We start from the raw sequence: 56673 nt of genomic DNA, 5'->3' as shown, positions 1-56673 counted from the left end.
AATCAGTCCCTCTGTTGCAGCCGTAGGGAATCACGGCAAAAACCCAAAAGCCAGAGGGCTTTTTCAGCAGCCTGCTAAAGCCATTTCATCGTCAGATAGAAACATGTCTGATGGCTCTAGTCCACTGTGAAGACGCCGTCCCATGCCCGCTCCAGCGTCTCGAGCGACGCCACCTTCGAGATTCCATTGAATTCGCAATAGGACCCGATGAAATCCAGAAGGTACTTCGGATGGTAGCAGGACCCGGGTGATTCGGCACCGTATTTGCGGTCGTAGAACTGCTCCAGGTCGCCGGCGATGAATTCCACCGACACGCCCCGCGCATAGGCCGCGAAGATCTGCATGTATTCGGCCCGCGACGGATTGCTGACGAAGATCTTGTATTTCAGCCGCCGAAGCCCGGCCTCGTCGGACAGGTCTTTCGGCGCGATGTTGGTGGAGAAGACGACGAGCTCGTCGAAGGGGACCTTGAACTTCTTGCCGGTGTGCAGCGTCAGAAAGTCGTATCCGCGCTCGAGCGGCACGATCCAGCGGTTGATGAGCGCCTGCGGCAGCACCTGCTGCCGCCCGAAATCGTCGATGATGAAGACGCCGCCGGAGGCCTTGAGATGCAGCGGCGCCTCATAAACGCTCGAGCCGTCGGTGAAGGCGAGATCGAGGAGGTCGAGCGTCAGTTCGCCGCCGGTCTTGATGACCGGCCGCAGGCACTCGACCCAGCGCTGGTCGGATTTCGGATAGGGAGTCGCCGCAGCCGGCTGGTGGACGGCTTCGTCATAGAAGCTGATGACATAGCCGCCCACCTCGACGGCATAGGGCACCCAGATCGTCTGTTGAAAGAGCCGCGACGTCCGCTCGGCGATGCTGGTCTTGCCGTTGCCGGGCGGTCCGTAGAGCAGGATCGACTGCCCCGAATTCATCGCGGGCCCGAGCTTCTCGACCAATGACGGCGCCAGCACGAGCCCCTTCAGGCTCTCGATCAGCCGGTCATGGGTCACCCGCTCGTGATGGATGGACTGCTGCCCGAGCTGACGGCAGAAGGCCTCCAGCGAGACGGGCGCCGGACCGACATAGGACGACTGACGGACGGCGGCATGCGCGTATTCGCGGCCTTTCGTCGACAGCGCGTAGCGGATGTCCGACCGGACATCGTCTCCGGCAAGCCCGCGCGCCTCGAGATAGGCGAGCTTCACCATTTCCTTGATCAGGAGATTGATCACCGATTTCGGCAGCTTCATCCGCTCCGCCAGATGCGATGGCGTCACCGTGTCCTGCTCGGTCGCGCATTTTGCCGCCAGCCGCAGGAGGAACGACAGCTCCAGTCCCGTCTCCTCGACGCTCATCGGCGCCAGCGGCATCCGCGCGTCGAGCGCCGGGGCGAAATCTTCACGAACAGGATCGAGCGAATGCATGGCGGACCTCGCTGGCGTTAGAGCATTTTGCAGCGGATAGAGCGGTGGCGCGAACGCATGGGAGCGCATTCCGCTCTAGCCGCCGGGCGTCAGGCCGACGAGCAGGCTGACGACGCGGATGACGATGGGCACGAGCACGATGACGAGGCTCACCGGGAACAGGAAGGCGCCGAGCGGCAGCAGCATCTTGATCGGCAGCGCATTGGCCTTCTCTTCCGCCCGCACGACCCTCAGATCGCGCATCTCCTTGCTGTAGACCCTGAGCGTCTGGGTCACGCTCGTGCCGAGCTCCTCCGATTGGCGGAAGAGGACCGAAAGCGCGCGCGCCTCGTCGATCCGGAGCCTTGCGGCGAGATTGGCGAGCGCCTCGCGCAGCCGCCGGCCGCCGCGCACCTCGAGCATCATGATCGACAGATGCAGGCCGAAGTCCTGCCGCTTGCTGACGAACTCCCGCGCGACCCGGTTCGCCGCCGCCTCGATGCTCATGCCCGCATCGAGGCAGACGATCAGCATGTCCATGAAGTCGGGAAAGAGGCGGCGATACTCCCGTTCCTTGGCGTCGCCGCGCCGGTCGATATAGATGTTGACCAGGATGAAGGTGACGCCGGCGGCAAACAGGGCGATGATCAGGGTCGCGAGCCGCGACATTTCGGGGACGAAGCGGTTGAAGGCCCAGACGGTCAGGACCGCGACGCCGATGCAGAGGATCGCCCTGATCGTCTGGAACGCCGGCACGGCGCCGGCACTGAAATATCCGGCACGGATCAGCCGGTTCTGGGTGGAATTGGCGTTGTTGTCGCGCCGGGTGATCTCGAAATAGCGGCGGATCAGCCGGTTCTCCACCTCGCCGAGATCGGCGATCGCGCCGTCGCCCGCGTGAAATTCGTCGCCGCCCGCCCTTGTCCTTGTCTCCGACAGCCGGACGCCCACCTCACGCCGGCGGAAGATGACTTCCGAGGCTGCGGCGGAAAAGATCAGGACCGAGAAGAAGACGATGAGATAGATGCCGTACTCGTTCCACATGGCGGCCTCAATACTCGAAGTGAACCATCTTGTAGAGAATGACGTTGCCGATCGCCATGACGACCAGCAGCGCGGTGACGATGATCGTACCGTAGCCGCTGTCCCAGACCGGATCGAAATAGGTCGGCGCCAGCGCCCTGATCATGCCGTAGAGGAGGAAGGGATAGATCGACATGAAGATGGCGGTGATCCGCCCCTCCGCCGAGATCGACTTGACCTTGGCCTTCAGCATGAAACGGTCCCGCAGCGTCTTCGACAGGTTCTGCAGGATTTCTACGAGGTTGCCGCCGGTTCCGGCCTGCACGCTGAGCGAGATGGCGAGCAGGTTCAGGTCTTCGACGCCGACCCGGTCGTTGAGGTTCATGAGCGCATCCTCGAGCGTCACGCCATAGGTCAGCTCGTCGGAAAGCAGCCCGAACTCGGTGCCGATCGGATCGGGCATTTCGCGCGCCACCAGCGCGATCGCCGCCGGCAGCGGATGCCCCGCGGCCAGGCTGCGGTTGGCGACGTCGAGCGCCTCGGGGAGCTTCTCGGCGAACTTGCGCATGCGCGTGGCCCGCGCCCGCCAGACGACGAGCGCCGGAATGAGCAGGCAGGCGGCGAGGAAGAGCGGAATGCGGATCAGGTTGGTCGGCACGAAAAACTGGACCCCGAGCCAGACGCAGACGGCGCCGGCGACGCCGTAGAGCGCGAAGCGCTTCGCGTCGAACGTGACGCCGGACTGCACGTAGAACTGCCTGAGCCGCCGCATCAGCGGCACGGAACGCCACTCCCCGTCGACGCCGCGCTGCTTGAGCATCTCGCGATAGGTCTCCCGGTGGTTCTCGCTTTGCGCAAGCAGGCCCAGCCGGTGGTTGATCGCCTTGTGACGTTCGGAGGTTTGGAAATAGCTGCGCAGCACCGCCTCGGCGGCGACCAGCACGGCAACGAAAACGGCGGCATAGAGAAGGATCAGCGTCATGACCTGCCACCTCCCGTCTGCAAGGGCCTGCCGGGTTCGAAGATCGACGTCGGGATGATGATCCCGACCTCGGCGAATTCCTCGACGAAGCGCGGCCTGAGGCCCGTCGCGCGGAATTCCCCGTGGATGCGGCCGTTCTCGTCCGTGCCGATCTTCTTGAAGCGCATGATCTCCTGCATCTGCACGACCTCGCCCTCCATGCCGGTGATCTCGGAGACCGAGACGACCTTGCGGCTGCCGTCGCTGAGCCGCTGCACCTGGACGATGAGCGTGATCGCCGAGGCGATCTGCGCGCGGACGCTGAGCTGCGACATCGGCATGCCCGCCATGCCGACCATCTGCTCGAGACGGCCGACCGCATCGCGCGGCGTATTGGCATGGATGGTGGTCATCGAGCCTTCGTGACCGGTATTCATCGCCTGCAGCATGTCGAAGGCTTCTTCGCCGCGCACTTCGCCGACGATGATGCGGTCGGGACGCATGCGCAGCGCGTTCTTCAACAGTTCGCGCTGGCGGACCTCGTTGCGGCCGTCGAGCGTCGGCGGCCGCGTTTCCATCCGCCCGACATGCGGCTGCTGCAGTTGCAGTTCGGCCGCGTCTTCGATGGTGATCAACCGTTCCTTCGGCGAAATCTGCGAGGAAAGCGCATTGAGCAGCGTCGTCTTGCCCGAGCCCGTGCCGCCCGAGATGATCATCGACACCTTGCCCTTGACCGCCGCGCTCAGGAGAATGCGCATCTCGTCCGCCATGGCGGCGTATTCGACGAGGCGCTCGAGCGTCAGCGGCTTGCGGGTGAACTTGCGGATCGAGACGAGCGGCCCGTCGACCGAGATCGGCCGGATCGCGACGTTGACGCGCGACCCGTCCTTGAGCCGCGCATCGACCATGGGCGTCGCCTCGTCGACGCGACGGCCGACGGCCGAGACGATCTTGTTGATCACCCGGAGCAGGTGGTCCTCGTCCTTGAAGCGGACCGCCGTGCTCTCGAGCTGCCCGCGCCGCTCCACATAGACGCTCTTGTAACCGTTGATGAGGATATCGGCGACGCTTTCATCCGCGAGCAGCGGCTCGATCGGCCCGAGGCCGAGCATCTCGTCGGTGATGTCGCGGACCAGATCGTTGATTTCGCGGGCATTGAGCGGCGAGTTGTTGCGACGGATATAATCCTTGACCAGCGGTCTGATCTCGGCGGCGATCTCCTCGTTGTCGAGAGTGTCGAGGATGCCGAGATTGATATGGTCGAGCAGGTGGCGATGCAGGTTGACGCGCTCGGACACCATGTCGATGCCGAGCGGCGATTCCTCCGCCGCCGGGGCGGGTGCGGCCGGCGCCTCGAGAACCGGCGTCGCGACGGCCAGACCGTTGGGAATGAGATCGGCGACCTGGTGCCGTGCCGCGCTTTCCGGCGGCTGTTTGTAGAAGCGTCCTATGAATCCGTTCGCCATCAGCCTTACTCCTTACAATTACTTCCTTGCGACGGGTCTCTACCCCCTCTGGCCTGCCGGCCATCTCCCCCACAAGGGGGGAGAAACAAGCGGCTCGCTGCTCGCCCTGACGGGCCGCTTCCGCAACCGGAACGCTCCGGTCGAGGCGCAGACGGCGCCGCATCTGTTCTCCCCCCTTGTGGGGGAGATGGCCGGCAGGCCAGAGGGGGTGGACATAGGCACTCGGCCTCAACCCCAACTGCAACATTTACTTCACGACGACGGTGGCTCCGATCTTCACGCGGTTGTAGAGATCGATGACATCGGCATTGCTCATCCGGAAACAGCCGGAGGAGGCGAATTCGCCGACCGTCGACTGTTCGTTGGTACCGTGGATGCGATAGAGCGTGTCGGCGCCGCCCCGGTACAGGTAGATCCCGCGCGCGCCCATCGGATTGAAGGGACCGGCCGGCACGAGCTCCGGAAGCTCGGGCGCCCGCGCCTTCATCTCGGCGGGCGGCCGCCAATCGGGCCATTCCGCCTTGCGGCCGACCTTCACCACGCCGCTCCAGCGAAAACCGTCGCGGCCGACGCCGATCCGGTAGCGCAGGGCGCGGTTGCCGGGCAGGACGAGATCGAGCGTCCGCCTGGAGCTCAGGATGACGACCGTTCCCGGCGGATAGCTCTGCTCCGAGGGCACGATCGTCGCCGTGGTCGGGCCGAGGCTGCGCGGCACCTGTTCGCTTGCCGCCGCCTGGTCCGCGCAAGCGCCGAAGACGAGCGCGAGCATCAGGGAAAACACCCCGGCCCGGACCCGCCGGGCTCCGCCCTTCCCGCGCCCGGCCTGCCGGCCGCCGCTCTCCGGTTCCCGTGTCTTCATCGAACGAGCGCTCCGATTTTTCCGACCGCCTTGCAGAAGGGGGAGCGCGCATTGACCTCGAACGGCAACACGCCGCGGTTGACGGCCTCGCTCAGCGTGTCCCAGTCGTAGCCGACGATATGCGCCTTGGCTTCCTTGAAGATGCTGTCCGCCTGCTGCCGCTTCACCCCGAGGCTGAAGAGCTTGCGGCGATATTTGTTGATGACGATGAAGATCGACTCCGGACTGCCACGCAGCCGCACCAGGTTGAGGAACAGGTCCCTCGCCTGGTGCAGCGCCGGTATCGTCATCTCGGTGACGATGGTGACGCTGTTGACAGACGTCAACACGTCGTCCTTCCACGGCGTATGGTAGTGGGGCATGTCGATGATCGTCTGATCGCTTTCAAAGGCTGCGACATCCAGCATGCGCAGCACCAGTTCGGCACCCCTTGGCGACAGGAGCACCGAAGGCTGCCGGAACGACAGGAGGGAGAAGCCGCCCGCATGGCGCTTGCGCACGAGGTCGATGAATTCGAGGTCGACGCGCGACGGATTGGCGACGACCGGCATCAGGTCGTAGTCGTTGACGAGGTTGAGGTAATAGCCGAGCGTCCCGGAGGAGAAGTCTAGGTCGAAGAGATCGACCCGCGGCGCGGAATTCTTGGTCGGCTGCGCGAGCAGATGCGCAAGCGACGAGGCGATGACGCTGGCACCCGCGCCGCCGACGGCCGAGACGACCGCGTGCACGCGGCTGTCGCTTGCGCCTGCGGTCGGCGCATGCGTCGAGATCATGTCGATCAGCGCCCGGCGATCGAGCGGCTTCTTCAGCCAGTCGTTGCCGTTCAGGCGAAAGAGCAGCCGCAGCCGGTCGTCCGGCAGTTCTTCCGAAACCACGATCAGCGGGATGTTGCGGTGATCGGTGCGGAAGGAAAAGAGCTCCGGCCGGCTGAGCAGCTCGCCATTGTCGACATCGAGCACGATCAGCCCGAACTCGGCCGGGTCGAGCCGTCCCTTCTCGCCAAGCGCCTTCAGCGCCATGTGGCGCACGTCGTAGCACGAGAGCGACCCGAAGGTATCGAGCATGAAGCTCGCCGCCGCCGCGTCGTCGGAGAGAACCAGGATCTTTGTCGATGCCACGAAGTTCATATGCGCTGTCATTTCGCTTCCCCACGCAATATCAAGGGTTTAGCAGGTTGAACATGTCTTAAGGTCTTCCGTCGTGATCGTCACCGGATGGGCGGGTATGGTGATGTCGTCGAGCCCGAGCAGGGCGCCAAGGATGGGCAGGTCGAAGGTGATGTTGCGCACCTCGAGCCGCATCGTCAGCACCGGCCCGTCCGGCCGGCCCCAATAGCCGAGCCCCGAGCGCTGGTAGGTCACCACGAGGTTCTCCGGCTGGATGCGCCAATTGACGTCATTCATGCCGGGGCGGCCGTTGTTTCCATATACGATGCGGCTCAATGCAGCGGCATCGCATGGGGCGTAGCCGTAGCCGCAGCTCATGGAGAGCGTGGCATCGTTTGGCGTAGCCGTCCCGTTGTTCAGCGGATTGGTAGCGCTGACCGGAAAGGCACCGTCGAAATCGTCGGCATCCACCAGCGGGTCGGAAACTGCCGCGAGCCTGGCGCCGTACTGCAGCGCCTTCACCGTCTGGTTCCATTGCGACATGGCGTAGCCGAACTCGACGAAGGCCGCGAACACGAGGAGCACGATGGGAAACGTGATCAGCGCCTCGGAAAGCGCGATGCCGCTTTCGTCCTCACGGAAAGGTGCAAACAGCCGACCGCCTACCATCCCATGTACCTCTCTTCGTGCGAGGCGCTGATGGTGATCGCATCGATGCCGAGCCAGCCGAACAGCGGAGAGGTTTCGTAGAGGTGCGCCGTTTCGATGGTGAACGTACCATCGGCACCGACCGGATTGACGGTTATGTCGGCAAGCGTCGGTCCCCAGCCCGGTACGCGCAGCGTAGCGCCGGCAGCCGGGCTCTGCGTGCCATAAAAGGCGATCGTCTTCGCGGTCGATTCCGAGCAGGTCGAGGTGTAGGTCGGCGAGGTCGGCCGGCAGCGCGACAGATAACGTCCGGCATCCCGAAGACCCGCGTCGATCTGCATGCGCTCCCAGAGGATATTGCCAAATTCGAGGATGCCTACCGCAAACAGCGTGACGAAAGGCACCGCGATCAGCGCTTCGGCTATCACCGCGCCGTCGTCCTTTGACCAGAAGGCGAAAGCGACACTGCGACGTAGGAAGCTCCTGAGCGCGATCATCGGACCAACTCCGCTTCCTCGCGCAGGAACTCGTCGAGCGTGCCGCGGCCGCCTTGGCCGGTGATGTCCACTGTCTCGAGAACCATCCGGCTGCTATTGCCCGCGGTCAGCACCGGCTGAACGAGGAACATCCGGGCAAAGGCAACCGCCTTCACATCTTCTTTCCGCCCCTTCAGGTTCTGATCGGCGCAATTGATGATTGCGGCGAATATCTCGCGGCGGTTGCCATAGGTGCTGTCGGGGTAGTCTGCGAGATTGTAATTCTTGTGGCACTGCGGGATGCCCGTCTCACCGTTCGGTGCCTTGTCGCCCAAGAGTGAGGGATTGCCGATTTCGTAGTTGTAGACATCGTAAGCGGAGGGCTGCACCCCAGCGGGAGTCGAACCACCCGGATAGCTTGAGGAGTGAGCCGTTATGCTGCCCGTCGGCGCCGCGGGAGGGGTGTAGCTCGGATTGGATTTCAACGGGCTCGGCTTGTTGCCGGAGTGCGAGATGTCCCAGTACAGGTCCAGGTTCCAGTTGTTGCCCGTGGCGATCCGGCCGCCGCCTCCCGGGATATCCTGCATCGTCGCGCCATGACCGAGCGGCACCGCGTCATAGGCATTGGTTGCCTGGGAATAGGACTTGCATACGTTGCCGGACTGATTCTGCGCCATTCGGACGTTCGGCGCCGGTCGATAGAGAGGATTCTTGTCGTTGTTGCTGAAGGAGCCGCCATAGAGGCCGAAACGGGTGTTGACGCCGCTTTCGACCGGACCTTTCATCACGCCCGGTTCGGTCGTGAGATCGTTTTGTTTGTAGCACATGCCGGGCTTGCCGATGGCGAGCGCTTCGGCGAGAGCGCTGGCGCCGTTGTCGCCGACCGCGAGGAACCCGAAATTGCCGGGGCCTGGTGTGCTGCCAGTATCGTTGTCGTTGTGGAACTCGATCTGCCGCCCGTAAAGATTTCCACTGGCGAAATTGGTGTGAAGCAAGTCGGCCGCCGCCTCCGCATCTCCGCCGCCGGGATTTTCGAACGGATTGCAGATATAAATCGGCGTCACATCGCAGGCGCTTGCGCGATAGACCGCCACCGCCTCGGCAGCGACGTTGATCGTGTCGCGGTTGAAGCCGACCGGCACCGGAAAGATCGTCGTCATCGCCTGCGGTTTCGCAACCACCCGGGCGTAGGATGCCTCATTGGGATCGGTCGTCACCATCGACGCGTCGATCGGGTCGTCATCGCTGGCCGGGATTTCCTTGAGATAGGTGACCGTCACCGTACTTCCAGCATCGTTGCCGGCGTCGTAGGTCACGGTAATATACGAGCCGAGCGACATCCCCGTTCCGCCGCCGCCGAAGGCCGCGCTGTTGGCAAGCGCCTCGATCGCCGCATCGGCCCGGTCGATCGCGTCGTCGCGGCCGTCGAGCTCGCGCGCGCCGGCGAGCGCCATGGCGTCGGCGGCGTTCTGCAGGTCGGTGTGGAGATTGCCGGTGCGCCCGACATCGATGACGAGCAGCGAGAAACCGAGCAGGAGCGGCATGGAAATCAGCGTCAATGCAATGACGTAGCCACGTTTGTCGTCCCAGAAGCCCTTGATCGCCTTAAGCAACATTGGCCTGCCCCTCGGATCACGGCGGTCCGTCCGCCGTGAAATGAGCGGGATGAAAACAATGCACGCGGTTTCCCGCCCATCCCGCAAAATCATAAAAAAAGATCACGTCATGATCCCGGGCAAATCAATCCGGGATCATCTCAATACCTGTATTCAAAATGCTTTCCGGCTCAATCGCCCTTATGCAAATACCGTAATCACTGTCCGTTGGCTGGCGGCGTGGCGGTCGGCAGCAGGATCGCCGACGGCGGCGGTGCGCTCGTCTGCCCCCCCCTCTGATAGGTGCTGATCGCACGGTTGACCACCTTGCCGTCACTCAGGATATGCGTGTTCTGCGCCACCCGCGGGAAAGGCTCCTGGATATGGATGCCCTTGTTGGCCTCCACCGCATTGCCGAGCCCGAAGGTGATCGAGTCGCGATGGTTCAGATAATCGGCACAGCCCGAGAGAAGGCCCGCAGCCGCCAGAACCAGGAAGGCGCGCTTATTTCTTGGAAACGACATGCACACCTCCCACGTCGAGATCGAGACGATGGCCATAGGGCCCTTTCACGCCTTCGCCATTGCGGAAGCGCCGGAGCATGTCCTTGTCCACCTCCAGGATGCCGAGCGCGAACAGCTCCACGTCATTGGAGGAACGCGTCTGCTCGAGCGGGCTGTAGAGATCCTCGCCGGGGGCCGACGGGCGCACGATATGCGGCGTCACGATGATGACGAGGTCGGACTCTCGCTTCAGGAAGCTCGTCGAGCGGAACAGGGCGCCGATGACCGGGAGCTGCCCAAGCCCCGGCAATTGCTGGACGTCCTTGGAATTGACCGATTGCAAGAGGCCGGCCATGGCGAAGCTCTGGCCGTCGCGCAGCGCCACCGTGGTCTTCGCCGCACGAGATATGAAGCCGGGATTGCCGTTGACGTTGATCGACGTATCGATCTCCGAAACTTCCGGCTCAATCTTCAGGCTGATGAGCCCGTCATCGAGCACAACCGGCGTGAAGGTCAGCCTGACGCCGAAGGGTCGGTAGTCAGTCTGGGTCGCGACCGTGGCTCCGTTTGCGACCGTGGACTGGATCGGCACTTCGCCGCCGGCATGGAAGCTTGCGGTCTCGCCGCTCATGGCAATGAGGTTCGGCTGCGCCAGCCGGCGCACCAGGCCCTTCTGCTCCAGCGCATTGATGACGACGTCGATCCGTCCGCCGGCAATCGTCAGCACCTTGGCGATCAGCTGCCCGAAGGGCTGCATCCCCGTCGCCGCCCCCGCGGCATCTTCCAGTGTGCGGGCGAGGTTGCCGTCGTCGTCTACGGTGATGCCCTGGCTGGTCGTTGCCTTGCCGATGCCGTTCTTGCCGGAGCCGGACCAGCCGATGCCGAGGTCGCGGCCGGTCTGGCGCGAGGCCTCGATCACCCGCACCTCGAGCATCACCTGCTGCGAATCGCTGACGCGCAGCTGGTTCAACACCGGCTCTTCGGAATAGGACTGGGCAATCTCCACCACGCGCTGCAGCTCGACCGCATCGCGCACCACACCGGTCAGCCGGATGCGATCGTTGGAGTTGAAGACGCGCACCCGCGCCGAGGGCGCTGCGGAGCGAATGGCGGACGCCACCTCGCTGAAGTCGCTGGCGACGCGGACATCGATGACGCCGATCAGCGCCTTGTTGTCGTCATAGACCGAAATATTGGTCGAGCCCGTCTGCTTGCCGCGAATGAAGAGCGACTTATCGGAAAGGGGCACGACGTCGATGAGCTCGGCGCTGCCGATCACCAGGTCGCCGAAAGGCTTGCCGGTCCGGATCGTCAGCGTGTCGTTCGGCGCCAGCGTCACCTGCTGGACGGAGCCGGTGAGGCTCACGAATTTTTCCTGGGCGCCGGCAGGGCCGACCAGACCGGGGGCCCAACTGCCGAAGGCAATCAGTGCCGCGACTGCCGCTGCTAAGGTTCCGGCCCGCGCCACCCCCTTGTTCATTCCCCTCAACATTACCGCTTCAGCCTCCGCTCCTCGTTCAGCCCCAGCGCCCGCGGCAAAGCCGCACCCTTACCTCACTGGATCAACCCGACTCGATGCTCTTCGCGCTTGGTCGTGTTCCAGACGCCCACGGTCGCCCACTTTGGCTCGACAGGCAAGAGTGGTTCTGCCTTTCGCTCCACAATCTGTACCTGTTTTTCGCGAACCGGCTGCTTCATCCGGCTTTCAACGCCGTCAATCCGGTTTCCGAGTTCGTCCCCGACCTTGCGCACGAGCTTCTCGATCGTCTCGAATCGCCCGTCACCGGTATCTTTTGCCAGTTCGCTCGCAATTAAGCCACCACCAAGATCGGCGACCGTAATCGGCCGTGTCTGTTCGACATTGGAGGAGGCAATGTTGCGAAGCGCCAGCGACAGCGTGCCGATCGTCGATCCAAGGGTCAGCCGCTGCGCCTCGTCGGTCGTGACTTCGAAGGTGACCGTCTTGACGACCGAAGGTTCGTCCTTGCGCTCGTCCGCGGTCTGGTCCACGGCCAGAACCTTCACCCCCTGCAACAGCACATCGACATAGGTCTGCTCGCTGTTCTTCTCCTGATTGCGCACGACACGGGTCAGAAGTACGTCGACGCGATCCGACGGGCGCACGAAGCCCGCGACGCCGAGCACGTCATTGACGCGGATGGAAACAGCCTTCATGCCCTGGTCGAGCGCCGCCGACAGCGTCGCCCGCTCGCCGGCGCCGGTGATCTTGGAGGAGAGCACCGGCTCGCCCGGATCGATCGCCTCCATCGCATAGCGCGGCTGGGTATCGTCGCCGACGACCGTCTCGATCGTCTGGAAGGAGCCGTCGGGTCGCTGCTCGGAGGGCCACGGAATCGTTTTCAGGTTTTCCGGACGCACCCGGTCGCCGAAGCGCATGGGCTTGGCGGCGACCACCAGCGTCCTTTGCTCGGATTTCGGTGCGTTCGCGGCCGCAAGCCGCGCCTGCTGATCGGTGAGATAGGTCCTCGTCGCAAAAACCGCGACAGAAGCAAGTAAAGCAGCAATAGCGAGGCTGACGATCGTCGAGGAGCGCATCGCCGATACTCCATACGTAATCGAAAATACTTTTCGACAAATGTTAAAATAATGGAGAGGGGTTAACAAAACCCCTCTCTCTTAACATTCCCCCAATCAGCCGGCGGGAGTCGCGTCATCCAGCACGAGGAACCATCCGCCCCAGTTTGTCCATGCCGTTGCCAGGTTTCCGCCTGCCGTAGTCACTGCGGCAATGACGCCGCCCACGAGAAGCCCGAGAAGCACCAGATATTCGGACAGCGCAACGCCATCTTCTTCCCGCGCGAAAGCGGATACTTTAGACAAAAAAGCTTTCATCGAGAAATACCTCCAAAATATACATGCGCGCCGCAATTTCCCCCGGCTCGCCCGTCATCGAGACCACCTCTTTGACTGTTATAATTAATAGTCCGTTAATGATTACGTCGTCAACTGAAAACATATTGCCATTTTGGGGCTTTACTTTTATGGTTAAAGTTAGAACGTCAGAATAGCTAGTTATAATTGGGAAAAATCATATTTATAGTACCATTCAGGCAATGCTTTTAGGAATCTCATAACCCTTTCGAGCTATAATTATTACAACAATGCTTTTCACTTCGTGACATCCCGTGAAAATTGGCAAATTATGATGGAAAAAATCAACATTATCACCGCCATCGCGACTCTGCTTTTTCTTCATGCCGCCTGGAGCGATTTCCGCTTCTGGAGAATTCCGAATGCCGTCATTCTCGCTCTCGTCGCGGTCTACGCGGTTGGCGCGACGGCCGGGATGCTCGCGGCCGAAGACGTCGGCGCCGCGCTCTTCTCCTCGACCGGCATCGCCGGCGATATCGGCGCCGGCCTCCTCCTCTTCATCCTCGGCTTCGCCCTCTGGTCCTTCCGGCTCTTCGGCGCCGGCGATGCCAAGCTGTTCCTGCCGATCGGCCTCTTTCTCGGCTGGCACGGCATGCTGCCCTTCGCCGTCTTCCTGTTGATCGGAGGAATCGCGACGCTCCTTGCCCTAAAATTACCGATGCCGCTGCAGCTCGCGCATTATTCCGTAGCGATGCGCATCGAGGAGATCCGCTCCACGCGCAAGATCCCCTACGGCGTCATCATGGTCATCGCCGCTCTCACGACCATGACAATGCAGGCCGGCACGGCCTGACGCACAGACATCTGGCAGGCGTGAGCTGACTTCCTTGTAGCGGAGGCTCGTTACTTCGAGCCGCAGGTTCCGCCTTGTGTTCCACGTCCGCAGCGGCGCGGGAGCCCCGCCACCACAATGCCACTCCCGCTTTACATTTCTTCACATTCGCCCCGAACGCTGGAAACGTTGCCCTTCTAGCTTTCCCTCATCGCAGCAGGTGCTGCGGAGTGAAAGGAGACTGACTATGGAAAACGAGGACAGGAACCTGGCGAGCCCGGCGGCGCGCGTACCCGGCGCAAAAGCATGGGGCCGGCGTGCGGCGATCGGCGGCCTTGCGGCCGTCGCGGTGGTCGGCGCGGTCGGCTTTGCGGCCGCGCGCAGCGACGATTTCGGCTTCGGCATGGGTCGTTTCGGCATGGGGGGCCACATGATGCATGCGCATATGGGAGGTGGCTTCATGGAACACCGGATCGGCTCCGTGCTCGACGAGCTCGATGCGACGCCCGAGCAGGAAGACAAGCTCTGGGACATCATCGACAAGGCGCGTACCGAGATCAGGCCGACGTTCCGGGACTTCCGCGAGACGCGCGAAGAGGTTATCGAACTCCTGGGCCGGCCGACCATCGACCGCGCCGCCGCGGAAAAGCTGCGCAGCGAGCGGATCGCGGCGATCGACCAGGCCTCGCAGAAGATGACGACCGCGCTCCTCGACGCCGCCGAAGTGCTGACGCCGGAACAGCGCGCCAAGCTCGTCGAGCATTTGAAGGAGCGCGGCGGCCGCGGCCGGTGGTAAGACTAGAGTCGGCCGCGGTGTTTTCATGACAGCACCGCGCGTCCGGCAGGGCGCGCGGCGCTGGGGCCGGTTGAACGGAGCAGAGGAGCGATGGCGGAACAGGTCCTGATCGTTGACGACGACACGCGTCTCTCCGCCATGCTCGTCGACTATCTCTCCGCAAACGGCTACACGGTCCACAGCGCGGCGACGGCCACCGCCGGCCTCGCCGATCTCGGCCGCCGCGCGCCGGACATCGTGATCCTCGACGTCATGCTGCCGGACCTCGACGGCTTCGAGACCTGCCGGCGGATGCGCGCGGTCTCGGACGTGCCTATCCTGATGCTGACGGCCAAGGGCGAGGAGACGGACCGCATCGTCGGGCTGGAGCTCGGAGCGGACGACTACCTGCCCAAGCCCTTCAACCCGCGCGAACTGCTGGCGCGGCTGAAGGCGATCCTGCGGCGCCGCAACGGCGGCGCGGCGGTGTCGCGGATCCTGCGCTTCGGCCGGCTGGAGATCGATCCGGGGTCCCGCTCGGCAAGGATCGACGGACGCGAATGCGTGCTGACCAGCTACCAGTTAGACCTGCTCGTGACGCTTGCCGAGAGCGCCGGCCGCACGCTCTCGCGCGAGCAGTTGATGGATGCGGTCAAGGGCGAGGAACTGGATGCCTTCGACCGCTCGATCGACGTCCATATCTCGCGCATCCGGGCGGCCATCGAGAGCGATCCCAGGCATCCGCGCCGCATCATCACCGTGCGCGGCGCCGGCTATGTCTTCGCCCGCTTTCAAGATGAAGAAAGATAGAGCATTTTGCAGTCAGGTGGGATCACCTGACGTCGCACAAATGCGGCAAAAACAAACAGATAGAGCGGTTGCATGTCGCCCGAAAGCATGCAGCCGTTTCGCGGCAACGACATGCATGAACAGAGACCTCGATCGATGCGCAGCCGGCTGTTTCTGAAAATCTACCTGACGCTGCTGGCGAGCCTCGCGGCGGTCGCCGTCGCCAGCGCTGCCTTCGTCTGGCTCGGACAGGGCGAGGAGGACCAGGGCTGGCAGAGCCAACGCGCGCGCTTCGTCGCCGCGCTGATCCCGCCGGACATGGACCGGCCGGCCATCGAGGCGACGCTCAAGCGGCTTTCGCGCGCCTTCGAGGCCGACATAGCGGTCTACGATCCGCATGGCAGGCTGATCGCCAGCGCCGGAAGACCGCTCCCGCGCAACGTTCAGGAAGGGCGCTGGCACCACGGCAGGGACAGTTTCCACACCATGGTGACGACCTTGCCCGACGGTCGCTCGGTCACCGCCCGCATGACGCGGCCCTTCCGTCCGGTCGGGCGCAATCCGCTCGCCTACCTCGCCCTGATCGCCGCCGTCATCGGGCTCGCCGCCTATCCGGTGGTGCGCCACCTGACCCGGCGGCTGGAGCGCCTGCGCGCCGGCGTCGACGCCTGGGGGAGAGGCGATTTCGTCGCCCGCGTGCCGGCAGCAGGCAGCGACGAGGTGGCGGCGGTGGCAAAGAGCTTCAACAAGGCCGCCGATCACGTCGAGCGGCTGATCAGGTCCCACCGCGCCCTGCTTGCCAATGCCAGCCACGAGCTGCGCTCGCCGCTTGCGCGCCTGCGCGTCGCCATCGACCTCTATGAGCAGGCGCCGGACGAAAGCCGCAAGGAGGAGATCGTCCGCAATCTCGCCGAGCTGGACGCGCTCGTCGAGGAGATCCTGCTGGCGAGCAGGCTCGACCATGTCGAGAAGCTCGATGCGCCGGAGCCCGTCGACCTGCTCGCCCTGGTCTCGGAGGAAGGCGCGCGCAACGGCGTCGAGGTTTCCGGCACGCCGGCGACCGTCACGGGCGATGCGCGCCTCATAGGGCGGCTCGTCCGCAATCTCATGCAGAACGCGCTGCGCCACGGTCGCCCGCCCGTCACGGCCACGGTCGCGCCGGCGGACGGCAGCGTGGAGCTCCGCGTGAGCGACCACGGCCCGGGCATACCGGAGAGCGAGGGCGACCGTGTTTTCGAGCCGTTCTACCGGCCTTCCGGGCGCGGCGAGGCGGCGGGCGGCTGGGGCCTCGGCCTGGCGCTGGTGCGCCAGATCGCCGAACGCCACGGCGGCAAGGTCCGCTACGAATCCTCGTCCGGCGGCGGCGCCTGTTTCGTCGTGACGCTTCCGGCGCGGGAAGCCGCCCGCAAATGAACTGCGCAGCGGCCGATCGTGCGCGCATGACTCTGCGTTCCCATTCGCTATACTTGGTCGGGCGCCGCGATCGGTGGAAACAGCCGCCATGCGTCGAAAGGGGGCCAGGACGGCCGGGAGCAAGTCATGTGCCGAAACATAAAACCGCTGTTCAATTTCGATCCGCCGGCGACGGACGAGGAAATCCGCGACGCCGCGCTGCAGTTCGTGCGCAAGCTGAGCGGAACGACCAGGCCGGCGAAGCGCAACGAGGCTGCCTTTGACCGCGCCGTCAGTTCGATCGCGGCATGCGCCCGCGAACTGCTCGATTCGCTCGAGACGTCGCAACCGCCGCGCAACCGCGAGGAAGAAGCCGCAAAGGCCCGCGCGAGATCGATGTCCCGCTTTGGCTGATCCGGACATCATTCGTTGATCCCGCTCGCGGCCGCCTGAAACCGGCAGCCGCCTGGCAAGGCGGCAGCGCTACGAGCAAAACGCACAGCAGATTGGTCTCTTTGCACCGTTCCGACGGAGCGATCCGCATCTCATCATTGCGGACACATGCTTCACCGGAGGACGCAAGATGACAATCTACAACATCGCTCTCATCGGGTTTGGCGGCGTCAACCGCGCCTTGGCCGAGCTGATCGCGACGAAGAACCCGCTCTGGGAACGAGACCTCGGCTTCCGCCTGAACATCGTCGCTGTCAGCGACCTCCATCTCGGGTCGGTTATTTCGCCGAACGGCCTCGATGCCAGGACCCTCGTCGAAGCCAACTTCGCCAAAGGCGGCTTCGGCCAGCTCTCCGGGGGCAGCGCGGAAGCCGACAACGAGACGATCATCAAGACCGCGCCTGCCGACATCATCGTCGAAGCGACATTCACGAACCCGAAGGACGGCGAGCCGGCCGTTTCGCACTGCCGCTGGGCCCTGCAGGCCGGCAAGCATGTCGTCACCACCAACAAGGGGCCGGTCGCGATCGCGGCTGCGGAGCTGAAGGCCCTTGCAAGGGCGAACGGCGTTCATTTCGAATATGAGGGCTCCGTCATGAGCGGCACCCCCGTCATCCGCATGGCGGAAAAGACGCTCGCGGGCGCGGAGGTGAAAGGCTTCGAGGGCATCTTGAACGGGACTTCGAACTTCGTCCTCGGCCGCATGGAAGCTGGCCTCGACTTCGCCACGGCGGTCAGGGAAGCCCAGGCACTCGGCTATGCGGAGGCCGACCCGACGGCCGATGTCGAAGGTTTCGACGTTCGCCTGAAGGTCGTGATCCTCGCAAACGAGCTGCTCGGCGCAAGCCTCAGGCCCGAGGAGGTCGCGTGCACGGGCATCTCCGGGCTTTCCCCTTCCGATATCGAAACCGCGGCGACAGCAAATAGCCGTTGGAAGCTGATCGGATCGGCGGTCCGCAATGCCGACGGGACGGTAACGGGCTCCGTTTCTTCGAAGCAGCTTCCCCTCGAGCATCCCCTCGCCAGTGTAAACGGCGCGACCAATGCCATATCGCTCAACACCGAACTGCTCGGCTCCGTCACCATCACCGGCCCTGGCGCCGGCCGGATCGAGACCGCCTATGCGCTGCTGTCCGATATCGTCGCCATCCACAACGCCCGGGCAGCCACCGCCACGAAGGAGGCCGCATGATGCAGAGCCTCGCCCTCAGCAAGATGACGTCCGTGGACGAGATCATTGTCAGCAATCCCTTCGACGGCAGCTTTGTCGGAACGGTTTCCGAGACCAGTCCCGACGGCTTGAACCTGCTGCTTGAGCGCGCCAATCGTGGCGCGCAGGTCGCGCGCCGCCTGCCCCGTCACACGCGCTCGGCAATTCTCGAAAAGGCGGCGGCGACCGTGGAAGCCCGCAAGGAGGAATTTGCACTCCTTATCGTGCGGGAAGCCGGGAAGACAATCACCCAGGCCCGTAAGGAGGCGACGCGGTGCGTCAATACGTTGAAGCTCTCGGCGGACGAAGCCAGGCGGAACGCCGGCGAGGTGATCCCCTTCGATTCCTATGCCGGCTCGGAATCCCGGCAGGGCTGGTTCACCCGCGAGCCGCTCGGCATCATCGCTGCGATCACGCCCTACAATGACCCGCTCAATCTCGTCGCCCACAAGCTCGGCCCCGCGATCGCCGGCGGCAATGCGGTGCTCCTGAAGCCCTCGGAGCTTACGCCTCTGTCGGCCGTCAGACTGGTGGACGTGCTGCTCGAAAGCGGGCTGCCGGAGGAGGTCATCACGGTCGCCGTCGGCGGCGCCGACCTGGGCAGAGCGCTGGTTTCGGCCAGGGACGTTCGGATGATCTCCTTCACCGGCGGTTTTGCGACGGGCGAGGCCATCGCCAAGAGTGCCGGCCTCAAGAAGCTCGCGATGGATCTCGGCGGAAATGCGCCGGTCATCGTCATGGAGGACTGCGATTTTGACGCGGCGGTTGAAGGCTGCGCGTCGGGTGCCTATTGGGCCGCCGGCCAGAACTGCATCGGCACCCAGCGGATCCTTGTCCAGCGCCCGATCTATGAACGGTTCAAGGAAGCCTTCGTCGCTCGTACCGCAAGACTCAAGACCGGCAATCCGATGGAAGCGGACACCGACGTCGGGCCGATGATTTCCGAAAAGGCGGTCGGCCGGGCAGTTGCCATGGTCGAGCGTGCCATCGCCGCCGGCGCGACGCTCCTTTGCGGGCACAAGCGCTCCGGCACGCTCTACCCCCCAACTGTGCTGGAGAACGTACCGGCAACGTGCGACCTGTGGACCGAGGAGGTCTTTGCGCCGATTGTCATCCTGCAGCCGTTCGATGAACTGGACGAGGCGATCCGGCTGGCAAACGGCCCGGAATACAGCCTCCACGCCGGCATCTTCACCAACGATCTGGAGGAGGCTCTCGATGCCGCCCGGCACATCGACGCCGGGGGTGTGATGATCAACGACTCGTCCGACTACCGCTTCGACGCGATGCCCTTTGGCGGCTTCAAATACGGCAGCATGGGACGTGAAGGCGTTCGGTTCGCCTATGAAGACATGACCCAGCCGAAGGTCGTCTGCATCAATCGGCTGAAGCGGTGACAGGCGCCGCTTACGTTCCATCGAGCTGACCGGTCGCGGAAAAGGAGGGCTTGCCGCGTTTACAATGGCTTCGACGGCGAAGCGATTTGCAGACCGGAAGGAAAGAGCCTACCTACCGGAAATCGCCGTGGTAGCTTACCGCTCGGCAACGACCGACATTACAGGCTAATCGACGGGCCCCAACCCCATGAAATATCTTCTCGATCGAACGGACGAACAGATACTGGTCGAATTGAAGGCTAACGCCCGAGTCTCGCACGCGGAGTTGTCGGCGAAGGTGAACCTTTCCCGCAACGCCGTGCGCGTGCGGATCGAACGTCTCGAGCGAGAAGGCTTCATCAAGGGATATACGATCGTCACCGGCGATGGAGGGAGGAGCCAGCACATCACGACCGCGCTGATCTTCGTCTACCGGCACGATCGCATGAGGGGCGGCGACGTCATCCAGGCGCTGCGGAAAATCCCCGAGGTCGTAGCCTGCGACGTCATGACCGGCGACTTCGACCTCCTCGTCAGGGTCGAGTCTCCCGAGGCCGACCGCATCCGGCAGATCTGGCAGCAGATAGCCGAGATGTCCGGCGTGCGCGACACGCTGACCGCCTTTGCTCTCTCCTCTGTAATCCGGAAATAGAGTCCCCGCGAAACCGAGACACTTTGCTCGGCAGGCCGAGGCTATTCCATCCGCTCTCTCATCATCGTCGAACAAGCGCGTAACGGCGGGCCCAGGCATGGACATGCCTGCAAGCCCGCCGATAACGGTTACATCAGTCGCCTCCGCCTCGTTACGAAACTGGCGATAACGTTAGAAGGACGGAGCGGTCGGCATCGCCTACCAGCTTGCGGCGATGTATTTCGTTTCGAGATATTCGAGCATGCCGTGGTGGCTTCCCTCGCGGCCGAGGCCGCTCTGCTTCATGCCGCCGAACGGGGCGGCAGCATCGGAGACGACGCCCCGGTTGATCCCGACCATGCCGCTTTCCAGCCGTCCGGCGACCGCAAGCGCGCGTTTGAGGTCGCTGCTGAACACATAGGACACCAGGCCGTATTCCGTGTCGTTCGCCATCCGGACGACCTCGTCCTCGGTTTCGAATGCGATGACCGGCGCAACCGGCCCGAAGATTTCTTCGCGCAGGATCTCGGCGTCGGGAGAAACGTCGGCGAGTACGGTCGGCGGATAATAGAAGCCGTCGCCGTTCAACCGGCTGCCACCAGTCACCAGTCGGGCTCCCTTGGCGATGGCGTCGTCCACCAGGCGTTCCACCTTGGCGACCGCGGCCTCGGTGATCAGCGGCCCGAGCCGCGTATCCGGAGCCAGTCCTGGTCCGACCTTGAGCGCGGCCATCTCTTCCGCAAACCGCCGCGTGAACTCCGCCAGGATCCCCTTCTGCACATAGAAACGGTTCGCAGCCGTGCATGCCTCGCCGCCGTTGCGCATCTTGGCAACCATTGCCCCGGCGACGGCGGTCTCGAGGTCGGCATCGTCGAATACGACGAAGGGCGCATTGCCGCCGAGTTCCATCGAGCAACTGACGACCTGGTCCGCAGCCTCGCGCAGCAGTGTCCGGCCGACGCCTGTCGAGCCGGTAAAGGACAGCTTCCGTACCCGCTTGTCATGCAGCATGGCGCTGACCACGGGTCCGGCTTTCTTCGTTGTCACGATGTTGACCACGCCGGCCGGAACGCCTGCCTGCCGCATGATTTCGCCGATCGCCAGCGCCGTCAGCGGGGTCTCCGCTGCGGGCTTCAGGATGCATGTGCAGCCCGCGGCCAATGCGGGAGCGATCTTTCGGGTCGCCATCGCTGCCGGGAAGTTCCAGGGCGTTACCAATACGGCGATACCAATTGGCTCATGGTTCACGATGATATGATTGGCGCCGGCCGGGGCAGGTCCGAATTCCCCTGGCGCCCTTACGGCTTCTTCGGCGTACCAGCGGAAAAACTCGGCCGCGTAGGCGACCTCCGATCTGGCGTCCGCGAGCGCCTTGCCGTTTTCCACTGTGATCAATTGTGCCAGCCATTCGGCCTTTTCGAGCACAAGCTGAAAGCACTTCATCAAAACGTCCGAGCGACGCCGTGGCGAAGTTGCCTTCCAGGCCGCAAAGGCCTTTTCCGCCGCGTCGACCGCAGATATCCCATCGGCGATGTCGCCATCGGATACGCTGGCGATCACTTCTCCGGTCGCGGGATCGGCCACTGCAAAGGTGCGGCCGTCGCTTGCAGGGACCCATTCGCCGCCGATGAACAATTGCGTCGGAGCGTCGCGAACGACGTCAGCCGAGGCCGGGAAGGCAAACGGGGTTGTTTGTTGCGCGGTATTTGTTTTCACGTCCATCACCATTTGCTACCAATCAGGTTTGACACGCGATCAATATAAGATTGGTATCGACATTGGTGTCAATATAGATCAAATTGGTTGCAGCAATAATTTGCGAAGCTCGTGAACGTGCTATCCCGCGAAGGTCCGGCGCACGGCATCCGATCGATACGCTTCCCGTAGGACAAGCTGGCTCTCAAATGCGGCAAGAACAAAAAGATAGAGCGGCGGCGCGAACGCATGTGGGCGCATCCCGCTCTAAATGTCGAACAGGTTCGTCAGCGGCATGTGGTACTTCGTGATCGGAGATTTGAGCACGACGAAACTGAAGTATTTCTCGATGCCGATGTCCATTTCCAGCAGCCGTTCCATGAGCGACTGGTATTCTCCAATGCTGCTCGCCACGAACTTGACGAGATAGTCGTAGTCGCCCGAAACGACGTGGCATTCGATGACTTGCTCTATATTCTGGATGGCAGACATGAAGCGGGCGATGTCGGCCTGGCGATGGTTCCTCAGGGTTATCTCGGTAAAGACAGTGAGAACCTGGCCGAGCTTTCCCATGTTGATCATCGCGGAATAACCGCCGATATAGCCTTCCGCCTGCAGCTTCTTCACGCGCACGAGGCAAGGGGTCACGGACAGGTTGACGAGCTCGGCGAGCTCGACATAGGTGATGCGCCCGTTCTTCTGGAGCTCGGAGAGGATCTTGACGTCGATTCTGTCCAGTTTCATGTGCGCCCACCCGGTTGCTGCCACGACCTTTGCATGCGGTTGGCGTCTCGTCGCGGGACGAGGCTCGGTGAGATACTCCCTGGGTCGGCCTCGAGGCTTACCGGCGGGCGCGGAACAGAGCGATGCGGTCCTGCATCCGATAGGCCTGGATGATCGCAGGCATGAACCAGGGATTGCCACGGTAAAAAGGGATGAACGCAGGCGGACGGAAATCGAAGGCCGTGCGCGCCTGCTCGCCATGTCCCATGAGCTTGTGCGCCGCCCGCATCCCGATCCATGGCGCCCAGACCACGCCCGAGCCGCAGAAACCGGTCGCGTAGACGACGCCGTGCTTCTCGAAGATGCGGGGCAGCATGTCGCGGTGCATCGCCACATTGCCAAACCAGGTGTGCGAAAGGCGAACGTTCTCCAGTTCCGGGAAAAGGTTCACCAGGCCCCGGCGCAGAAACAGCTTCGGCGCGGCGGGATCGCCGGCGCGGGAGCTGTCGCGCCCGCCCAGCAGGATGCGCTTGCCGTCGGGCGTCGGGCGGTAATAGAAGCCAAGCTGCCTGCCCTCGATCATCATCATCCGCTTCGGCATCAACCGGTCCATCACCTCCGGCGCGAGCTCCTCGGTGACGATGATGCGGCTGCGCACCGGGACCAGCCGGCGGCGCAAGAAGGGAACCGCGCCATCGGTATAGCCGTTCGTGCAGACCAGAACCTGCCGGGCCTGCACGGTGCCGGCGTCAGTCACGACGCGGAACCCGGAGCCATCCTTCTCTACCCCGGTCACGCGGGTACCTGCATGGACCGTCAGTCCCGAAGCAAGCGCCACGCGCAGGAGCTCGGCGTGGAACTTGGCCGGGTGCAGCCCGCCAATATCCATCCGCGCCATGCCGCCGCGATAGAAATCCGTGCCGATGAAGTTGCGCTGCTCGGCATAAGGCACCGCATAGGCCTCGATCCCCAGTCGCTTCGCCAGCACTTCGGCGCTCCGGGCCGTCTTCTCGTAATCGTCGTATCCGACTACGCCCTTGAACTGGCCGACGAGCTGGAAGTCGCAATCGAGACCCTCGGTCCTGATGAAGTCGTAAAGGAATTCGCGGGCGACCTTGCCCTCCGCCTCGATTGCAATGGCCTTCTGTTCGCCGAAGCGTCGCGTGATCGTCGCATAATCCGGCCGAATGCTTCCGCTCGTGATTCCGCCGTTGCGCGTCGAGGCCCCCTCGCCCGGGTTCATCGCATCGAAGGCCGCGACCGAACGGCCTTCGCGCGCCAGAACGAGACCCGCCGATAGCCCGGTGTATCCGGCGCCGATGATCGCCACGTCGAGCTTCTTGGCCAGCGGCTGCCGCGGCAGCGGTTTGACGGGTGCCTCCTCCCACCAGTAGGGGGTGTTCTTGTCTGCGATTTGTGCGTTTTCCATGGGGCGGACTTCTCGTTGCGTTTGGCAAAGGCTTTCTAGAGCGGCATGCACTCACATGCGTTCGCGCCACCGCTCATCGGCGCACGCCCTTCCCTCAGCCGTGATCCCCGCGAACGTCGAGCGCATCCCTGAGCCCGTCGCCGATGAAGTTGAAGCTGGTGACGGCGATGGTAATGGCGGCGCCGGGAATGATCGCCAGCCACGGTGCGGTGCCGAGATACTGCTGCGCGCCGTTCAGCATGTTGCCCCAGCTCGGCAGCGGCGGCTGAATTCCATAGCCGAGGAAGCTGATATAGGCCTCCATGAGGATGGCGCGGGCGACGGTGAGCGTGGCGGCGACGATGATCGGGCCGATCGCATTGGGAAGGATCTCGCGGAACATGATGTGGGTTCCGCTCAACCCCAGCATGCGACCGGCCTGGACGAATTCGCGCTCGCGAAGGGAGCGGACCTCGGCCTCGACGATCCGGGCAACCTCCATCCAGCTGGTGGCGGCGATGACGACGGTAATCATCATCGGGCTGGGCTTCAGCGCCGCGGAAAGCGCCAGCACCAGGAAGATCGACGGAAACGACAGGAAGCCATCCACCGTGCGCATCAGCGTCGTGCCGAGCCAGCCGCCGCGGTAGCCCGCGAGGACGCCGACGAGGGTGCCGATCAGCGTCGACAACAGCATGGCGGAGAAGCCGACCAGCAGGGAGATCCGTCCCGCCATGAAGAGCCGCGCTGCCAGGTCCCGGCCCAAGGGATCGGTGCCCAGATAATGATGGCCGGTCAAGGGCGGGGCGAAGCGGGCGCGCAGGTCGATATAGAGTGAATCATAGGGCAGCAGGTACGGGCCCAGGACGCAAGCCAGCGTCAGCACGGCGATCATCACCATCCCGATGAGGGCCAGATGGTGGTTCATGAAGCGGTGTGCCGTTCGGCTGTTCCACCAACGCTCCTGGCGTGAATTTGCGACAATGGCGGTCATAATGGTGGCCTCCTGTTGAGCGTCCATGAGGCGTTCAGCTCAGACGGATACGGGGATCGATGATGGCGACGACGATGTCGGCGATCAGGTTGCACAAGACGACGAGTATTGCCGAGAACATCAAGAGCCCCATCACCACCGGGTAGTCGCTGTAGCCGAGACTGTCGAGGAACAGCCGGCCCATTCCCGGCCAGGTAAACACCGTCTCGGTGACCAGAGCCCCCGTGAGCACGCTGGGTAGCTGCATTCCCGCGAGCGTGATCATCGGCAGCAGCGCATTGCCGACGACATGCTTCATCAGGATCCGGCGCTCGCTCAGGCCCTTGGCGCGCGCTGTCTTGACGAAGTCCTGGCTGATGACGTCGAGCGTCGCCGTGCGCATGTAGCGGCTCCAGATGGCGACATGGACCAGCGCCAGCACGATGCTCGGCAGGATAAGATGATGGATATGGTTCAGCACCGAGCCGTCGCCGATCGTGTACATGTTGCCGGCCGGCAGCCAGCCGAGGCGCAGCGAAAAGACGTAGATGCCGACAAGGCCGAACCAGAAGGTCGGGATCGACAACGCCACCATCGCACCGACCGTCGCCAGATAGTCGAAGACAGAGTAGCGGTGCGTGGCGCCGCGGATGCCGATCCAGGTGCCGATGGCGATGGCGATGACGGTGGAGGACCCCATCAACAGCAGCGTTGCAACGAGGTGACGGCCGATCACGTCGAGTACCGGGGTGCCGTCGCGGAAGGAGTGGCCCCAGTCGCCCTGTACGAGGCGCCAGGCCCAGTCCAGATATTGCAGCCACAGCGGACGGTTGAGCCCCAGTTGCTCCTTCAGGCGATTGAGATCGTCCTGAGTCATGCTGGGATCGAGACCGAATTGCGCCAGGGGGCCACCCGGAATGAGGTTGAGGACGACGAACCCGATGACCGAAACGATCAGGAGCAGGACGAGGCTTTGTGAAAGGCGATTGAGCAGGAAGCCGCGCATTGGCTCTCCTCCTTCATGACAGCGTCAATGAATGGCCGCCGCCGCAAGGGGCGGCGGCGGCAAGCGTAGGTCAGCTCTGCCAACGCCAGGTCGCGGCCTGCCAGGAGGCCGTGCGGGTGTTGGCGTTGGGGGCGAAGCCATCGAGCCCCTCCTTGCGCCCGACAACATTGGTTGGGGCAAACAGCGGCAGGAACGGCAGGTCCTCACGGACGATCTCCTGCACACGGTTGTAGATCTCGCGGCGTGCCTCCGGATCGAAGGTCTGGGCACCTTTTTCGAGCAGCGCATCGACTTCCGGATTGGAGTATTGGCCGGTGTTCGAGCCCTTCCCGCCCTTGGCAGCAATTGCGCTGGTAGCGAGGCGGTTGGTGGCGTCCGGATCCGCCGCAATGAGATAGGTGACACCGGCGATCGCCGAGTCGAATTGCGACTTGAGCCAGAATTCGCCCCACATGACGGCCGCCGGCAGGTTCGAAATGGTCATCTCGACGCCGATTTCCGCGAATGTCTGTTGCAGGAACTGCTGCACCTGCTCGCGCAGATTGTTGCCCGACGTCGTCGCATTGGCGAAGGACAGCCGCACTCCGTCCTTCTGACGGATCCCGTCCGGCCCCGGCACCCAGCCAGCCTCGTCGAGGATCTTGCGCGCCTGGTCGAGATTGAACTCCTGCGCCGGCAGGTTCGGATTGTAATAGTAGGACTCCCTCGGCATGAACGTCTCGGTGAGCGTGCCGACGCCGTAGTAGATCGCGTCGATGATCGCCTTCCTGTCAATTGCGGCATAGAGCGCCTTGCGCACCGCCGGGTCCTTGAATTGCGGCTTCTCGAGATTGAGATAGATCGATTCGAGCGATGCACCCGGCTCCAGGGTCACCACCCGCTCCGGCAATGCCCTGGCTTCCTCGTAGTGGTCGGCGGTTATGTATGCCTGGTCTGTGAGGTCGATGTCGCCGCTCTTGAACTGGGTGTAGAGCACCGTCATGTCGGGAATGTATTTGAAGACGAGCCGCTCGATATAGGGGCCGTCGCCGAAATATTGCGGGTTCGCGACGAGTTCGAGATGGTCGCCGGCGACGCGCTGCGCCCACTTGAAGGCGCCGGTGCCGACCGGCGCCTGGTTGAAGGCGGACGCGTTGGGATCGGCCTCCTTCTCGAGAATGTGCTTGGGCACCATGAAGGTTTCGGCGAGGAACGACAGGTAGGGAGCGAAAGCCTTCTCCATGCGCCAGGTGATCTCGGTCGGCGAGACCACCGTGATGTCACGCACCAGCGAATGCCCACCCGTGCGCCAGGCGCGGAAGTTCGGGTTGGTGATGAGCTCGAGAGTGAACTTGACATCCTCGGCGGTGAAGGGCTCGCCGTCGTGCCAGCGGACGTCGTCACGCAGGCGGATGCGCCAGTTCAGGCCGTCCTCCGAAATGCCGCCATTCTTCTGCGTGGGCACTTCGGCCGCGAGATTGGGCTGCAGAACACCCTTCGGATCCATGCGGAAGAGGGCATCGAAGACGGAGAAATGGACCGCGTCGTCCACCTCGATATGCGCCATCAGCGGATGGAAGACGGTGGGTTCCTGCGAAAGCCCGACGACGACGCGGCCGGTCGGGTTGGCGGTATCGGCAAAGGCGGGCTTGCCGAGCAGGTTGGGCGCGGCAAAGCAGGCAATGCCGCCCGCTGCCATCAAGCGTAACGCATCGCGTCGCGAATACGTCGATTTGGTCGTCTTGTCTTCAGTCATGATGTCTCCTCCCTAGTGACAAAATGAAATCGGCGGCACTTGGAGCGGATGCGCTCACATGCGTTCGCGCCACCGCTCTACCTCTCTGTTTTTGCCGCATTTGTGCATGCGTCAGGTGATTCCGCCTGACTGCAAAATGCTCTAATCGTTCGCAGCAGCCGCCCGTGCGCTCCGCGGCCGCTCGCCGGGGATCGCCGCAACCAGCTCGCGCGTGTAGGCGGATTGCGGGTCCAGAAAGATTTGAGACGGCGGCCCGTGTTCGACGATCCGCCCCCGTTGCATCACCGCGATTTCGTCGCAGATCTGGCTGGCAACGCGCAGATCGTGGGTGATGAAGATCATCGACACGCCGGTTTCCCGCTGGATCTGGTCGAGCAGCTTGAGGATCTGGGCCTGGATCGACACGTCGAGCGCGGAGACCGCCTCGTCGGCAATCAGCAGCCTGGGCTTGAACATCAAGGCCCGGGCGATGCCGATGCGCTGGCGTTGCCCGCCGGAAAACTCATGCGGATAGCGCCCAAAGGCGCCGGCATCGAGGCCGACATGAGCGAGCAAGGCTCGCGCCTCCTCGCGTGCCTGGTGATACGGCATGCCGTGTGCGACGGGACCGACGGTCAGGATCTGGCCGATGGTCGAACGCGGGTTCAGCGACGCGAAGGGATCCTGGAAGATCATCTGGATCTGCGGCCGCAGCGGACGAAACTCGGATTCCGGAAGCTTGGCGATGTCGCGGCCGTCAAAGTGAATCCGACCGGCATCGCTGTCCTGCAGCTTGATCAGAAGCCGACCCAGCGATGATTTGCCGGAACCGCTTTCACCGACGATGCCGAGCGTGCGCCCTGCAGCGAGCTCGAAGGAAACATCCTTGACCGCAGGCACGACGCGCTGGCTGCCGAACAGGGTGCTGCCGCTGCGATAGGTCTTGGCGAGCCCCTCGACCTTCAGGATCGTCTCCTTGCCCGCCTTCTCCTGGGGCGCACGATCCTTTCCGGTGAGGTGCGGGACCGCGGCGATCAGGCGCTGGGTATAGGGATGGGTGGGGGATTTCAGCACCTGCTCGGCGCTGCCCTGCTCGACGACGCGACCTTTCTCCATCACCACGACGCTGTCGGCGATCTCGGCCACGACGCCGAAGTCATGGGTGATGAACATCACGCTCATGCCCTTGCGGCGCTGAATGTCCCGGATCAGCTTCAGGATCTGCGCCTGCGTGGTGACGTCGAGCGCCGTGGTCGGTTCGTCGGCGATCAGGACCGTGGGTTCGAGCGCAAGCGCCATGGCGATCATCACGCGCTGGCGTTGGCCGCCCGACAGCCGAAACGGATACTGGTGGTACATGAGCTCCGGATCGGGTAGCCCGACTTCCGTGAGCAACTCCAGGGCGCGACTGCGCCGCGACGCCTTGGTGCCGACACCATGGGCCGTCAGGACTTCGGTGATCTGCTCGCCGACCGTCATCAGCGGGTTCAGCGCCGAGAGGGGATCCTGGAAGATCATCGACACGACGCGGCCGCGCAAGCCCCGCAGCACCTGTGGCGACGCGCCGATGATGGCCGCGCCGTCGAGATGAATGGCACCGGACGAGACGGAGATCAGCTTCGGCAGAAGCCCCATGATGGTGTTTGCCGTGACCGACTTGCCCGAGCCGGACTCGCCGATGATGCACAGGATCTGACCCCGCTTGAGATCGAACGAGATGTTCTCGACGGCGTGAGCCCGTTCCATGCCTTCCGGCAGGTCGACGGTCAGGCCGCGCACCGAAAGCGCTGCCTTCTCTACGGCTGAAGCCTGAATGCTGGCGGCCATCGAATTCCTCCCTCTTCGAGCGCGCTGGTTGCCCTGACGTTGCGGTTCAACTGCGCATCGCCAACGGACCGTCGTCCCTGAATGCAGCGGCCGCGCTCAGCGCCACTCGCTACCAATTCGGGATTTGTCGCGCGATCAATATAGAATTGGTTTTGCGATTGGTGTCAACATAGATCAAATTGGTTGCGGCAATTATTTGCGAGGGCTCATGAGCGCGGTCCGACAAGCCCGCGGGCTTGTGCGGTTGCATGCGCATGGCAGGACCGAGCTTGATGGCGTCGCCCAGGTTGGGCGACACCATCGCCGTGGCCGCGCTGATGCCGTGATAGGCGTGAGAGGAGATCGGGCCGCCGGAAAGCGGTTCTCAAAGCCCGACGACGCCCGGCAGTTCCGAGATGCCGGCGATCTCGGTATAGCCGTAATAGGGATTGGCCGGCTCGTGACCGCGATTGACCCACACCTTGTTCTTGATCCCGAGGTCATGTGCGGACATCAGGTCGTAGCGGAACGAGGAGGAGCAATGCAGTATGTCCTCCGGACCGCAGCCGAGCATGTCGAGCAGATATTCGAAAGCCCGGAAGTGCGGCTTGTAGGCCCCGACCTGTTCGGCGGTGTAAACGGCGTGGAAAGGCGCGCCGAGCTTTTCGACGTTGGACATGATCTGCGAGTTCATTGCATTCGACAGGATGACCAGCGGAATTTCCTTGGCCACCTTGGCAAGACCCGCCGGAACGTCCGGATGCGGCCCCCAGGTGGGAACGCGCTCGTATACCATCTGGGCATCTTCGTCCTTGAAGTCGATGCCGTTGCGTTTGCAGGTCCTCGACAGTGCGTTATGGACCACCTCCGCATAGGGCTTCCAGTCGGCGATGACCTCGTCGAGGCGGTAGGCAGAGAAGTCCGCGATGAATTGCAGCATTTTCTGCTCGCTCATTCGAGCGCCGTAAAGATCGCGTGCCGCCTCCGCCATCTGAAAGTTGATCAGCGTGCCGTGGCAGTCGAAAGTGATGAATTTCGGGCGGAAAGTGGTCATGCGCTTCGTCCTTTTTTGGCGGGGATCTGTTTCCGTCACGAGCAATCGTAGGTCGGCTCCGGCCGCTGTATCGTTCGGATTCCTCGACTGAAGAGCAGAAAATTCTGGACTGGAAGTCCGGTCGGCCCTTTGGATTGCGCGTGACGGTGATCCGGCCGTCGAGAAGCCCAGGGCGGGGCCGCCAATCCCCCGCCAGCCAAGAGAAAGGCCGCCGCCCGCGCCGCCGCGTCGCGTGCCGACCGTGGCGGAGCCCATCCCGCTCTAAGCTCGGAAAGACGCCTGCCGCAACTCCTGCCAAAGTCCCGAGGCGATACGGAACAATCTGCTTCGGACCGCGGCGAATGCGGCGACTATTCTCGCCGCTCGTCCCCTATGGTGATTGCGGTGCGGGCGGTGCCGATGCATCCCGTGAAAAATAGAGAGGTCATGCATGAAAACGCTGCTGCTCACGAAGGATGAAGTCAGACGGCTGATCGGCATGACGGAAGTCATCGGCGCGGTCGAAGAGGCATACAAGGCCTTCAACAGCGATCAGGTGGAGCAACCCGACTATATAGGAATAGATCTCCCACCGCCCGGGGAAATCGACTTCAAGCTCGGTTACTACAAGGCCAATGAACTGATCTCCATGAAAGCCTCTTCTGGAGGGTTCGTTGATAACCCGACAGCACACGGCGTGCCCAACGGTATGGCGACCATCTTCCTGTTTGATGCCAGGAGCGGTGCGTTGATCTGCGTTATGGACGGAAGCTTGATCCTCGGTCTCCGGACCGGAGCGTCTGGAGCCGTCTCCGTCAGAGCCCTGGCAAGGAAAAATGCCAGGAAGGTTACATCGATCGGGACAGGAAATCAGGCAAGGATGCAAATCCGGGCGATCAATGAGATCATGAAGATCGAAGAGATCCATGCATGGGACAATAGCCGGGACACGCTTTCCAAATACAAGGCGGATATCGAAAGCGAATTTGGCATTCCTGTAATCATGGCCAACTCCAAGAAAGAAGCCGTCGCGCAGGCCGATATCCTGATTACGACGACCCGCGGGAAAGGGTCACTCGTGGAAGCGGATTGGGTGAAGCCCGGAACGCACATCGTTGCAATCGGCACGGATCAACGCGGCAAACAGGAGCTCGATCCGGAGATCTTCAGGAACGCAAAAGTCGTCGTCGACTCGATTGCCCAGTGCACCGAAAAAGGCGAAACGTGGCATCCCCTGAACAAAGGCATCATCGCCAGAGACGACATTCATGGCGAAATCGGCGAGGTCCTGCTCGGGCGGAAGCCCGGACGAGAAAGTGATGACGAAATCACGATCTTCGATTCCACCGGCATGGCCATCCAGGACAATACGACGGCTGGCACGATCTATCAAAACGCCATTGCCAATGGCGTCGGCACCTTCTTTCAGTTTTTCGAGTGATGACCATGCGCAATTACCCCACCATTCAGGACATCCGTGAAGCCCGGGAACGGCTGAAACCGCACGTCAGGCACACGCCGCTCTTGCGCGCGGAGAAAATCGAGAAGGCCGCCGGCTGTCAGCTTTATCTCAAACCCGAAACCCTGCAGATTACCGGCGCCTTCAAGATCCGCGGCGCCCTGAACAAGGCTCTCTCGCTCTCGCGAGAAGAGATCGAAAACGGCATTATCGCCACGTCGTCGGGCAACCATGCCCAGGGGCTTTCTTACGCGGCCAGGATGCTCGGCGTAAAAGTCATATTGGTGCTTCCGGTGACCACGCCCAAGATCAAGATTGAAAATACAAAAGCCCTTGGTGCGGAAGTCATTCTTTTTGACGGTGATAATGCTGCCAGATGGAGAAAGGTCTACGAACTCGCTGAAGGAAACAAGTATGCGGTTATTCACGGCTTCGAGGACCCCGTCGTCATGGCCGGCCAGGGAACGATCGGGTGCGAGATACTCGAAGACCTGGAGGATGTGGACACGGTCATCGTTCCCTTGGGCGGCGGAGGCCTGATCTCGGGAATCGCTACCGCCATAAAGGAAACGAAGCCGTCGGTGCGCGTTATCGGGGCGGAGCCTGCCTTGACACCGAAGTATTTTCACAGCCGGATCAACAAGGAGCGCACATCGCTTCCCTTGAAGGACACCATTGCGGATGGCTTGAGGTTGAGTGTTCCGGGACAAAACCCGTATCCGATCATCGAAAGATATGTGGACGAGATCGTTCTTGTCGAGGACGAGCATATCATCGCCGGGATGCGCGCCCTCGCCAAGGATGCGAAATTGATCGCTGAACCAGCCGCCTCGATCGGGGTCGGAGCACTGTTGGCGGGTAGCATAGACGTCAAGCCCGACGAAAAAGTCTGTGCGGTGTTGTCTGGCGGGAACTGGGACCTGGGCGATCTTGCAAATATATACAAATCGCCTGAGTAGGCGTTTCTTGGAACGGATTCGAAGGTTCTATGGATAGAGGATATTGATCATCATCTATTCCTCCTGTTGAAGTCGCGTTTGCCCCTGTTGCGCACGAGGATTTCGGACATGGCTCTCCGGTCATCCTCCGACATGGCGGCTATCCACTGGTTGGTGAAGTACCGCAATTCGTGGGTGGAGAAGGGGGCCGGATTCCTCGCGTAGGGAACGAGGGTGTCGATCAGCGTTTGCCCCAGCAGGACGCGGTCCCGGTCCTCCCTGCCATGCGGATCGGCCCCATCCGGTCCGACCTCGATCGCCGGCGGAGACTTCTCGATCGTGGTCCCGGCGAAAACCGGCCGGCCCTGCAGCACCCTCACGTTCTCGAAGGTCTCGGGCTTGCCAAATAACCACTCCATCAGGCTCATCGCTTGCCCTCCCGGGTCTCGTTCGTTTTCACCGGCGCCGTGCCGCTGGTATAGACTTCATCGAAGCCTTTGATCCATTCGGCCTGTTGGCCGATGCATCGTCTCGCGAGGATCGGCCGGTTGAACTAGTCCGCCGGACACTCACGAGATCGCTCCGGTCGTTGGAGTCAAGTTCTGTCTTCCGAGGCCACGTCGGCAGATTGCAGGCGCCGAGGGGCGTCCTCAGCGGCAGGTTCTCCGCAGAGGCAGGACGCGATCGGCTTCGAGAGTGCCGAACCCATCGAATACACGAGACGTAGATGCCTGGAGCATTCTGCAGCTAGGCGGAATCAGCGAACAAATGCGGCGAAAGCAAACAGACAGGGCGTCGCGTAAACGCAAGTGAGCGCATCCAGCTCTAAAGTTTACAAGAAATTCTCAAGCTAATTTAGCTGTAGATACATCAATCAACCGATGAAAGTGCTTGCGCGCTCCGGAATACGGCAGCCCATCTGTCGCTTGGCTGTTAAGCTATGGATCGATGGCGGGGACCACGAAGCCTCTCCGCCCGTGGCCAACGCATCGCCCACCCTCCCAGGGCATTCTTCGGCTGCCGTCGCACAAATCCCGACGGCAGCCGAACTTTTCGCCACCGCCGGCGCGATTGAATCGGCTTCACCGTCGACCCTTCGGACGAGTGGCGAGAACGTTGCGAATAGAGAAGCTCGAATGAATTCTGAGCACACCGGGTAGCGTCGAAAGAATGTCCTTGTGGATTCTCTCGAACTCGCCGGCGCCCGCGACTTCCACCCGTAGCAGGTAGTCCGAGCCGCCGGTCATCAGAAAGCATTCGCGGATCTCCGGATGCTTGCGCACGGCAGCCTCGAAACGATCGAGGTGTTCCTCGGTTTGGCGCTCGAGCGTGATGTTGATGATCACCGCAATCGTGTCCTCGGAACTCCCGCTGTCGACCAGCGCCGTGTAGCCGCGGATGACGCCGGCTTCCTCGAGCAACCTTATCCGCCGCAAACAGGCCGAAGGCGAAAGGCCGACTTCCTCCGCCAGGCGCGCATTGCTCATCCGGGCATTCAGCCGCAAGAGGCGCAGGATGTTGCGGTCGATCGCATCGATGGCGGCCATGCATGATCTTTCGTTTGTTCGCAGTTTACTCGAACAAGGACCATATAATGAAATAATCGATCAGAGCTAGGCGGGATATTCCACGAATGTTTCAATATGTTCCGGCGCAACGAGGGGGTTGCAGATGGACCGTCATGCCTTGCCTGTTCAAAATCGCGACGTAGAGACCGCCGCCGGCGCTTCCGGCTACCTGACGATCGACCTTGCCGCCTTGCGCAGGAACTACCAAAAGCTTTCGGCGACGGTCGCGCCGGCAACGGCCGCCGCCGTCGTCAAGGCGAACGCTTACGGCCTCGGTGCCCGGCAGGTCTGCGGGGCGCTCCATGCGCAGGGCTGCCGTCATTTCTTCGTCGCGCATCTCCTGGAGGCGATCGAACTCAGGCCGCTGCTGCCGAGCGACACGCAGATCGTGGTGCTGAACGGGCTGCAGCCCGGAGCGGAGATCAGTTGCGCCGAGGCCGGGATCGTTCCGGTCCTCAACTCTCTCGAGCAATTCCGGCGGTGGTCACTGACGGCGGGCAAGCTCGGGCGCATTCTTCCGGCCGTCCTGCAGTTCGACACCGGCATGTCGCGTCTCGGCGTCCCGCCGGAGGAAAGAACGACGCTTGCTGCCGAACTCGCCGCTTGCGGGAACGTCGAAGTCCTCTTCATCATGAGCCATCTTGCCTGCGCCGACGAGGCGGACAACGGGCAGAATGACGACCAACTCGCCGAGATGCGCCTGATCGCCGCCGAGTTTGCCGGCCTCGATCTCTGCTTTGCCAATTCCGGCGGCATCTTTCTGGGGGGCGACTATCATGGCGTCCTGGCGCGCCCCGGCATCGCCCTCTACGGCGGCGCGCCCACTGCCGGGCGCCCCAACCCGATGGAGCCGGTCGTTCGGCTCGACGTTGCCGTCATCCAGACGAGGACGGTTCCGGCGGGGACGCGCGTCGGATACGGCGGCGCGCATGTGACCTCCTCTGCCGCCAGGCTCGCCACGATCGCCGCCGGCTATGCCGACGGCCTGCCCCGCAGTCTCACTGACAGAGGCGCCGTGTTCTACGACGGCGTTCGCCTGCCGATCGTCGGCCGCGTCTCGATGGACAGCATGACGGTGGATGCCACCGCCCTGCCCGAGGGCACGCTTTCGCTTGGCAGCCTCGTCGAGGTTCTCGGCCCCCACCAGACGCTCGAGGACGTCGCCGAAGCCGCCGGCACGATCTCCTACGAAATCCTGACCAGCCTCGGCCGCCGCTACGAGCGGCGGTACCGCTGAGCAACCATCATCGAGGAAACCATGAAAGTCATCGTTCTCGGCGCCGGCGTGATCGGCGTGACCAGCGCCTACCAGCTTGCCAAGGCCGGACACGAGGTTATCGTGGTCGACCGCCAGCAGGGCCCGGCCCTTGAAACCAGTTTCGCCAATGCCGGCGAAGTCTCCTTCGGCTACTGCTCGCCCTGGGCAGCACCGGGCATTCCGATGAAGGCGCTGAAATGGCTGTTCATGGAACACGCGCCGCTGATCCTGCGCCCGAAGCTCGACCGCGCGATGCTCGCCTGGATGATGCAGATGCTGAGAAACTGCACCGCCGAACGCTACGCGGTCAACAAGAGCCGGATGCTGCGCCTCGCCGCCTACAGCCGGACCTCGCTGGCGGACGTGCGGGCGGAGACCGGCATTGCCTATGACGAGCGCATGCAAGGCACCCTGCAGCTCTTCAGGACGCAGCAGCAGCTCGACGCCTCGGCCAAGGACGTCAAGGCGCTCGCCGCCGACGGCGTGCCCTACAAGGTGCTCGACCGCGACGGCTGCATCCGGGTCGAGCCCGCCTTGACGCATGTGCGCGAGAAAATCGTCGGCGGGCTGCTGACACCCAAGGATGAGACGGGCGACTGCTTCAAATTCACCGAGGCGCTCGCCGCCAGGGCGTCGGCGCTCGGCGTCCGCTTCGCCTATGGAACGCACGTCAGGGGACTGGATGTCGAGAACGGCCGCGTGCGCGGCGTGCTGACCGATCGGGAAAGGATGACCGCGGACGCTGTCGTGGTTGCCCTCGGCAGCTTCTCGCCGCTGCTCCTCAGGCCGCTCGGCATCAGGCTGCCGGTCTATCCCGTCAAGGGCTATTCGCTGACGATCCCGATCACCGACCCGTCGCGCGCACCGGAATCGACGGTGATGGACGAGACCTACAAGATCGCGATCACAAGGCTCGGAGACCGTATTCGCGTCGGCGGCATGGCGGAGATCTCGGGCTATACGAACGACCTCGGCCACGCCCGGCGGCGCACCCTCGACCATTCGGTAACCGATCTGTTCCCGGGCGGCGACCTGCGAAGGGCATCCTTCTGGTCGGGGCTGCGGCCCATGACCCCGGACGGGACGCCGGTGATCGGCCAGACGAAGATCGCCGGCCTCTTCCTGAACACCGGCCACGGGACGCTGGGCTGGACGATGAGCTGCGGCTCGGCGCGGCTGATCAGCGATCTGGTCAGCGGGCGCAAGCCGGAAATCGACGCGGCCGATCTCGCGATCAGCCGCTACAACTGATCTTCGCAGCGCCGCTAAGACGGGCAAAGGTGTAACACTTTGAATTGCTGCATGTCCTTGCCCTTAAGTCGAGGTCGGTTCAAGGAGACATGCAGTAGGGCATTTTGCAGTCAGGTGGTTCCACCTGGCGTCGCACAAAGCAGCAAAACTAAACGGATAGGTCGGCGGCGCGAACGCATGTGAGCGCATCCCGCTCCAAGCAAAGGTGAACTAGGAGGCAAGAAATGAACGAGGCAGTAACGACATCCAACGCACCGGGCGCCATCGGCCCCTTCTCGCAGGCAATCAAAGTGGGCAATCTGCTTTTCGTCTCGGGGCAGCTGCCGATCGATCCGGCAACCGGGGAGTTCGTCTCGGACGATCCCGTCGAGCAGGCAAGGCAATGCCTGAAAAACATTGCCGCCATCGCCGAAGCGGCGGGATCGGGAATTGAGAGGACCGTCAAGACGACCGTGCTGTTGACGGATCTTTCCCGGTTCGCCGACATCAACAATGTCTATGCGACATTCTTCCAGAAACCGTTTCCCGCCCGCGCCTGCTACGAGGTCAGCGCGCTGCCGAAGGGCGCACAGGTCGAAATCGAGGCGGTGATCGCCCTCGCCTGAAGAAAGCGAGTTCGCGCTGCAGTTCCGCTCGATGACAGGCGTCGCCGCCGCATCAGCGCCGAGGCGATCCCGCCGCGGAGGACGCGGTCGGATCGGCCGCGCGCGCACTGGGCGAGGCCGCGGGAAGCAATCGGTTCGGCTAAAGATTTCGAATCATCACCAAGAACAAGCGAAACCTGCCGCCCTACGCGTGTAATACTGGATCAGGTTGCAATGGACGCTAGCCTTGATGGCCCTGTCGTAGCTGAGACCGGGACAATGCGGCGAACGGAGCGGATGATCTGAAAATGCAAAAATCAGTGCGCCTGAAATCATTCGAATTGGTCGCGCGGAATATCGATGATGTGGACGTGAACCTGCTTCACGCGCTGTCGCTCGGCGTCGGCTGGCCGCACCGGCCGAAGGACTGGGATTTGCTGCGCCGCGCCGGCCACGGGATCGTCGCGGTCGACGGAATCGGGCGCGTTTTCGGAAGCGCCATGTGGTTCCCCCATGGGAACGACTTTGCCACCATCGGCCTGGTGATCACATCGCCCCGCACGCAAGCGCAAGGGAACGCCCGATGGCTCATGGAACAGGTGTTCGAGCGGTGCGGTGATCGCAATCTGAGCCTGAATGCGACCGATGCGGCCTATAAGCTTTACGTTTCGCTCGGCTTCACGAAGGAAGCGATCGGATACCAGTACCAGGGCGACGTCGCACCGGTTCTTCCGGCACTGCCGCCGCTGAACGGGGAATTGAGTGAACTGTCAGGCGACAGGCTCGAGGAGATCGCCGCTCTCGACACCCGGGCCTTCGGGGTGAATCGCGGCAAGCTGCTTGCGCTGCTTTCAGAAAACGCTTCAATTCGCGTATTGCGACGCGGTGGCGAGGCTGTCGGCTATTCCATGTGCCGCGAGTTCGGGCGTGGCCATGTGGTCGGCCCGATCGTGGCGAGCAACGATCACGATGCGATCCACCTCACGGCCGTGCATCTGAAGGATCTGGCAGGCGCGTTCGCCCGCGTGGATACGCGTGAAACGGGGGCATTTGCCGAATTTCTGCAGCAGAGCCGATTGGCGGTTTCCGAAACCGTTACGACCATGTCCCGGGGACGCCGTTTCCTGAACCTGAAGGACAACGAGCCGAGGGTCTATGGCCTGGCCGGCCATGCCGTGGGGTAGAATGGCCGGCCGGCACATCAACCGCCGTCCGGATTTGGCCGGCCATGTGTCGGATGCGGACGCAGTTGCGTGCGCCGCTTACCGCCTCGCAAGCATTGGCAAAATCAGGCCCCACCGCGTCGCCTGGGGCGATCCGAACGGTTCGAAACCCAGCTTCTTGTACACGGCGATCGCCCGTTCATTGGCCGGATGAGGATCGGTCGCGATAACCGGTGCACCCGCATCGAAGAGAGCCCTCATTCTCGCCCCGATAAATGCCGATCCGTGCCCGATACCGATCATTTCGGGGTCTCCGATGTATTGATCGATTCCGCGCGATCCTTTGGGAAGCTTGGCAAACGGGTGTTCTTCCCAACCGTGAACGGTATAGTCCTGCATGAATGCAAAGGGGCGTCCGGCGGTTGAAACAATCCAGCGCGCTACCCGAGGATCACTGAGGTATGCTGCATCGTAGGATTGATCCGAGTCCCACCATGCGCGGACATGCGGATTCGATCGCCATGCTGCAAGCAACGGCAGGTCACTTAACGTCACTTTGCGAAAACTGTATTGAATGGCAGCCGTCATTCAACGAGCTTAGCACGTCGCTGGCCGGTCGGAATGGTCTCTTTGACACGATCGAGCTGCGGCACGCGATGCCTGGTCGCGCGCCTGCCGGTCTACAGCGCCGAGCGTCTTATCAGACGCGCGGCGATGCAGTCGGCGCCGAGCGGCTGCGCGAGGTTCAGCCGATCGGCTGGGGCTCGTATCCGGCGGTCCGAAGCGTCTCTGCCGCAACAGCGGCGTCTCCTGCGACCGTGACTTCCCGGGAGGCCAGATCGATGGAGATCTCGGTTCCCGGCATGGTCGTCGCGAAGGCCTTGCGTATCGTGCCCGCGCAATGGTCGCAGGTCATGTCGGCCACCTTGAAGCGGACCCCCGAAACGGCCGGTTCGCTCGCGCAGGCGGCGTTATGCTGATGTTCTCCGCACATGAAACTCATCTCCTGGTTTGATTGATACGGAGCGCATCCTGCCGTTTCCAACGGTTGGAAGGTCAAGAGCTTTTTTCGCCCTTGTCAGCGAACAAAATAAATTTGCATTAGAGGGCTTGACCTTCCGACCGTTGGAAGCCCTAAAAAAGGAAGCAGTCGATTTCTCGGAGGTCCCTATGAGCCCGGCGACTGCTACAGATTCTGCCCTTCTCGGCATCTATGTCGAAGGAATGAGCTGCGCTTCCTGCGTCAGCCGAATCGAGAAGGCGATCCGAACCGTGCCCGGTGTGAAGTCCGCCGCCGTGAATCTCGCGACGGAGCGCGCCGACGTGGCGTTCGTCGGGCCGGCCGATCTGGACGCCGTCCTGAAGGCGGTTCAGAACGCCGGCTATGACGCGAAAACGGAAGAGATCGAGCTCGCGGTCGAAGGCGCGACGTGCGCCTCCTGCGTCAAGCGCATTGAAACGGCGCTGAGCCGGGTGCCGGGCGTCCTCGATGCCACGATGAATCTGGCCACCGAGCGCGCCTTCCTGCGCGTCGTCAGCGGCGCTGCCGGTATTCACGACCTGACGGCGGCCATCGAGCGGGCGGGATACACCGCCCGGGCAGTCACGGCCGAAAACCCCGAGGATGCACAGGCAGAGGCGCGCGAGCTCGAGGCGCGCAGTCTCGCGCGCGCCCTGAGCCTCTCCGCCGTTCTGACGCTTCCCGTTTTCGTGCTTGAGATGGGGTCGCATTTCGTGCCGGCGATCCATGACTTCGTCATGAACACTGTCGGCATGCAGGAGAGCCGCTATCTGCAGTTCCTGCTGGCGAGCATCGTGCTCTTCGGACCGGGCCTCCGCTTTTTCCGCAAGGGCGTGCCGGCTCTCTTGCGCGCCGCCCCAGACATGAACAGCCTCGTTGCCCTCGGCACGGCTGCGGCATGGAGCTACTCCGTTGTCGCCACCTTCGCGCCCTCGATCCTGCCCAGCGGCACGGCCAATATCTATTACGAGGCTGCTGCGGTGATCGTCACCCTCATCCTGCTCGGCCGGTATCTGGAAAACCGCGCCAAGGGCCGCACGTCGGAAGCGATCAAGCGCCTCGTCGGGCTCCAGGCGAAGACCGCCCGAGTCGTGCGCGATGGCGAGACCGTCGAGGTCCCGCTCGATCAGGTGCAGATGGGCTACATCATCCTGGTGCGCCCGGGCGACAAGGTGCCGGTCGATGGCGAGGTGGTAGACGGCTCGTCCTATGTCGACGAGTCCATGATCACCGGCGAGCCCGTGCCCGTCGCAAAGGGCCTGGGAGCGGCCGTGGTTGGCGGCACGATCAACAAGACCGGCGCCTTCACCTTCCGCGCCACCAAGGTCGGGGCCGATACCGTACTCGCCCAGATCATCCGGATGGTCGAGCAGGCGCAGGGGGCGAAGCTGCCGATCCAGGCGCTGGTGGACAAGGTCACGGCATGGTTCGTGCCGGCGGTGATGCTCGCCGCCGCGATCACCTTCCTCGTCTGGCTGTCCTTTGGACCGGCGCCGGCGCTGAGCTTCGCGCTCGTCAATGCCGTGGCCGTGCTCATCATCGCCTGCCCCTGTGCCATGGGTCTCGCCACGCCGACCTCCATCATGGTCGGCATGGGCCGCGCGGCGGAGATGGGCCTGTTGTTCCGCAAGGGCGAAGCGCTGCAGACGCTGAAGGGCGCCGAGGTGATCGCGATGGACAAGACCGGCACGCTCACGAAGGGCCGGCCCGAACTCACCGACCTCATTCCCGCCGAGGGCTTCGACCGGAACGAGGTTCTCAGCCTCGTCGCTGCGGTCGAGACGCGCTCGGAGCACCCGATCGGCGAAGCCATTGTCGCAGCCGCCAGGCGCGACGGGCTCGTTCTTCCATCGGTGGAGGATTTTGATGCCGCTCCCGGCTTCGGCGCCACGGCGCTGGTAGCCGGGCGCAAGGTCCATGTCGGCGCGGACCGGCTGATGGCGAAGCTCGGACTCGATGTGTCGGCATTCGCCGCCGAAGTCGACCGGCTTGGCGACGAGGGCAAGAGCCCGCTGTTCGCGGCCGTGGACGGGAAGATCGCCGCGGTGATCGCCGTCTCGGACCCGATCAAGAAGACGACCATCGAGGCGGTCAACCGGCTGCATGAACTTGGCGTGAAGGTCGCGATGATCACCGGCGATAACCGGCGGACGGCCGAAGCGATCGCTCGCCGGCTGAAGATCGACGAGGTCGTGGCCGAGGTGCTGCCCGACGGAAAGGTGCAGGCGCTCGAAAACCTGCGCGCCGGCGGCCGCAAGGTGGCTTTCGTCGGCGACGGCATCAACGATGCGCCGGCCCTGGCGGCCGCCGATGTCGGCATCGCCATCGGCACCGGCACCGACGTGGCCATCGAGAGCGCCAATGTCGTGCTAATGTCCGGCGACCTGCGCGGCGTCCCCAATGCCATCGCCCTTTCAAAGGCGACGATCCGCAACATCAAGGAGAACCTGTTCTGGGCCTTCGCCTACAACACGGTGCTGATCCCGGTAGCGGCTGGCGCGCTGTTTCCCGCCTACGGCCTGGTGCTCTCGCCCATGATCGCGGCCGGCGCCATGGCGCTATCCAGTGTGTTCGTTCTCGCAAATGCGCTGCGGCTCAAGCGTTTCCGGGCTCCGATGAACTTCGATGCGGTGCCGGCCGACGGGAACGGTCGGCTGGCTGCGGCGCAATAACGGCGATCGGCAGGAGGTATTGCGATGGGAAAGTCGGTTCAAATCCGCCAGCTGGGCCGGGAGATTTCGGTAGCGGACGAACAGACCATCCTGCAGGCAGCCCTGGAGCACGGCATCGCCTACCCCCATGGTTGTCGCTCGGGCCGCTGCGGTTCCTGCAAGTCGCGATTGATCGAAGGTGAGGTCGACCTGCTGCCGCATACGCCCTTTGCCCCGACGGCCGGAGAGCGCGACATCGGGCTGATCCTCGCCTGCCGGGCACAGCCGAAGACGGACGCGACGGTCGCCTGGCTGGGCCGGGAGGAGGACCGGGCGGATCATCCGGTGCAGGCCTTCAGAGCGCAGGTCGTTGGGCTGGATGACGCCACCCATGATATAAAGCGGGTGAGACTTCTGCCGGAAGGCGGCGTGCCGCTCGCTTTCAGCGCTGGGCAATATGCGCAGCTTTCCTTTCCGGGCGCGCCGGTGCGCGACTACTCCATGGCGAACCAGCCGGGCGAAAGAGAACTGGAGTTCCACATCCGCCGCATCCCCAACGGTGCAGCGAGCGAGCGGGTTGCGAGCACGCTCGCCGTCGGGGACGAGGTCAAGGTGCGCGGCCCCTGCGGCAGCGCGTTCCTGCGCCAGCGCCACACGGGGCCGATCCTGGCCATTGCCGGCGGCTCCGGCATGGCGCCGATCAAATCGATCGTGGAGACGGCGCTGAACCATGGATTCCGGCAGCCCATCCGCCTGTATTTCGGCGTACGCCAGGAGCGGGACCTCTATCTGGTCGATCACTTCGCGGCCGCTTGCAAGCGCCATCCGAACCTGACCTTCGTGCCTGTTCTTTCGCAGGTCGAGCGCTCCGCAGACTACCGCACCGGCACCGTTACCGAGGCCATCGCGGAGGACCTGCACGACCTCGATGGTTGGCAAGCCTACATGGCGGGCCCGCCGGCGATGACCGACAGCGTGACACCGATCCTGCTCGAGCGCGGACTTCAGCGCGACGACCTGCATCTCGATGTGTTTTTCACACCGGAAGCGGCAACCGAGCCGGAAAAGAGACTGGAGGATGTAAAATGAATATTGGCGATGTCTCCCGGGAGTCGGGCGTTTCCACAAAGATGATCCGCTACTATGAGGAGATCGGCCTCATCCCGGCCGCGCATAGGACCGAGGCGGGTTACCGCACCTACAGCGACAAGGATGTGCACCAGTTGCGCTTCATCCGGCGGGCGCGGGATCTCGGCTTTTCCGTGACACAACTGGCCGAGCTGCTGACGCTGTGGTCGGACGGTCATCGCGCCAGCGCGGATGTCAAGCGCATAGCCCGCCAGCACATCGCCGAACTGGAGCACAAGATCCAGGAACTGCGGGCGATGACAGACGCGCTGAAGCACCTGGCCGAGCATTGTCATGGCGACCACCGACCGGAGTGTCCGATCCTCGAGGACCTGGCCGGCGCCGTTGAGGTCGAGGCGAGGCACATGGACCTGACCCGCTTCGGGGCCGGCGGCGTCGATCCCGTGCGCCGCAAGAAAGAAATCCATTAAGGGACGCAACGGCCCACGCGTCCCTTCAGACGCGCAGAGTTCCCGTGTTCTCAGATCGAGGGCGATTTGAGGACAGCAAAGGAAAGAGTTGGAGACGAGAATGCCGCACCTCTCACGCCGTCAGTTTCTCACCTCTTGCGCTGCCCTCGGCATGGCAGCCGCCGGCCCGTCATGGCTGCTACCGGCAGGGCCTGCCTTCGCCAAGCCGGCAACGCTGATCAAGGCGGGGCGAAGGACCATCGAGGTGAAGGGCCGCGCGGCCACGGTCTACGGCCTGACGCAGGCTGACGGCAGGCCCGGGCTCGTCGCGGACGCGGGCGGTTCGTTCCGGGTGCGGCTGGAAAACGGCCTCGACGAGGAGACGCTGATCCACTGGCACGGCCTTACCCCTCCCTGGCGGCAGGATGGGGTTCCGGCTGTCTCTCAGGCGCTGCTTACCCCCCGGCGCCGCGCACGACTACGACTTCGCGCTGAACCGGGCCGGCACCAACTGGATGCACTCCCATCACGGTCTGCAGGAACAGGGCCTGCTGGCCGCACCGCTTATCGTCCGCGACCCGGCCGAGACTCGGGAAGACGTCCAGGAGGTGGTCGTCCTCTTCCACGATTTCACCTTCCGCGATCCGGCCGAGGTGCTGGCCGGCCTGCAGGGTGGCGGGCACTCTGGCGAGGCACAGGCGGCGCCCATGGACCATGCCGCAATGGGGCACGCGGCGATGGGCCAGGCAGCGGTGGGTCAGGCAGCGATGGATCATGGTGCGATGGGTCATGCCGCGATGGGTCATGGCGCTTCGGCCCCCGCCGCAGGCGGGCATTCCGGCGAAAGCGGCGGGGCTGCGCCCGCGGCCGCGCACCTGAACGACGTCGAGCATGACGCCTTCCTCGCCAATGACCGCACGCTGGACGATCCCGAAATCTTCCGGGTGGAGCGCGGCGGGCGCGTGCGCCTGCGGCTGATCAACGGGGCCGCCGCGACCAATTTCTGGATCGACCTAGGCGGGCTCGAGGGGCGCCTGATCGCCGTCGACGGAATGCCGGTCGAGCCGGTTCGCGGACGGCGCTTCGAATTCGCCATCGCGCAACGCCTCGATATCGCGCTGGACCTGCCGAAGAACGAAGGCGCATGGCCGATCCTTGCCATCCGCGAGGGAGAGCGTGCGCGCACCGGTGTCATACTGGCGACCGCCTCCGGTGCGATAGGGCGCGTCGGCGGAGAAGCAGACGAAGCCGCCGCCGCCGTGGGGCTGGCGCTTGAAGGAAAGCTGCGCGCCCTGCAGCCACTGGCGGGACGTCCGGCCGACCGGCAGCACACGGTGACGATCACCGAGGCGCCCGGCTACGTCTGGATGCTGAACGGCAAGAGGCACGGCGGGGATACGCCGCTTGCGGTGGCCGAGGGCAAGCGCGTCGAGATCACCTTCCGCGACCAAACCACGATGGCGCACCCGATGCATCTGCACGGCCACCACTTTCAGGTCGTTGCCATCAACGGCCAGCGGTTCGCGGGCGCGGTGCGCGACACCGTCCTCGTGCCGTCGCAGGGCAGCGTGACAGTCGCTTTCGATGCGGTGAACCCAGGCAAATGGCCGCTTCACTGCCACCACCTCTACCATATGAACGGAGGAATGATGACGACGATCGAATACGAAGTGTAGCCTTTATACTATAACACGCGCGATGAACTTTCGATGAAACTGGCGGCACGCATGAAATATTGCCGCTTCATCAGGATGCGCGCTCGTAGCGCTATACCTTGTTACTGAACTTGCCGCGACCGAAATTGATAAAGAGCACGAAATTCTGCCGCTTACCTGAATTTAGCACATCGTTCTTCATAACTTATATTAGACTTTAGTGGTTGAAATGAAGACTGATCGAAGGAGTGTCAGTGAAGGCCCGGCGTGGCCTTTGCCGGAAGAACCGCAGCCAGCGAGTGAGCACAAATAAGCCGGAGGGGGCAGGCGCTCATCAGAGGGGAGCACTGAGAAAGCTCTCCGGAGCCGAGCCGCGGCGGAACTGAAGCTCCTTCTTCCTGGTGCAGAGTGGCAGCGGGGAAACTTGCAGCCGTTTGCGTGAACGTGGGAGGACGGCATGTGGACAAGACTTCTTCAACGTCTCTTGATTTTGGGCCTGATGCTCCTCGGCGTCTCGCTTCTGGCTTTCCTCGTGCCCTATGTCAGTGGCGGCGATCCGGTGCGGACGATCCTGATGTCCCGGGTCCGCGACCTTGCCGTCGATCCGGCCGCCGTTGAGGCGATGCGCATTCATCTGGGCCTCGACCGGCCGCTGCCGGTGCAATACGGCGCCTGGCTGTGGCAGGCGCTCCACGGCGATCTCGGCTATTCCTTCGCGAGCGGCAGGCCGGTCGCCCTGGAGATCGGGCGGGCGCTCGGCGTATCGATAACCCTGGCGCTGACGGCGCTCGGCATTGCCGCCGCCGTCGCCATACCGCTCGGCACCCTGGCGGCAACGCGGCCTGGCGGCACGGTCGACAGCGCCACCACGCTGATGGTCCAGACCTTCGTGGCGACGCCGGAATACTGGCTGGCGCCGATGGGCATCCTCGTTTTCGCGCTTCACCTCGGATGGCTGCCGTCGGCGGGCTGGACGAGCTGGACCGCACTGGTGCTGCCGGCCACGGTGCTGTCGCTACGCCCGATGGCCTATTTCACCCAGGTGACGCGGGCCGCGATGATGGATGTGCTGCAGGCCCCCTACATCACCGCAGCGCGCAGCCGCGGCCTCAGCATGCGCCAGACGGTGATGCGCCACGGCCTGCGCAACGGCTCGCTGCCGGTCGTCACCTTCTTCGCGCTGTGGCTCGCCGGCCTTCTCGGCGGCTCGGTGGTGATCGAGGTCATTTTCGCCATCCCCGGCATGGGGCGGCTGCTCTACGAGGCCGTCGTCAACCGCGACGTCCCGATGCTGCAAGGCGGTTTCGTCTCCATCGTGGCGCTGTCGATCCTGATCAACACGGTCGCCGACATGCTCTATGTCGCGCTCAACCCGGCAGTGAGGTCCGGCCATGCGCATTGATAACCCTTCGCAAGGCGTTGCTGCCAGCGCGCTTCTGCCGATGCAGCCGAGGCACGCCGCGGCGCTGCGGCTCTGGCGGTTCCTCAGCGGACGCCACTGGACCTTCCGCACAGGCGTCGTGATCCTGGTGGCGCTGGTGACAACGCTCATCCTGGCGCCGTGGATCGTTCCCCATGATCCGGCCGTGCAGAACCTGATGGCGCGGCTGTCGGCTCCGAGCGCCGAACACTGGCTGGGCACCGACCATCTCGGGCGCGACCTCTTCAGCCGCCTCCTTGTCGGCGGTCGCTTCACCGTCACCATCGCCATGGTCACCGTCTTGCTCTCCTTTACCGTCGGCACATTGATCGGCGTCGTCGCCGGACGTGGCGCAGGTGGCGTGCTCGACGAGATCACGATGCGCGTCATCGACGTCCTGATCTCGATCCCGGACGTCGTGGTGGCGATCTTCCTCGTCGCCATTTTCGGCCCTGGCTATGCGACGCTGATCGCCTCGCTCACGGTCATCGGCTGGACTCCCTTTGCGCGGCTCGCCCGCGGCCTGACCCTGGCGATCAACGCCCAGGGCTATATCCAGGCGGCGGAAGTGCTGGGCTGCAGCCGCTCCTTCATCATTCTCCGCCACGTCATTCCGAACATCATCCGTCCGATCGCGGCGGTGAGCTTCCTGCGCTTCGGCCACAAGCTGATCACCGTCGGAGCGCTGTCCTTCCTCGGCCTCGGCGTACAGCCGCCCGCGGCCGACTGGGCGCTGATGCTCGCCGATGCGCAGCCCTATGTCGAACGGCTGCCGATCCTGATGATCGCGCCGGGCCTCGCGATCTTCGTGGCCGCGCTCAGCGTCACCTGGATCGGCCACGGGCTGGAGATCGAAGCCAGGGATGGAGACTCGGGCGATGAATAAGACGAACGAACCATTGCTGGTGATCGAGGACCTCAAGGTCGCCTTTCCGGGCCAGCCGACGCCGGTGATCGACGGGCTCAGCCTGACGCTCGACCGTGGCGAGGTGCTGGCGCTGGTCGGCGAATCCGGCTCCGGCAAGAGCATGACGGCGCTGTCGCTGATGCGACTGCTGCCGGCCGGCGGCGCCATTGCCGGCGGGCGCATCCGCTTCGACGGCGAGGACGTCCTGTCGCTGCCGGACCGGCAGATGAACCGGCTGCGCGGCGGGCGCATGGCGATGCTGTTCCAGCAGCCGCAGGCGATGCTCGATCCGACCGCGCGGGTCGGCACCCAGATCGCCGAACCGCTGCGGCTGCATCGCGGCCTTGTGCGCCGGGCGGCCATGGGTCGGGTGCTCGAGCTCCTGCGCGACGTCGGCATTCCCGATCCGGCGGTGCGGGCGCGGTGCTTCTCGCACGAACTCTCCGGCGGCATGGCGCAACGGGTGATGATGGCGGCGGCGCTCAGCGGCGATCCGGACATGCTGATCGCGGACGAGCCGACGACCGCGCTCGACGTCACCGTGCAGGCGCAGATCCTGCGGCTCATCGACGAGGAGAGGCGCAAGCGCAACCTCGCGACGCTGCTCATCACCCACGACCTCGCCGTGGTCGCCGCGCTGGCCGACCGGGTGGCGGTCATGTATGCCGGGCGGATCGTCGAGGAGGGGCCGGCGAAGGCGGTGCTTCAAGCGCCGCAGCACCCCTATACGCGGGCGCTGATGCGCTGCTCGCTGCTCGTTCCCGATCCGAGCGGGCAATTGCTGTCGATCCCCGGCTCGGGCACGCATGCGCGCGACCTGACCTGCGGCTGCCGCTTCCATCCGCGTTGCAGCGCGGCGGCGGAGCACGGCCTCGCCGGCCGCTGCATGCGCTCCGAGCCGACGCTCAAACCCGATCCGGATGGCCACGTGACGCGCTGCTGGGCCGTCGAAGCCGAAAAGGAGACGGCCGCATGAACAGCTACACGCTTTTGCAGACCGTTTTGAGGAATACACCTGAGCCCGCCGGCGCCGCCGTTCAACCGCCATTCGTCGAGGTCGATGAGCTTGCCAAGCACTACTTCCTCAGCCGGTCGTTCTCGATCAAATCGGTCGACGGCGTCTCCTTCGCTATCCGACAAGGGGAAGTGCTCGGCCTTGTCGGCGAGTCGGGCTGCGGCAAGAGCACAATCGCCCGCCTCTTGACACGCCAGACATCGCCGACGGGCGGTGAGGTGAAGATCGCCGGCCAAGCGATCACCGACGTCGACGGCGAGGATCTGAAGCGCCTGCGCCGCACCGTGCAACTCGTCTTCCAGGATCCGTTCGGCGCGCTCGACCCGCGCATGCGGATCGGCACGAGCATGGAGGCGCCGCTGGCGCAGCACCACATCGGAACGCGCGAGGAGCGCCGCGACAAGGTCATGCGCATGCTCGCGGAAGTCGGCCTCGACGAAAGCTTCTACGAACGCTACCCGCGGCAATGCTCGGGCGGGCAATTGCAGCGCGTCGTCATCGGCCGGGCCCTGCTCCTCGAGCCGCGGTTCCTGATCTGTGACGAGCCGACATCGGCGCTCGACGCCTCGATGCGCACGCAGATCCTCAACCTTTTGACGGATCTGAAGCGGCGCCACGGCCTGACGATGCTGATGATCTCTCATGACCTCAGGGTGGTGCGCCACATCTGCGACCGCATCGCCGTGATGTATCTCGGCCGGATCGTCGAGGTCGCCGACCGCGATGCGCTCTTCAAGACGCCGCGCCACCCCTATACGCGGGCGCTGATCGCCGCCTCCATGCTCGACCGGACCGGGCTCTATGCGCCGGAGATCCAGTTGCGCGGCGACCTTCCGAGCCCGCTCAACCCTCCCCGCGGCTGTCGTTTCCACACCCGATGCGCCCACGCGCAGGCGAAGTGCGCGCAGGCCGAACCGAAATTCGAGGCAGCGAGCGAGAGCCATCAGGTGCGCTGCCACTTCTGGCGGGACCTGCAGCCCGACCGGCCGGCTCAGGCGGGCTCGCCCTAGAGCATTTTGCAGTCGGGTGAAATCACCTGACGTCGAACAAATGCTGAAAAAACAAGTGGTTAGATCGGTGGCGCGAACATGCGTGAGCGCATTCGCTCTGGAATGGCGTCGCAATGAAAGGGAGGTGAGCTGCCACACCGAATGGCAGCACATGGCCGTCCGGGTCGATACCGGCTCGCGGAACAGGTCAGTACGAAACAAAATAGAGGAGGAACTAATAATGAAGAAATATGCAATGGTGGCCGTCTGCGCGACGGCGTTGGCCACAAGCGCGGCTGCCCAGGAAGGCAAAACGCTGACCTATGCCGATTTCCAGGCTGTTCAGACCAATTGGCAGATGGCCAGCGACGATGCCTACCTGGGCAGCCGCGCCGGCTGTTTCGAGACGCTCGTGCGCCTCAATTGGCAATTGCAGCTTGAGCCTGGCCTCGCCACGTCGTGGAAACAACTCGAGCCGACGGTGTGGGAATTCACGCTGCGGGATGGCGTCAAATTTCAGGACGGTGCGCCGCTGACCGCTGAGGCGGCGACCGGCGCGCTCAAACATCTGCTGGCGGCCGAAATGCCGGCGCGGCCCTTCTCGCCCAAACTGATCAAGTCCGTGGAAGCGGTGGGGGAGAAGGTGGTCCGTATCACCACCCAGACCCCTTCGGTGCTGCTGCCGGCGCAGCTCGCTGCGCCCAACACTACGATCCTGTCGCCGGCCGCCTATCAGGGCGAGATCATCGATCCCGTCGGCCGTTGCACCGGCCCCTTCGAGATCGTCGAAGTCAAGCCGAAGGAATATCTGAAATTCAAGCGCAATGACAATTACTGGGGCGGCAAGCCGGCGCTCGAGGGCGGCATGGTGGTTTTCATTCCCGATGCCAATACCCGCATGACCCAGGTTCGCAGCGGCGAGGCCGATATCGCACGCCTGATCCCGGCCCATGGCGTCAAGCAGCTGGAAGGGGCGGAGGGGATCGAGCTGATACAGCTCAAAACGCCGCGGGTGACCGAGTTGCTGCTCAACAACAAGAAGGCGCCGCTGAACGATGTCCGCGTCCGCCAGGCCATCCAGGCGGCGATCGACGGTGCGGGGATTGCGGCCAGCGTCTATGAAGGCACGGTGACGGCGGCGGCTTCGGCCTTCAAACCTGACGATCCCTGGGCGCCGAAAGGCATCAAACCGATCTACGATCCGGCGCGCGCCAAGGCGCTGCTGGAGGAGGCCGGAATTCAGCCCGGACAATTGCAGCTCGAACTCCTGGCCTATACGGCAAGGACCGAACTCAAGGATGTCGGTGCCATCATCCAGGCGCAACTTGGCGAGATCGGCATCAAGGTCAATCTGCGCGTGGCCGAATATACCGCAATCGAACCTCAGATGATCTCCGGCGACTATGACATGGCGTTGCTGTCGCGCGGCTATCTTACTGATATTGCCGATCCCTTCGGCTTTCTGACGGCGGACTATTCCTGCGGCGGCAGCTACAACATGTCGCATTACTGCTCGGAAGACGTCGACGCCCTGATCGAAAAGGCATCCTCGCTCAACGATGCACAGGCGCGTTACGAGATCTATGCGCAGCTCGCCAAGAAACTCTTCGACGAGGCGGTCACCGTCTATCTGGTGAACGAGACGTCCTTCGACGCCCGTAGCGAGCGGGTGAAGAACTACGAGATGCATCCTCTGGTCTATTACCTGATGACCAAGGATTTGACGCTCGAATGACTGTGACGGCGGGATCGCGCGCAAGTTCCGCCTCGCGCGATCCCGATCTGACGCTTTCTTCCCGCCCATGCGCCCGAACCGGTCAGGACCGGACGGACGCCAAACGACAGGCGCTCAGTTCAGATGCTCAGTCTTTTCTCCAACCCGACCTTTCGCGCCGTCTATATCGCACAGGTCATTTCGCTGATCGGTGCCGGCGTGGCAACGGTCGCCCTCGGGCTCATGGCCTATGAGATCGCGGGCCCCGGGGCGGGTGCGGTGCTCGGCATCGCGCTTGCCCTGAAGATGCTGACCACGGTCGGTCTTTCTTCCTTCATCACCGCGGCCCTCGAGAGCTTTCCCCGCCGCCGCGTGCTGGTCGGCCTCGAGCTCACGCGCGGGGCGGTGATGCTTGCTTTCCCGTTCGTCACCGAGATCTGGCAGATCTATCTCCTCATCGTGCTTCTGCACTCGGCCTCCGCCGGTCTTGTTCCGAGCCTTCGCGCCACCATTCCCGATATCCTGCCGGACGAGCGCGACTACACCCGGGCCCTGGCGCTGACCCAGCTCTCCTATGACATGGAGACGGTTACGAGCCCGCTGCTCGCCCTTCTGCTGCTGAGCCTCGTTCCGCTCAACGGGTTGTTCCTGGCGACGGTCTGCGGCTTTGTCGCCTCGGCGGCCCTGCTGGCATCGGCTGCGCTCCCGGCGCAGAGGTTCACCTCGGAACTCGGCGTCAGTGCACGCGCTGCCAGGGGCATTCGCCTCTATCTCGGCACACCGATGCTGAAGGGCCTTCTTGCCCTCACCTTCAGCGCCGCCTGTGCAAGCGCCATGGTCCTCGTCAATACCGTGGTCCTCGTCCAGTCCAGTCTCGGACTTGAGCAGCAATTCACGGTGCTGGCGCTTACCGTTTTCGGCTGCGGCTCCATGACGGCGGCTCTCCTCATTCCAGCTCTGCTCGAGCGCTTCCCCGTTCGAGCGACAATGGTCGCCGGCAGTTGCATCTGCCTCGGCGGCCTGATGGTCGGCCCACTCATCGTCAGCTATCCCGTCCTCATCGTCTTCTGGTTTGGGCTCGGGGCCGGCTATTCGCTCATTCTGACGCCGGCGGGCCGGCTGGTCGCACGGACGGCCGGGGGTGCGGACAGGTCGGTGCTCTTTGCCGCCCATTTTGCGCTGACCCACGCCTGTTGGTTTGTCGCCTATCTGACGGCGGGGCTCGCGGGCGCGGCCGCCGGCATGACCGCAACCTTCCTGGTGCTTGCCGCCATGGCAACCGGCGGGTTCTTCGTCGCCGCGCGCCTGTGGCCTCAGGATCGCGCCACCGCAACCGCCGCCGTCAGCGCCGACCGCGGAGAGGCATGAGGCTGCCGGAGCGAGAAGCGCCGGGGCGGGCGAGCGGCATCCGGACCTGGCGCTTTCAAAAATTCTGAGATCCGATGTCGGACGGGCGGGGCATCCGTCGTCCTTGGTGCATGGATCGGCACAGCGACCTTGAAGACATGCAGACGGGAGCCGACCAGCAACTCATAGGGATCGACGATCATGCCCAACACCATACGTTTGAAGCGCGTTCTCTCGACCGACCCGAAGAAAGTCTATCGCGCGTTCATCGAGGCTGACGCACTCGCGAAATGGCTTCCGCCCAACGGCTTCGCTTGCACCGTGCATCATCTGGAGCCGAATGTCGGCGGCACATTCAAGATGTCCTTCCGCAACTTCACGACGGGCAGGAGCCACGCGTTTGGCGGCGAATTTGTCGAGCTCGTTCCAGGCGAGCGCGTGCGTTACACGGACCGATTCGACGACCCCAACCTGCCCGGCGAGATGCACGTGACCGTGACGTTGAAGAAAGCCTCGGTCGGCACCGAGCTCGATATCGTGCAGGCAGGCGTGCCGGACGTGATTCCGCCCGAGGCTTGTTATCTCGGTTGGCAGGAGTCGCTTCGAAACCTGGCAAGGCTCGTCGAGCCGGAAATCAATCAGTAGCGCACGGGTCGCGAGCGCGACGGCCGGCGCCTTCCAACTCGCCCCAGATTGGCAGGCATGACAGCGGGCCGAAGGACGGGCGCGGGTTCATTCCGGTCCGAGGATGACCGCACCGTCTCTGTCGCCACGGGCCAAGCGGAGGTAGCAGGCTCTCAACGGAGCGAAGCGGCCCAAAAACAATGCCGCTCAGGGATACCCAGCGGCGCACGCTTCGGGTAGCGTGCGCCATCAGGGTTGGAGCGGGATGCGCTCGCATGCGTTCGTGCCACCGCTCTGTCCCTTTGTTTGCCGCATTTGTGCGACGTCAGGTGATGCCACCTGACTGCAGAATGCTCTAGGAGGAGCCATGGGGCTGTCAGACGTTTTCGGTCGATTGGTCGCACTGATCGGCGCCGCCGCAATCCTTTTGCGCCGCCAGGACGGAGCTTCCCTCGAACCGGCCTATGGCCGCGAACCGAAAATCCCGGGAGCCAAGCCGCAGGGCATTCCGACCCTGAAGATGCCGACGGCCAGGGGATGGACCGCGGGTCAGACGCCCGTAGCGGCGCCCGGACTCAAGGTGAACGCATTCGCGGCGGGGCTCAAACATCCCCGTTGGATTCACGTTCTGCCGAATGGCGACGTTTTGGTGGCTGAGGCCCTGAGCGAACCCGGAGGCATCAAGTCTGCCTTCGACTACGCCATGTTCAGCACGATGAAGCGCGCTGCCGCGGTGGGCGCAAGTCCGAACCGGATCACGCTGCTGCGCGATGCGGATGGCGACGGCGTGGCCGAAATTCGCGAGGTGTTTCTCGACGGGCTCAATCAGCCGTTCGGCATGGCATTGCTGGGCGATACGCTCTATGTCGGCAATACGGACGGGGTGGTTGCCTTCCCCTACGAAACGGGCGACACGCGCATCACTGCGAAAGGGCGAAAGCTGACGGACTTCAAGGCCGGCGGCCATTGGACGCGAAGCCTGCTTGCCAGTCGCGATGGGCGAAAGCTTTTCATCGGCGTCGGTTCGCTCAGCAACATCGGCGAGCGCGGCATGGCGGCAGAGGAAGGCCGGGCCGCCATCCACGAGCTCGACCTCGAGAGCGGTGAGCGCCGCATCTTCGCCTCCGGTCTGCGCAATCCGGTGGGCATGGCCTGGGAACCGACCACGGGTGCACTCTGGACGGTGGTCAACGAGCGCGACGGACTGGGCGACGAGACGCCGCCCGACTATCTCACATCCGTCCGCGACGGTGGCTTCTATGGTTGGCCCTATTGCTACTGGGGGCAGATCGCCGATGGCCGGGTGCCGCAGGACCCGGCGATGGTCGCGACCGCTATCGCACCGGACTATGCCCTCGGCGGACATACTGCATCGCTCGGTCTTTGCTGGCTTCCCGAAGGCACCCTGCCCGGCTTCCCGGACGGCATGGTCATCGGCCAGCATGGTTCCTGGAACCGCAGCACCTTGAGCGGCTACAAGGTTGCCTTCGTGCCCTTCGTGAACGGATCTCCTGCCGGCCTGCCGCGCGACATTCTGACCGGCTTCCTTTCCCCCGACGAGCGGGCCTCCTATGGACGACCGGTCGGGGTGAGCATCGGCCCCGACGGCTCGCTGCTGGTGGCGGACGATGTCGGCGACGTGATCTGGCGAGTGACCGGCGAAGCCGCGCGCCGCTGAACGCGGAGCCGAGCACCGGCCCGCAGGGGCACATGGCGTTGCACACGGCCGTCGGAGTTCCCCATGACACCCCGCTCACCGACGAGGTCCGGCTCCCGTATTGGAGCCAAATTAAACTAGAGCGGGATGGATTTTAGGTCCGTTCATATCCGGCCTCCTTGAAATAGTTCTGGCATTCTTTTGGTGAAACGGTTTTGAGGATGGTTGCGAGCGCGTCATGGGTGGCGTAGCGGCTTCTGGCCTGCGCCTCGCGTAGCCGGTGCTTGATCTTGGCGAAGAGCTTTTCGATCGGATTGAGATCGGGGGATCGGACCGTCGATGACCCAGGGCGCGCTGACGCGATCAACGCGCAGGGCGGCAATGAACGTCATGGTGTTCCAGTGGCCGAAGGGAGCGTGTCCGAACAGCCGTTCGCCGCGCGGCGCCCAGCCTCTCAGCGGCGCCATGTTCGTCTTCGTCCAGGTCTCGTCGATGAAGACGAGGCGGGCCGGATCGATGCGATGGCGATGCTTCAGCCAGCGGCTGCGTCGGACGGCGACATCGGGCCGGTCGCGCTCGCTGGCGACCAACGTCTTTTTTTATAACTCAGCCCTTCCTCATGCACGAAGATCCAGACGGAGCGGTAGTCGACCTTCAGGCCTCGCGAGGCCAATTCCGCGACCAGCCCGCGCAAGGTGAATGCCTGCGCACGGCAGCGCTCGATTAGCCAGGCCCGATGCTCACCGGCGATCGCCCGCGGCTTGTGCCCGCCCATCTGGCCGGCGGCGGCGCTGCCCGTCTCACGCCAGCGCCGTACCCAATCGATTGCCGTGCTGATGCCGATGCCGAAGCGCTTTGCCGCCGCCCGGCAGGACAGCCCATCGCGCGTCACTGCACCAACAACACGGTCCCTAAGGTCATCCGAAAAAGGTCTCGCCATCCTGGCCGGCCTCCTGCACCGGCCCGAATGGTGAATCTGATTTGCTCATAAAAGGGAATCCCAATGCCGATTCCACCTAAATTCATCCCGCTCTAGCCGCTGGCGACAGGCGCCGGGCGCACTGTCCGTCTGCAACTGAACTTTCATTCAGGCAGCTCACCACCAGCAACCCCAGCGCGACTTTTCCGCGGCCTGGAACGCAAGAACCCCGGCATCCTGGGGATCCGGGGTTCTGGTATTTGGTTGCGGGGGCAGGATTTGAACCTGCGGCCTTCAGGTTATGAGCCTGACGAGCTACCGG

The 56673-nt window shown here is 63.6% G+C and carries 51 protein-coding genes and 2 pseudogenes; 27 read left to right on the top strand and 26 right to left on the bottom strand.

Annotated features, from left to right (window positions below; translation table 11 throughout):
- Window positions 1-116: 116 nt before the first annotated feature.
- The 13 genes from ATB98_RS23340 to ATB98_RS28275 all read right to left on the bottom strand — a co-directional run bounded on the left by ATB98_RS23340 (window position 117) and on the right by ATB98_RS28275 (window position 12878).
- Window positions 117-1409 (bottom strand): ATP-binding protein, encoded by a 1293-nt coding sequence (locus ATB98_RS23340; protein ID WP_066878005.1) that lies wholly within the window; start codon window positions 1407-1409, stop codon window positions 117-119.
- 75 nt (window positions 1410-1484) lie between these two features.
- The gene (locus tag ATB98_RS23335) at window positions 1485-2432 is read right to left on the bottom strand and encodes a type II secretion system F family protein (RefSeq protein ID WP_066878003.1); all 948 of its coding nucleotides are present in this window, start codon (window positions 2430-2432) and stop codon (window positions 1485-1487) included.
- Between the two features lie 7 nt (window positions 2433-2439).
- Window positions 2440-3393, bottom strand: coding sequence for a type II secretion system F family protein (locus tag ATB98_RS23330; protein WP_066878001.1), 954 nt, complete (start codon window positions 3391-3393; stop codon window positions 2440-2442).
- The gene (locus tag ATB98_RS23325) at window positions 3390-4838 is read right to left on the bottom strand and encodes a CpaF family protein (RefSeq protein WP_066877999.1); all 1449 of its coding nucleotides are present in this window, start codon (window positions 4836-4838) and stop codon (window positions 3390-3392) included. The genes ATB98_RS23330 and ATB98_RS23325 overlap by 4 nt, the downstream gene beginning before the upstream one ends.
- 247 nt (window positions 4839-5085) lie before the next feature.
- A complete protein-coding gene (locus ATB98_RS23320) occupies window positions 5086-5607 on the bottom strand; it encodes a L,D-transpeptidase (RefSeq protein ID WP_066878009.1) in 522 nt (173 codons plus the stop codon).
- A gap of 86 nt (window positions 5608-5693) precedes the next feature.
- Complete coding sequence (locus ATB98_RS23315) at window positions 5694-6836, bottom strand: MinD/ParA family protein (RefSeq protein WP_066877996.1); 1143 nt, start codon at window positions 6834-6836, stop codon at window positions 5694-5696.
- A gap of 27 nt (window positions 6837-6863) precedes the next feature.
- Complete coding sequence (locus tag ATB98_RS23310) at window positions 6864-7472, bottom strand: TadE/TadG family type IV pilus assembly protein (protein ID WP_066877993.1); 609 nt, start codon at window positions 7470-7472, stop codon at window positions 6864-6866.
- Window positions 7466-7948 carry a TadE/TadG family type IV pilus assembly protein gene (locus tag ATB98_RS23305; protein WP_066877991.1) on the bottom strand — a complete coding sequence of 161 codons (483 nt, stop codon included), beginning with the start codon at window positions 7946-7948 and terminating at the stop codon, window positions 7466-7468. The genes ATB98_RS23310 and ATB98_RS23305 overlap by 7 nt, the downstream gene beginning before the upstream one ends.
- On the bottom strand, window positions 7945-9543 hold the full coding sequence (locus ATB98_RS23300) for a pilus assembly protein TadG-related protein (RefSeq protein ID WP_066877989.1): 1599 nt from the start codon (window positions 9541-9543) through the stop codon (window positions 7945-7947). Before ATB98_RS23300 ends, ATB98_RS23305 begins: the two co-directional genes overlap by 4 nt.
- Window positions 9544-9740: 197 nt before the next feature.
- Window positions 9741-10046: a pilus assembly protein gene (locus ATB98_RS23295; RefSeq protein WP_066877983.1), complete on the bottom strand. Its 306-nt coding sequence runs from the start codon at window positions 10044-10046 to the stop codon at window positions 9741-9743.
- Complete coding sequence (locus tag ATB98_RS23290; protein ID WP_066877982.1) at window positions 10027-11517, bottom strand: type II and III secretion system protein family protein; 1491 nt, start codon at window positions 11515-11517, stop codon at window positions 10027-10029. The genes ATB98_RS23295 and ATB98_RS23290 overlap by 20 nt, the downstream gene beginning before the upstream one ends.
- 62 nt (window positions 11518-11579) lie before the next feature.
- Window positions 11580-12581, bottom strand: a complete 1002-nt coding sequence (cpaB, locus tag ATB98_RS23285) for a Flp pilus assembly protein CpaB (protein WP_066877980.1) — start codon at window positions 12579-12581, stop codon at window positions 11580-11582.
- Between the two features lie 96 nt (window positions 12582-12677).
- Window positions 12678-12878: a hypothetical protein gene (locus ATB98_RS28275; protein WP_084435736.1), complete on the bottom strand. Its 201-nt coding sequence runs from the start codon at window positions 12876-12878 to the stop codon at window positions 12678-12680.
- Window positions 12879-13188: 310 nt separating this feature from the next.
- Between ATB98_RS28275 and ATB98_RS23280 the strand changes: the two genes are divergently transcribed.
- The 8 genes from ATB98_RS23280 to ATB98_RS23245 all read left to right on the top strand — a co-directional run bounded on the left by ATB98_RS23280 (window position 13189) and on the right by ATB98_RS23245 (window position 20336).
- A complete protein-coding gene (locus tag ATB98_RS23280; RefSeq protein ID WP_066877978.1) occupies window positions 13189-13710 on the top strand; it encodes a prepilin peptidase in 522 nt (173 codons plus the stop codon).
- 226 nt (window positions 13711-13936) lie between these two features.
- Window positions 13937-14485, top strand: a complete 549-nt coding sequence (locus tag ATB98_RS23275; protein ID WP_066877976.1) for a Spy/CpxP family protein refolding chaperone — start codon at window positions 13937-13939, stop codon at window positions 14483-14485.
- A gap of 90 nt (window positions 14486-14575) precedes the next feature.
- Complete coding sequence (locus tag ATB98_RS23270) at window positions 14576-15274, top strand: response regulator (protein WP_066877973.1); 699 nt, start codon at window positions 14576-14578, stop codon at window positions 15272-15274.
- 135 nt (window positions 15275-15409) lie between these two features.
- Window positions 15410-16666 (top strand): sensor histidine kinase, encoded by a 1257-nt coding sequence (locus tag ATB98_RS23265; RefSeq protein WP_066878008.1) that lies wholly within the window; start codon window positions 15410-15412, stop codon window positions 16664-16666.
- 126 nt (window positions 16667-16792) lie between these two features.
- Window positions 16793-17059 carry a DUF2277 domain-containing protein gene (locus tag ATB98_RS23260; protein ID WP_066877971.1) on the top strand — a complete coding sequence of 89 codons (267 nt, stop codon included), beginning with the start codon at window positions 16793-16795 and terminating at the stop codon, window positions 17057-17059.
- 169 nt (window positions 17060-17228) lie between these two features.
- Window positions 17229-18290 carry a homoserine dehydrogenase gene (locus ATB98_RS23255; protein ID WP_066877970.1) on the top strand — a complete coding sequence of 354 codons (1062 nt, stop codon included), beginning with the start codon at window positions 17229-17231 and terminating at the stop codon, window positions 18288-18290.
- Window positions 18290-19705: an aldehyde dehydrogenase family protein gene (locus ATB98_RS23250; RefSeq protein ID WP_153435762.1), complete on the top strand. Its 1416-nt coding sequence runs from the start codon at window positions 18290-18292 to the stop codon at window positions 19703-19705. The genes ATB98_RS23255 and ATB98_RS23250 overlap by 1 nt, the downstream gene beginning before the upstream one ends.
- A 187-nt stretch (window positions 19706-19892) precedes the next feature.
- Entirely contained in the window at window positions 19893-20336 is a 444-nt protein-coding gene (locus ATB98_RS23245; RefSeq protein WP_066877967.1) for an Lrp/AsnC family transcriptional regulator, read from the top strand.
- A gap of 198 nt (window positions 20337-20534) precedes the next feature.
- Here ATB98_RS23245 and ATB98_RS23240 read toward each other — a convergent pair whose 3' ends face one another.
- From ATB98_RS23240 to ATB98_RS23205, 8 genes are all read right to left on the bottom strand, one after another.
- Window positions 20535-22043: an NAD-dependent succinate-semialdehyde dehydrogenase gene (locus ATB98_RS23240; protein WP_066877965.1), complete on the bottom strand. Its 1509-nt coding sequence runs from the start codon at window positions 22041-22043 to the stop codon at window positions 20535-20537.
- A 234-nt stretch (window positions 22044-22277) separates the two neighbouring features.
- On the bottom strand, window positions 22278-22754 hold the full coding sequence (locus tag ATB98_RS23235; RefSeq protein WP_066877964.1) for an Lrp/AsnC family transcriptional regulator: 477 nt from the start codon (window positions 22752-22754) through the stop codon (window positions 22278-22280).
- A 97-nt stretch (window positions 22755-22851) separates the two neighbouring features.
- Window positions 22852-24162, bottom strand: a complete 1311-nt coding sequence (locus ATB98_RS23230; protein WP_066877962.1) for an NAD(P)/FAD-dependent oxidoreductase — start codon at window positions 24160-24162, stop codon at window positions 22852-22854.
- A 94-nt stretch (window positions 24163-24256) separates the two neighbouring features.
- Window positions 24257-25135 (bottom strand): ABC transporter permease, encoded by an 879-nt coding sequence (locus tag ATB98_RS23225; protein ID WP_066877960.1) that lies wholly within the window; start codon window positions 25133-25135, stop codon window positions 24257-24259.
- Window positions 25136-25169: 34 nt separating this feature from the next.
- A complete protein-coding gene (locus ATB98_RS23220; protein WP_066877958.1) occupies window positions 25170-26120 on the bottom strand; it encodes an ABC transporter permease in 951 nt (316 codons plus the stop codon).
- A 70-nt stretch (window positions 26121-26190) separates the two neighbouring features.
- Window positions 26191-27855, bottom strand: a complete 1665-nt coding sequence (locus tag ATB98_RS23215; protein ID WP_066877956.1) for a peptide ABC transporter substrate-binding protein — start codon at window positions 27853-27855, stop codon at window positions 26191-26193.
- Between the two features lie 141 nt (window positions 27856-27996).
- Window positions 27997-29661: an ABC transporter ATP-binding protein gene (locus ATB98_RS23210; RefSeq protein WP_066877954.1), complete on the bottom strand. Its 1665-nt coding sequence runs from the start codon at window positions 29659-29661 to the stop codon at window positions 27997-27999.
- A 364-nt stretch (window positions 29662-30025) separates the two neighbouring features.
- The gene (locus tag ATB98_RS23205; RefSeq protein WP_066877951.1) at window positions 30026-30694 is read right to left on the bottom strand and encodes a haloacid dehalogenase type II; all 669 of its coding nucleotides are present in this window, start codon (window positions 30692-30694) and stop codon (window positions 30026-30028) included.
- A 430-nt stretch (window positions 30695-31124) separates the two neighbouring features.
- Here ATB98_RS23205 and ATB98_RS23200 point away from each other — a divergent pair, with 430 nt between their 5' ends.
- On the top strand, window positions 31125-32114 hold the full coding sequence (locus ATB98_RS23200) for an ornithine cyclodeaminase family protein (RefSeq protein WP_066877949.1): 990 nt from the start codon (window positions 31125-31127) through the stop codon (window positions 32112-32114).
- Window positions 32114-33091, top strand: coding sequence for a threonine/serine dehydratase (locus ATB98_RS23195; protein WP_174551915.1), 978 nt, complete (start codon window positions 32114-32116; stop codon window positions 33089-33091). The genes ATB98_RS23200 and ATB98_RS23195 overlap by 1 nt, the downstream gene beginning before the upstream one ends.
- Before the next feature lie 50 nt (window positions 33092-33141).
- Here ATB98_RS23195 and ATB98_RS23190 read toward each other — a convergent pair whose 3' ends face one another.
- Together ATB98_RS23190 and ATB98_RS23185 are read right to left on the bottom strand one after the other, a co-directional pair.
- A complete protein-coding gene (locus ATB98_RS23190; RefSeq protein ID WP_153435699.1) occupies window positions 33142-33489 on the bottom strand; it encodes a hypothetical protein in 348 nt (115 codons plus the stop codon).
- A 663-nt stretch (window positions 33490-34152) separates the two neighbouring features.
- Window positions 34153-34617: an Lrp/AsnC family transcriptional regulator gene (locus ATB98_RS23185; RefSeq protein ID WP_066877945.1), complete on the bottom strand. Its 465-nt coding sequence runs from the start codon at window positions 34615-34617 to the stop codon at window positions 34153-34155.
- Window positions 34618-34741: 124 nt separating this feature from the next.
- Between ATB98_RS23185 and alr the strand changes: the two genes are divergently transcribed.
- From alr to ATB98_RS23165, 4 genes are all read left to right on the top strand, one after another.
- Entirely contained in the window at window positions 34742-35875 is a 1134-nt protein-coding gene (alr, locus tag ATB98_RS23180; RefSeq protein WP_066877943.1) for an alanine racemase, read from the top strand.
- 21 nt (window positions 35876-35896) lie between these two features.
- Window positions 35897-37147, top strand: coding sequence for a D-amino acid dehydrogenase (locus tag ATB98_RS23175; protein ID WP_066877942.1), 1251 nt, complete (start codon window positions 35897-35899; stop codon window positions 37145-37147).
- Window positions 37148-37371: 224 nt separating this feature from the next.
- On the top strand, window positions 37372-37752 hold the full coding sequence (locus ATB98_RS23170) for a RidA family protein (protein ID WP_066877941.1): 381 nt from the start codon (window positions 37372-37374) through the stop codon (window positions 37750-37752).
- Window positions 37753-38039: 287 nt separating this feature from the next.
- Window positions 38040-38915: a GNAT family N-acetyltransferase gene (locus ATB98_RS23165; RefSeq protein WP_066877940.1), complete on the top strand. Its 876-nt coding sequence runs from the start codon at window positions 38040-38042 to the stop codon at window positions 38913-38915.
- A 78-nt stretch (window positions 38916-38993) separates the two neighbouring features.
- Here the strand turns inward: ATB98_RS23165 and ATB98_RS28260 are convergent, their stop codons facing one another.
- Entirely contained in the window at window positions 38994-39482 is a 489-nt protein-coding gene (locus tag ATB98_RS28260) for a GNAT family N-acetyltransferase (protein WP_084435732.1), read from the bottom strand.
- A gap of 157 nt (window positions 39483-39639) precedes the next feature.
- The gene (locus tag ATB98_RS23155; protein ID WP_066877938.1) at window positions 39640-39888 is read right to left on the bottom strand and encodes a heavy-metal-associated domain-containing protein; all 249 of its coding nucleotides are present in this window, start codon (window positions 39886-39888) and stop codon (window positions 39640-39642) included.
- A gap of 176 nt (window positions 39889-40064) precedes the next feature.
- Between ATB98_RS23155 and ATB98_RS23150 the strand changes: the two genes are divergently transcribed.
- From ATB98_RS23150 to ATB98_RS23095, 13 genes and pseudogenes are all read left to right on the top strand, one after another.
- Window positions 40065-42587: a heavy metal translocating P-type ATPase gene (locus tag ATB98_RS23150; RefSeq protein ID WP_066877937.1), complete on the top strand. Its 2523-nt coding sequence runs from the start codon at window positions 40065-40067 to the stop codon at window positions 42585-42587.
- A gap of 24 nt (window positions 42588-42611) precedes the next feature.
- A complete protein-coding gene (locus ATB98_RS23145) occupies window positions 42612-43655 on the top strand; it encodes a 2Fe-2S iron-sulfur cluster-binding protein (RefSeq protein WP_066877936.1) in 1044 nt (347 codons plus the stop codon).
- Complete coding sequence (gene cueR / locus ATB98_RS23140; RefSeq protein ID WP_066877934.1) at window positions 43652-44125, top strand: Cu(I)-responsive transcriptional regulator; 474 nt, start codon at window positions 43652-43654, stop codon at window positions 44123-44125. The genes ATB98_RS23145 and cueR overlap by 4 nt, the downstream gene beginning before the upstream one ends.
- A gap of 100 nt (window positions 44126-44225) precedes the next feature.
- Window positions 44226-44537 (top strand): annotated as a pseudogene (locus tag ATB98_RS30170) (multicopper oxidase domain-containing protein); the annotation flags it as partial.
- Window positions 44530-45780, top strand: coding sequence for a multicopper oxidase family protein (locus tag ATB98_RS23135; RefSeq protein WP_234782003.1), 1251 nt, complete (start codon window positions 44530-44532; stop codon window positions 45778-45780). The pseudogene ATB98_RS30170 and the gene ATB98_RS23135, both read left to right, overlap by 8 nt.
- 436 nt (window positions 45781-46216) lie before the next feature.
- The gene (locus ATB98_RS23130; RefSeq protein ID WP_066877932.1) at window positions 46217-47161 is read left to right on the top strand and encodes an ABC transporter permease; all 945 of its coding nucleotides are present in this window, start codon (window positions 46217-46219) and stop codon (window positions 47159-47161) included.
- Entirely contained in the window at window positions 47151-48065 is a 915-nt protein-coding gene (locus tag ATB98_RS23125; protein WP_066877930.1) for an ABC transporter permease, read from the top strand. The genes ATB98_RS23130 and ATB98_RS23125 overlap by 11 nt, the downstream gene beginning before the upstream one ends.
- Window positions 48058-49062 (top strand): ABC transporter ATP-binding protein, encoded by a 1005-nt coding sequence (locus tag ATB98_RS23120; protein WP_084435730.1) that lies wholly within the window; start codon window positions 48058-48060, stop codon window positions 49060-49062. Before ATB98_RS23125 ends, ATB98_RS23120 begins: the two co-directional genes overlap by 8 nt.
- On the top strand, window positions 49059-50111 hold the full coding sequence (locus ATB98_RS23115; RefSeq protein WP_066877925.1) for an ABC transporter ATP-binding protein: 1053 nt from the start codon (window positions 49059-49061) through the stop codon (window positions 50109-50111). Before ATB98_RS23120 ends, ATB98_RS23115 begins: the two co-directional genes overlap by 4 nt.
- A 220-nt stretch (window positions 50112-50331) precedes the next feature.
- Window positions 50332-51825, top strand: coding sequence for an ABC transporter substrate-binding protein (locus tag ATB98_RS23110; protein WP_066877923.1), 1494 nt, complete (start codon window positions 50332-50334; stop codon window positions 51823-51825).
- Window positions 51826-51948: 123 nt separating this feature from the next.
- Window positions 51949-53172 carry an MFS transporter gene (locus ATB98_RS23105; protein WP_066877921.1) on the top strand — a complete coding sequence of 408 codons (1224 nt, stop codon included), beginning with the start codon at window positions 51949-51951 and terminating at the stop codon, window positions 53170-53172.
- A 180-nt stretch (window positions 53173-53352) separates the two neighbouring features.
- On the top strand, window positions 53353-53796 hold the full coding sequence (locus ATB98_RS23100) for an SRPBCC family protein (RefSeq protein WP_066877917.1): 444 nt from the start codon (window positions 53353-53355) through the stop codon (window positions 53794-53796).
- Between the two features lie 346 nt (window positions 53797-54142).
- A complete protein-coding gene (locus ATB98_RS23095) occupies window positions 54143-55453 on the top strand; it encodes a PQQ-dependent sugar dehydrogenase (RefSeq protein ID WP_066877915.1) in 1311 nt (436 codons plus the stop codon).
- 133 nt (window positions 55454-55586) lie between these two features.
- Here the strand turns inward: ATB98_RS23095 and ATB98_RS28255 are convergent.
- Window positions 55587-56372, bottom strand: a pseudogene (locus ATB98_RS28255) (IS630 family transposase).
- Window positions 56373-56673 lie beyond the last annotated feature (301 nt).

The sequence above is a fragment of the Sinorhizobium saheli genome (genome assembly GCF_001651875.1).
GTDB lineage: Bacteria > Pseudomonadota > Alphaproteobacteria > Rhizobiales > Rhizobiaceae > Sinorhizobium > Sinorhizobium saheli.
Note: the sequence above shows the minus strand (reverse complement) of the source record. Positions and strands in the feature narration are given on the sequence as shown.

Coding starts and splice junctions, on each gene's coding strand:
- ATB98_RS23340 (WP_066878005.1), bottom strand. CDS start 1,409: ATGCATTCGCTCGATCCTGTTCGTGAAGATTTCGCCCCGGCGCTCGAC.
- ATB98_RS23335 (WP_066878003.1), bottom strand. CDS start 2,432: ATGTGGAACGAGTACGGCATCTATCTCATCGTCTTCTTCTCGGTCCTG.
- ATB98_RS23330 (WP_066878001.1), bottom strand. CDS start 3,393: ATGACGCTGATCCTTCTCTATGCCGCCGTTTTCGTTGCCGTGCTGGTC.
- ATB98_RS23325 (WP_066877999.1), bottom strand. CDS start 4,838: ATGGCGAACGGATTCATAGGACGCTTCTACAAACAGCCGCCGGAAAGC.
- ATB98_RS23320 (WP_066878009.1), bottom strand. CDS start 5,607: ATGCTCGCGCTCGTCTTCGGCGCTTGCGCGGACCAGGCGGCGGCAAGC.
- ATB98_RS23315 (WP_066877996.1), bottom strand. CDS start 6,836: ATGACAGCGCATATGAACTTCGTGGCATCGACAAAGATCCTGGTTCTC.
- ATB98_RS23310 (WP_066877993.1), bottom strand. CDS start 7,472: ATGGTAGGCGGTCGGCTGTTTGCACCTTTCCGTGAGGACGAAAGCGGC.
- ATB98_RS23305 (WP_066877991.1), bottom strand. CDS start 7,948: ATGATCGCGCTCAGGAGCTTCCTACGTCGCAGTGTCGCTTTCGCCTTC.
- ATB98_RS23300 (WP_066877989.1), bottom strand. CDS start 9,543: ATGTTGCTTAAGGCGATCAAGGGCTTCTGGGACGACAAACGTGGCTAC.
- ATB98_RS23295 (WP_066877983.1), bottom strand. CDS start 10,046: ATGTCGTTTCCAAGAAATAAGCGCGCCTTCCTGGTTCTGGCGGCTGCG.
- ATB98_RS23290 (WP_066877982.1), bottom strand. CDS start 11,517: ATGTTGAGGGGAATGAACAAGGGGGTGGCGCGGGCCGGAACCTTAGCA.
- cpaB (WP_066877980.1), bottom strand. CDS start 12,581: ATGCGCTCCTCGACGATCGTCAGCCTCGCTATTGCTGCTTTACTTGCT.
- ATB98_RS28275 (WP_084435736.1), bottom strand. CDS start 12,878: ATGAAAGCTTTTTTGTCTAAAGTATCCGCTTTCGCGCGGGAAGAAGAT.
- ATB98_RS23280 (WP_066877978.1), top strand. CDS start 13,189: ATGATGGAAAAAATCAACATTATCACCGCCATCGCGACTCTGCTTTTT.
- ATB98_RS23275 (WP_066877976.1), top strand. CDS start 13,937: ATGGAAAACGAGGACAGGAACCTGGCGAGCCCGGCGGCGCGCGTACCC.
- ATB98_RS23270 (WP_066877973.1), top strand. CDS start 14,576: ATGGCGGAACAGGTCCTGATCGTTGACGACGACACGCGTCTCTCCGCC.
- ATB98_RS23265 (WP_066878008.1), top strand. CDS start 15,410: ATGCGCAGCCGGCTGTTTCTGAAAATCTACCTGACGCTGCTGGCGAGC.
- ATB98_RS23260 (WP_066877971.1), top strand. CDS start 16,793: ATGTGCCGAAACATAAAACCGCTGTTCAATTTCGATCCGCCGGCGACG.
- ATB98_RS23255 (WP_066877970.1), top strand. CDS start 17,229: ATGACAATCTACAACATCGCTCTCATCGGGTTTGGCGGCGTCAACCGC.
- ATB98_RS23250 (WP_153435762.1), top strand. CDS start 18,290: ATGCAGAGCCTCGCCCTCAGCAAGATGACGTCCGTGGACGAGATCATT.
- ATB98_RS23245 (WP_066877967.1), top strand. CDS start 19,893: ATGAAATATCTTCTCGATCGAACGGACGAACAGATACTGGTCGAATTG.
- ATB98_RS23240 (WP_066877965.1), bottom strand. CDS start 22,043: ATGGTGATGGACGTGAAAACAAATACCGCGCAACAAACAACCCCGTTT.
- ATB98_RS23235 (WP_066877964.1), bottom strand. CDS start 22,754: ATGAAACTGGACAGAATCGACGTCAAGATCCTCTCCGAGCTCCAGAAG.
- ATB98_RS23230 (WP_066877962.1), bottom strand. CDS start 24,162: ATGGAAAACGCACAAATCGCAGACAAGAACACCCCCTACTGGTGGGAG.
- ATB98_RS23225 (WP_066877960.1), bottom strand. CDS start 25,135: ATGACCGCCATTGTCGCAAATTCACGCCAGGAGCGTTGGTGGAACAGC.
- ATB98_RS23220 (WP_066877958.1), bottom strand. CDS start 26,120: ATGCGCGGCTTCCTGCTCAATCGCCTTTCACAAAGCCTCGTCCTGCTC.
- ATB98_RS23215 (WP_066877956.1), bottom strand. CDS start 27,855: ATGACTGAAGACAAGACGACCAAATCGACGTATTCGCGACGCGATGCG.
- ATB98_RS23210 (WP_066877954.1), bottom strand. CDS start 29,661: ATGGCCGCCAGCATTCAGGCTTCAGCCGTAGAGAAGGCAGCGCTTTCG.
- ATB98_RS23205 (WP_066877951.1), bottom strand. CDS start 30,694: ATGACCACTTTCCGCCCGAAATTCATCACTTTCGACTGCCACGGCACG.
- ATB98_RS23200 (WP_066877949.1), top strand. CDS start 31,125: ATGAAAACGCTGCTGCTCACGAAGGATGAAGTCAGACGGCTGATCGGC.
- ATB98_RS23195 (WP_174551915.1), top strand. CDS start 32,114: ATGACCATGCGCAATTACCCCACCATTCAGGACATCCGTGAAGCCCGG.
- ATB98_RS23190 (WP_153435699.1), bottom strand. CDS start 33,489: ATGGAGTGGTTATTTGGCAAGCCCGAGACCTTCGAGAACGTGAGGGTG.
- ATB98_RS23185 (WP_066877945.1), bottom strand. CDS start 34,617: ATGGCCGCCATCGATGCGATCGACCGCAACATCCTGCGCCTCTTGCGG.
- alr (WP_066877943.1), top strand. CDS start 34,742: ATGGACCGTCATGCCTTGCCTGTTCAAAATCGCGACGTAGAGACCGCC.
- ATB98_RS23175 (WP_066877942.1), top strand. CDS start 35,897: ATGAAAGTCATCGTTCTCGGCGCCGGCGTGATCGGCGTGACCAGCGCC.
- ATB98_RS23170 (WP_066877941.1), top strand. CDS start 37,372: ATGAACGAGGCAGTAACGACATCCAACGCACCGGGCGCCATCGGCCCC.
- ATB98_RS23165 (WP_066877940.1), top strand. CDS start 38,040: ATGCAAAAATCAGTGCGCCTGAAATCATTCGAATTGGTCGCGCGGAAT.
- ATB98_RS28260 (WP_084435732.1), bottom strand. CDS start 39,482: ATGACGGCTGCCATTCAATACAGTTTTCGCAAAGTGACGTTAAGTGAC.
- ATB98_RS23155 (WP_066877938.1), bottom strand. CDS start 39,888: ATGTGCGGAGAACATCAGCATAACGCCGCCTGCGCGAGCGAACCGGCC.
- ATB98_RS23150 (WP_066877937.1), top strand. CDS start 40,065: ATGAGCCCGGCGACTGCTACAGATTCTGCCCTTCTCGGCATCTATGTC.
- ATB98_RS23145 (WP_066877936.1), top strand. CDS start 42,612: ATGGGAAAGTCGGTTCAAATCCGCCAGCTGGGCCGGGAGATTTCGGTA.
- cueR (WP_066877934.1), top strand. CDS start 43,652: ATGAATATTGGCGATGTCTCCCGGGAGTCGGGCGTTTCCACAAAGATG.
- ATB98_RS23135 (WP_234782003.1), top strand. CDS start 44,530: ATGGGGTTCCGGCTGTCTCTCAGGCGCTGCTTACCCCCCGGCGCCGCG.
- ATB98_RS23130 (WP_066877932.1), top strand. CDS start 46,217: ATGTGGACAAGACTTCTTCAACGTCTCTTGATTTTGGGCCTGATGCTC.
- ATB98_RS23125 (WP_066877930.1), top strand. CDS start 47,151: ATGCGCATTGATAACCCTTCGCAAGGCGTTGCTGCCAGCGCGCTTCTG.
- ATB98_RS23120 (WP_084435730.1), top strand. CDS start 48,058: ATGAATAAGACGAACGAACCATTGCTGGTGATCGAGGACCTCAAGGTC.
- ATB98_RS23115 (WP_066877925.1), top strand. CDS start 49,059: ATGAACAGCTACACGCTTTTGCAGACCGTTTTGAGGAATACACCTGAG.
- ATB98_RS23110 (WP_066877923.1), top strand. CDS start 50,332: ATGAAGAAATATGCAATGGTGGCCGTCTGCGCGACGGCGTTGGCCACA.
- ATB98_RS23105 (WP_066877921.1), top strand. CDS start 51,949: ATGCTCAGTCTTTTCTCCAACCCGACCTTTCGCGCCGTCTATATCGCA.
- ATB98_RS23100 (WP_066877917.1), top strand. CDS start 53,353: ATGCCCAACACCATACGTTTGAAGCGCGTTCTCTCGACCGACCCGAAG.
- ATB98_RS23095 (WP_066877915.1), top strand. CDS start 54,143: ATGGGGCTGTCAGACGTTTTCGGTCGATTGGTCGCACTGATCGGCGCC.